This is a genomic window from Streptomyces sp. 8N706 (genome assembly GCF_052245415.1).
GTDB lineage: Bacteria > Actinomycetota > Actinomycetes > Streptomycetales > Streptomycetaceae > Streptomyces.
Map to the genome: position 1 here is coordinate 1 of NZ_JBQQBW010000036.1, position 56956 is coordinate 56956.

Annotated in this window: 48 protein-coding genes and 1 pseudogene; 27 read left to right on the forward strand and 22 right to left on the reverse strand. The window is 70.6% G+C overall.

Going from position 1 to position 56956, the window contains the following annotated elements; genetic code table 11:
• Both ACTWQE_RS15945 and ACTWQE_RS15950 read left to right on the forward strand, forming a co-directional pair.
• Positions 1-755, forward strand: a pseudogene (locus ACTWQE_RS15945) (glycosyl transferase); the annotation flags it as partial.
• Between the two features lie 41 nt (positions 756-796).
• Positions 797-2680, forward strand: a complete 1884-nt coding sequence (locus tag ACTWQE_RS15950; RefSeq protein ID WP_443329638.1) for a galactose oxidase-like domain-containing protein — start codon at positions 797-799, stop codon at positions 2678-2680.
• A 6-nt stretch (positions 2681-2686) separates the two neighbouring features.
• Here ACTWQE_RS15950 and ACTWQE_RS15955 read toward each other — a convergent pair whose 3' ends face one another.
• Positions 2687-3784 carry a glycoside hydrolase family 6 protein gene (locus tag ACTWQE_RS15955; protein WP_443329588.1) on the reverse strand — a complete coding sequence of 366 codons (1098 nt, stop codon included), beginning with the start codon at positions 3782-3784 and terminating at the stop codon, positions 2687-2689.
• Between the two features lie 354 nt (positions 3785-4138).
• Here ACTWQE_RS15955 and ACTWQE_RS15960 point away from each other — a divergent pair, with 354 nt between their 5' ends.
• A complete protein-coding gene (locus ACTWQE_RS15960; RefSeq protein WP_443329589.1) occupies positions 4139-6511 on the forward strand; it encodes a phosphoketolase family protein in 2373 nt (790 codons plus the stop codon).
• 16 nt (positions 6512-6527) lie between these two features.
• Here the strand turns inward: ACTWQE_RS15960 and ACTWQE_RS15965 are convergent, their stop codons facing one another.
• The 4 genes from ACTWQE_RS15965 to ACTWQE_RS15980 form a co-directional block, all read right to left on the reverse strand.
• Complete coding sequence (locus ACTWQE_RS15965) at positions 6528-8357, reverse strand: AMP-dependent synthetase/ligase (protein ID WP_443329590.1); 1830 nt, start codon at positions 8355-8357, stop codon at positions 6528-6530.
• 197 nt (positions 8358-8554) lie between these two features.
• A complete protein-coding gene (locus tag ACTWQE_RS15970) occupies positions 8555-10093 on the reverse strand; it encodes an APC family permease (protein WP_443329591.1) in 1539 nt (512 codons plus the stop codon).
• A 47-nt stretch (positions 10094-10140) separates the two neighbouring features.
• On the reverse strand, positions 10141-11091 hold the full coding sequence (locus ACTWQE_RS15975; RefSeq protein ID WP_443329592.1) for a hypothetical protein: 951 nt from the start codon (positions 11089-11091) through the stop codon (positions 10141-10143).
• Between the two features lie 278 nt (positions 11092-11369).
• Entirely contained in the window at positions 11370-13025 is a 1656-nt protein-coding gene (locus tag ACTWQE_RS15980) for an FAD-binding dehydrogenase (RefSeq protein ID WP_443329593.1), read from the reverse strand.
• Positions 13026-13199: 174 nt separating this feature from the next.
• Here ACTWQE_RS15980 and ACTWQE_RS15985 point away from each other — a divergent pair, with 174 nt between their 5' ends.
• The 4 genes from ACTWQE_RS15985 to ACTWQE_RS16000 all read left to right on the forward strand — a co-directional run bounded on the left by ACTWQE_RS15985 (position 13200) and on the right by ACTWQE_RS16000 (position 15432).
• Positions 13200-13724, forward strand: coding sequence for an NUDIX hydrolase (locus ACTWQE_RS15985; protein ID WP_443329594.1), 525 nt, complete (start codon positions 13200-13202; stop codon positions 13722-13724).
• A gap of 10 nt (positions 13725-13734) precedes the next feature.
• Complete coding sequence (locus ACTWQE_RS15990; protein WP_443329595.1) at positions 13735-14163, forward strand: YidH family protein; 429 nt, start codon at positions 13735-13737, stop codon at positions 14161-14163.
• Complete coding sequence (locus ACTWQE_RS15995; protein WP_443329596.1) at positions 14160-14483, forward strand: DUF202 domain-containing protein; 324 nt, start codon at positions 14160-14162, stop codon at positions 14481-14483. Before ACTWQE_RS15990 ends, ACTWQE_RS15995 begins: the two co-directional genes overlap by 4 nt.
• Before the next feature lie 415 nt (positions 14484-14898).
• Positions 14899-15432: an NUDIX hydrolase gene (locus tag ACTWQE_RS16000; protein ID WP_443329597.1), complete on the forward strand. Its 534-nt coding sequence runs from the start codon at positions 14899-14901 to the stop codon at positions 15430-15432.
• Between the two features lie 3 nt (positions 15433-15435).
• On the opposite strand, the gene ACTWQE_RS16005 is transcribed toward ACTWQE_RS16000, so the two are convergent.
• Positions 15436-16755 (reverse strand): hypothetical protein, encoded by a 1320-nt coding sequence (locus tag ACTWQE_RS16005; protein WP_443329598.1) that lies wholly within the window; start codon positions 16753-16755, stop codon positions 15436-15438.
• Between the two features lie 233 nt (positions 16756-16988).
• Between ACTWQE_RS16005 and ACTWQE_RS16010 the strand changes: the two genes are divergently transcribed.
• The 8 genes from ACTWQE_RS16010 to ACTWQE_RS16045 all read left to right on the forward strand — a co-directional run bounded on the left by ACTWQE_RS16010 (position 16989) and on the right by ACTWQE_RS16045 (position 26082).
• Complete coding sequence (locus tag ACTWQE_RS16010; protein ID WP_443329599.1) at positions 16989-17255, forward strand: hypothetical protein; 267 nt, start codon at positions 16989-16991, stop codon at positions 17253-17255.
• A 423-nt stretch (positions 17256-17678) separates the two neighbouring features.
• On the forward strand, positions 17679-18866 hold the full coding sequence (locus ACTWQE_RS16015; RefSeq protein WP_443329600.1) for a methyltransferase domain-containing protein: 1188 nt from the start codon (positions 17679-17681) through the stop codon (positions 18864-18866).
• Between the two features lie 650 nt (positions 18867-19516).
• On the forward strand, positions 19517-19960 hold the full coding sequence (locus ACTWQE_RS16020; RefSeq protein WP_443329601.1) for a MarR family winged helix-turn-helix transcriptional regulator: 444 nt from the start codon (positions 19517-19519) through the stop codon (positions 19958-19960).
• Between the two features lie 301 nt (positions 19961-20261).
• Positions 20262-20786 carry a gluconokinase gene (locus ACTWQE_RS16025; protein ID WP_443329602.1) on the forward strand — a complete coding sequence of 175 codons (525 nt, stop codon included), beginning with the start codon at positions 20262-20264 and terminating at the stop codon, positions 20784-20786.
• A gap of 116 nt (positions 20787-20902) precedes the next feature.
• Positions 20903-21841, forward strand: coding sequence for an MBL fold metallo-hydrolase (locus ACTWQE_RS16030; protein ID WP_443329603.1), 939 nt, complete (start codon positions 20903-20905; stop codon positions 21839-21841).
• A gap of 596 nt (positions 21842-22437) precedes the next feature.
• Positions 22438-23460, forward strand: coding sequence for a phosphotransferase family protein (locus ACTWQE_RS16035; RefSeq protein WP_443329604.1), 1023 nt, complete (start codon positions 22438-22440; stop codon positions 23458-23460).
• A 6-nt stretch (positions 23461-23466) separates the two neighbouring features.
• A complete protein-coding gene (locus ACTWQE_RS16040) occupies positions 23467-24687 on the forward strand; it encodes an acyl-CoA dehydrogenase family protein (protein ID WP_443329605.1) in 1221 nt (406 codons plus the stop codon).
• 327 nt (positions 24688-25014) lie between these two features.
• On the forward strand, positions 25015-26082 hold the full coding sequence (locus ACTWQE_RS16045; protein ID WP_443329606.1) for a terpene synthase family protein: 1068 nt from the start codon (positions 25015-25017) through the stop codon (positions 26080-26082).
• Between the two features lie 144 nt (positions 26083-26226).
• Here ACTWQE_RS16045 and ACTWQE_RS16050 read toward each other — a convergent pair whose 3' ends face one another.
• The 8 genes from ACTWQE_RS16050 to ACTWQE_RS16085 form a co-directional block, all read right to left on the reverse strand.
• Complete coding sequence (locus ACTWQE_RS16050; protein ID WP_443329607.1) at positions 26227-27669, reverse strand: cytochrome P450; 1443 nt, start codon at positions 27667-27669, stop codon at positions 26227-26229.
• The gene (locus ACTWQE_RS16055) at positions 27666-28283 is read right to left on the reverse strand and encodes a GTP-binding protein (RefSeq protein WP_443329608.1); all 618 of its coding nucleotides are present in this window, start codon (positions 28281-28283) and stop codon (positions 27666-27668) included. Before ACTWQE_RS16055 ends, ACTWQE_RS16050 begins: the two co-directional genes overlap by 4 nt.
• The gene (locus ACTWQE_RS16060) at positions 28264-28620 is read right to left on the reverse strand and encodes a DUF742 domain-containing protein (protein WP_443329609.1); all 357 of its coding nucleotides are present in this window, start codon (positions 28618-28620) and stop codon (positions 28264-28266) included. The genes ACTWQE_RS16055 and ACTWQE_RS16060 overlap by 20 nt, the downstream gene beginning before the upstream one ends.
• Positions 28617-29006: a roadblock/LC7 domain-containing protein gene (locus tag ACTWQE_RS16065; protein ID WP_443329610.1), complete on the reverse strand. Its 390-nt coding sequence runs from the start codon at positions 29004-29006 to the stop codon at positions 28617-28619. Before ACTWQE_RS16065 ends, ACTWQE_RS16060 begins: the two co-directional genes overlap by 4 nt.
• Before the next feature lie 20 nt (positions 29007-29026).
• Positions 29027-30439: an ATP-binding protein gene (locus ACTWQE_RS16070; protein ID WP_443329611.1), complete on the reverse strand. Its 1413-nt coding sequence runs from the start codon at positions 30437-30439 to the stop codon at positions 29027-29029.
• 1073 nt (positions 30440-31512) lie between these two features.
• On the reverse strand, positions 31513-32115 hold the full coding sequence (locus ACTWQE_RS16075) for a TetR/AcrR family transcriptional regulator (RefSeq protein WP_443329639.1): 603 nt from the start codon (positions 32113-32115) through the stop codon (positions 31513-31515).
• 20 nt (positions 32116-32135) lie between these two features.
• The gene (locus ACTWQE_RS16080; RefSeq protein WP_443329612.1) at positions 32136-33791 is read right to left on the reverse strand and encodes an AMP-binding protein; all 1656 of its coding nucleotides are present in this window, start codon (positions 33789-33791) and stop codon (positions 32136-32138) included.
• A complete protein-coding gene (locus ACTWQE_RS16085; RefSeq protein ID WP_443329613.1) occupies positions 33788-34552 on the reverse strand; it encodes an SDR family oxidoreductase in 765 nt (254 codons plus the stop codon). The genes ACTWQE_RS16080 and ACTWQE_RS16085 overlap by 4 nt, the downstream gene beginning before the upstream one ends.
• Before the next feature lie 139 nt (positions 34553-34691).
• On the opposite strand from ACTWQE_RS16085, the gene ACTWQE_RS16090 reads away from it, so the two are divergent.
• A complete protein-coding gene (locus ACTWQE_RS16090) occupies positions 34692-35969 on the forward strand; it encodes an exo-beta-N-acetylmuramidase NamZ family protein (protein ID WP_443329614.1) in 1278 nt (425 codons plus the stop codon).
• Between the two features lie 424 nt (positions 35970-36393).
• Here the strand turns inward: ACTWQE_RS16090 and ACTWQE_RS16095 are convergent, their stop codons facing one another.
• Positions 36394-36711 (reverse strand): CAP domain-containing protein, encoded by a 318-nt coding sequence (locus ACTWQE_RS16095; protein WP_443329615.1) that lies wholly within the window; start codon positions 36709-36711, stop codon positions 36394-36396.
• A gap of 46 nt (positions 36712-36757) precedes the next feature.
• Between ACTWQE_RS16095 and ACTWQE_RS16100 the strand changes: the two genes are divergently transcribed.
• The 3 genes from ACTWQE_RS16100 to ACTWQE_RS16110 are packed head-to-tail and all read left to right on the forward strand — an operon-like array spanning position 36758 to position 37983.
• Positions 36758-37285: a hypothetical protein gene (locus ACTWQE_RS16100; RefSeq protein WP_443329616.1), complete on the forward strand. Its 528-nt coding sequence runs from the start codon at positions 36758-36760 to the stop codon at positions 37283-37285.
• Positions 37286-37294: 9 nt separating this feature from the next.
• The gene (locus tag ACTWQE_RS16105; RefSeq protein WP_443329617.1) at positions 37295-37483 is read left to right on the forward strand and encodes a hypothetical protein; all 189 of its coding nucleotides are present in this window, start codon (positions 37295-37297) and stop codon (positions 37481-37483) included.
• On the forward strand, positions 37465-37983 hold the full coding sequence (locus tag ACTWQE_RS16110; RefSeq protein ID WP_443329618.1) for a hypothetical protein: 519 nt from the start codon (positions 37465-37467) through the stop codon (positions 37981-37983). The genes ACTWQE_RS16105 and ACTWQE_RS16110 overlap by 19 nt, the downstream gene beginning before the upstream one ends.
• Before the next feature lie 910 nt (positions 37984-38893).
• Here ACTWQE_RS16110 and ACTWQE_RS16115 read toward each other — a convergent pair.
• Positions 38894-41794: a penicillin acylase family protein gene (locus ACTWQE_RS16115; protein WP_443329619.1), complete on the reverse strand. Its 2901-nt coding sequence runs from the start codon at positions 41792-41794 to the stop codon at positions 38894-38896.
• 182 nt (positions 41795-41976) lie between these two features.
• On the opposite strand from ACTWQE_RS16115, the gene ACTWQE_RS16120 reads away from it, so the two are divergent.
• Both ACTWQE_RS16120 and ACTWQE_RS16125 read left to right on the forward strand, forming a co-directional pair.
• Entirely contained in the window at positions 41977-42588 is a 612-nt protein-coding gene (locus ACTWQE_RS16120) for a hypothetical protein (protein ID WP_443329620.1), read from the forward strand.
• A gap of 141 nt (positions 42589-42729) precedes the next feature.
• The gene (locus ACTWQE_RS16125; RefSeq protein WP_443329621.1) at positions 42730-44175 is read left to right on the forward strand and encodes an amidase; all 1446 of its coding nucleotides are present in this window, start codon (positions 42730-42732) and stop codon (positions 44173-44175) included.
• A 50-nt stretch (positions 44176-44225) separates the two neighbouring features.
• Here the strand turns inward: ACTWQE_RS16125 and soxR are convergent, their stop codons facing one another.
• Positions 44226-44687 carry a redox-sensitive transcriptional activator SoxR gene (gene soxR, locus ACTWQE_RS16130; protein WP_443329622.1) on the reverse strand — a complete coding sequence of 154 codons (462 nt, stop codon included), beginning with the start codon at positions 44685-44687 and terminating at the stop codon, positions 44226-44228.
• 95 nt (positions 44688-44782) lie between these two features.
• Here soxR and ACTWQE_RS16135 point away from each other — a divergent pair, with 95 nt between their 5' ends.
• Entirely contained in the window at positions 44783-45244 is a 462-nt protein-coding gene (locus tag ACTWQE_RS16135; RefSeq protein WP_443329623.1) for a MaoC family dehydratase, read from the forward strand.
• A 231-nt stretch (positions 45245-45475) separates the two neighbouring features.
• On the opposite strand, the gene ACTWQE_RS16140 is transcribed toward ACTWQE_RS16135, so the two are convergent.
• Together ACTWQE_RS16140 and ACTWQE_RS16145 are read right to left on the reverse strand one after the other, a co-directional pair.
• The gene (locus tag ACTWQE_RS16140; protein WP_443329640.1) at positions 45476-47095 is read right to left on the reverse strand and encodes a sulfatase; all 1620 of its coding nucleotides are present in this window, start codon (positions 47093-47095) and stop codon (positions 45476-45478) included.
• 1365 nt (positions 47096-48460) lie between these two features.
• The gene (locus tag ACTWQE_RS16145; RefSeq protein WP_443329624.1) at positions 48461-48952 is read right to left on the reverse strand and encodes a MarR family winged helix-turn-helix transcriptional regulator; all 492 of its coding nucleotides are present in this window, start codon (positions 48950-48952) and stop codon (positions 48461-48463) included.
• 61 nt (positions 48953-49013) lie between these two features.
• On the opposite strand from ACTWQE_RS16145, the gene ACTWQE_RS16150 reads away from it, so the two are divergent.
• Entirely contained in the window at positions 49014-50147 is a 1134-nt protein-coding gene (locus tag ACTWQE_RS16150; protein WP_443329625.1) for a questin oxidase family protein, read from the forward strand.
• Positions 50148-50570: 423 nt separating this feature from the next.
• A complete protein-coding gene (locus tag ACTWQE_RS16155; protein ID WP_443329626.1) occupies positions 50571-51029 on the forward strand; it encodes an SRPBCC family protein in 459 nt (152 codons plus the stop codon).
• Between the two features lie 298 nt (positions 51030-51327).
• Here ACTWQE_RS16155 and ACTWQE_RS16160 read toward each other — a convergent pair whose 3' ends face one another.
• Entirely contained in the window at positions 51328-51951 is a 624-nt protein-coding gene (locus ACTWQE_RS16160) for a TetR/AcrR family transcriptional regulator (RefSeq protein ID WP_443329641.1), read from the reverse strand.
• Positions 51952-52059: 108 nt separating this feature from the next.
• Positions 52060-53211, reverse strand: a complete 1152-nt coding sequence (locus ACTWQE_RS16165) for an acyl-CoA dehydrogenase family protein (protein ID WP_443329627.1) — start codon at positions 53209-53211, stop codon at positions 52060-52062.
• A gap of 58 nt (positions 53212-53269) precedes the next feature.
• Between ACTWQE_RS16165 and ACTWQE_RS16170 the strand changes: the two genes are divergently transcribed.
• The 3 genes from ACTWQE_RS16170 (at position 53270) to ACTWQE_RS16180 (ending at position 55295) form a co-directional block, all read left to right on the forward strand.
• Positions 53270-53908 (forward strand): TetR/AcrR family transcriptional regulator, encoded by a 639-nt coding sequence (locus tag ACTWQE_RS16170; protein WP_443329628.1) that lies wholly within the window; start codon positions 53270-53272, stop codon positions 53906-53908.
• A gap of 79 nt (positions 53909-53987) precedes the next feature.
• Positions 53988-55016 (forward strand): hypothetical protein, encoded by a 1029-nt coding sequence (locus tag ACTWQE_RS16175; RefSeq protein ID WP_443329629.1) that lies wholly within the window; start codon positions 53988-53990, stop codon positions 55014-55016.
• Between the two features lie 60 nt (positions 55017-55076).
• A complete protein-coding gene (locus ACTWQE_RS16180) occupies positions 55077-55295 on the forward strand; it encodes a hypothetical protein (protein ID WP_443329630.1) in 219 nt (72 codons plus the stop codon).
• A 154-nt stretch (positions 55296-55449) separates the two neighbouring features.
• On the opposite strand, the gene ACTWQE_RS16185 is transcribed toward ACTWQE_RS16180, so the two are convergent.
• Entirely contained in the window at positions 55450-56814 is a 1365-nt protein-coding gene (locus ACTWQE_RS16185; protein WP_443329631.1) for an MFS transporter, read from the reverse strand.
• Positions 56815-56956: the final 142 nt, after the last annotated feature.

The window sequence follows — 56956 nt, forward strand, 5'->3', positions numbered from 1 at the left end:
CCGACGTCCTGGCCGTCGGCGAAGGCCCCACCGCCTGGACCGACTTCTTCACCCAACAGCTCCGCTGGTCCCGCGGCACCTACGAGACCATCCTCAAACAGTTCTGGAAGGCCCCCTTCACCCTGCCCCCGGGGAAACTCCTCAACTACACGCTTTTGATGCTCTATTACCCGATGGCCGCGCTCAACTGGCTTCTTGCCGCGATGAGCTGCACCCTCTTTCTCGTGCTGGGCGCGTCCGGAATTCATATCTCCTCGGAGGTCTGGCTGATGCTCTACAGCGATGCGGCCGCCCTCCAGATCGGCCTCTACATGTGGAACCGGCGGCACAACGTCTCCCCCCACGAGCCCGAGGGATCCGGCGGCGTCGCCGGAATGCTGATGTCCGCCCTGTCCGCCCCGATCTACGCCCGCTCGCTGATGGACGCGGTGCTGCGCCGCAAGAGCACGTTCGTGGTGACCCCGAAGGGCGACTCCGCCAGCCCGGACCGGCCGGCCACCTTCCGTATCCATCTGCTGTGGGCAGGAGTCTTCGGCGGCGGGCTGGTGGCCTCCTTCTTCCTGGGGCACACCCATGCGGCCATGCGCACCTGGGCCGTCCTCGCCCTTCTGCTCTCCCTCGCGCCACCGGTCATGTGGTACGTCGACGACCTGAGGCGGCGGCGCTCGCAGTCGGTACCGACGGCCCTCCCCGCCGCCCGTACCGAGCCGTCCCTCGCCACCACTCCCGATAAGGATTCGCTGTGCGCCTTGTGATCAGTCCACGCGTCCGCACCACGGCCGTCGGGGCGACCGCGATGGTCGTACTGGCCGGTCTCAACGCTCCGGCGGCCATCAGCTACGCCGAGCGGACCTACCACGCGTACACCATCGAGCGGCCCGGCTACAAAGCGCGCTTCGGCCACTGGGATCTGCTGGACGTCCCGGAGAAGTACCGGGTCAGCGCCATCCACGCCGCTCTGCTGCACACCGGGAAGGTGCTGCTGATCGCCGGGTCGGGCAACGACGAGAAGGGCTTCGACGCGGGCACGTTCAAGACGCTGCTCTGGGACCCGGCCAAGAACACCTTCAAGCTCATCCCCACGCCGGAGGACGTGTTCTGCGCCGGGCACGCCCAGCTGCCGGGCGGGCGCCTCCTGGTGGCGGGCGGCACCGCGCGGTACGAGGTGCTGGAGGGCAGGGTGGAGCGCGCGGCGGGGCCGATGCTGGTGAAGAACGAGGACCCGGACATGGCGCGCGGCTTCCGGCGGGGCACCGTCTTCCGGTCTCCGGACGGAAAGGCGTACCGCGCCACCCGTGCCTTCACCGTTCCCGCGGCGAAGAAGCACCAGGGCCGCAAGGGGAAGGTCACCGTGACCGCGGGTGAGGTCCGGGTCTTCGTCGAGGCGGCCGAGAAGGGCCGCGGCCAGATCCGCAAGGACCCCGCCCAGTACCGGATCGAAGGGCTGGCGGGGGTCGACAGGCGCAATCTGTACGGCCTCGCCCAGGCCATGACCCTGAACAAGCAGGACTACCACGGCATCAACGCGGCCTATGAGTTCGATCCGCGCAGCGAGCGCTATGTGCCGGTGGACCCGATGGCCGAGGCCCGCTGGTATCCCACGCTGGTCACGCTCGAGGACGGCAGGGTGCTGGCCGTGTCCGGACTGGACGACGTCGGCCAGATCATCGCCGGGAAGAACGAGATCTTCGACCCGAGGACGAAGAAGTGGTCCAAGGGGCCCGAGCGCTACTTCCCCACCTATCCGGCGCTGTTTCTGACCAAGGGCGGGAAGCTCTTCTACTCCGGCTCCAACGCGGGGTACGGCCCGGCCGACGAAGGCCGCGCCCCGGGCGTATGGAATCTGCGCCGGAACACCTTCCAGCGCGTGCCGGGGCTCAAGGACGCCGACCAGACCGAGACCTCGGCCTCCGTTCTGCTGCCTCCGGCCCAGGACCAGAAGGTGATGGTCCTGGGCGGCGGGGGTGTCGGCGAGTCCCGGCGGTCGACACCGCGCACGGCCGTGGTGGACCTCAAGAAGAGCCCGCGCTTCACCGACGGGCCCGATCTGCCGCAGGGCACCCGCTATCTGTCCAGCGTGATCCTGCCCGACGACACCGTCTTCACCACCGGCGGCTCGGTGGACTACCGCGGGAAGAGCGACAGCGACATCCACCGGGCGCAGTTCTACTCGCCGGAGAGCAACGCCTTCCGTCCGGCCGCCGCACCCGTCGTGGGACGCAACTACCACTCCTCGGCGCTGCTGCTGCCCGACGGGCGGGTCGCCACCTTCGGCTCCGATTCGCTGTACGCCGACCCGGACAACACCCAGACGGGGACGTTCGAGCAGCGGGTGGAGATCTACACCCCGCCGTATCTGTACCGGAAGAACCGGCCGGCGCTCGGGAAGGGCCCCACCGAGCTGCGCCGCGGCTCGACCGCCGACTACACCGTACGGTCCGCGGGCCGCGTGGCCGCGGTGAGCGGTATCGCCACGGCGAGGCTGATGCGGCCGAGCGCGGTGACCCATACGACGGATGTGGAGCAGCGGTCGGTGGAGCTGGGCGTGGAGCAGCACGGCCGTTCGTTGAGGCTGTCGGTGCCGAAGGACCCGGCGCTGGTGCCGCGCGGCTGGTACATGCTCTTCGTCACCGATACCCGTGGCACCCCGTCCAGGGCCCGGTGGGTGCACATCTCCTGACCGAGGTCACTCCCCGGCGGTGCGGGCCAGGTCGAGCGCGTACTGGGGCCACCACTCGCCCGCCGGGGGGCCGCCGTTGCAGGTGCCGTCGGACTCGCCCGGGCGCTTGACCCACAGGAAGCCGTCGACGCTCTCCCGTCCGGTACGGACGGTCGGCAGCTCGCCGAGGTCCCGCCCGGGGGGATTGCACCAGGCCTTCTCGTCACCGGCCACGGCGCCCCGCGCGGGGCCGTTGCCGTTCCGGCTGGTGTCGATGACGAAGTGCTTGCCGCCGAGGAACCGGGAGAGCTGCTGACCGTACGCCTCGGTGGCGCGGGTGGGCTGGAAGTTGGAGACGTTGAGGGCGAAGCCGTCGGCGTCGTCGATCCCGCTGAGCCGGAGCGGTTCCACCAGCCGGCCGCTGTTCCTGATCCAGCCGGGGTGTCCGGCGTCGAGGTAGACCTGGGTGGCCGGGAGCGCGGACAGGGTCGCGACGGCGTCCTTCAGCAGGGCGTAGCGCTGGGGGCGCAGCTCCTGGGGCACACAGCCGTCGACTGCCTGGGCGACCGCGTCGGGCTCCAGAATCACCATCGTCTCACGGTCGCCGATCGCCTCGGCGAACGCGCGGATCCACCGCTGGTACTCCACCGCGTCCCCGGCGCCGCCGGCCGAGTGGTTTCCGCAGTCGCGGTAGGGAATGTGGTACGCGACGAGCACCGGGGTACGGCCCGCGCGTGCGGCGGAGTCCATGATGGCGCGGACGCGCTCCCCGGGGCGGTCACCGATCCATTCGGCCACCGGCTGTTCCGCGATCCGCCGCAGCAGCTGTGCGTCGCCCGTGCGCCCTTCGGTCATCCACCGCCGTACCTGCCGGGCGGCAGGGGTCTGCGGATTCACCCACAGCTCGGGGTGGTCGGCCCGTACGACGTCCTCAACGCGCTTGGCGGCACGCGGCTTCGGCGCTTCGGTCGCCTTCTGTGCTTCGATCGCCTTCTGTGCTTCGATCGCCATCTGCGCCTCCTCCGCCATCGCCAGACAGCCGCTGAGCAGGAGGCCCAGTACGGCGGCCCCGGCGAGCAGGACCGAGCGCCGCGACGTGGTGCCCCTGAAGCCTTCCTCGTCCATGCGAGCCTTCCTCCTGCCCTGCGTCGGGCCTGACCGGTTCTGCGCCGACTCTCCCTCCGCCCCCCGGGGAGCAGAACTCCCCGCGCCGCAGCGGCGGAGTCGTGCACATGATTGGCGCAGCCCGGGTGATCTCATCGGGTGACCGGACGAGCATGCCGGTGCCGAGGGAGAGGACCGGGGAAAACACCGGCTGATCCCCGTTTCCCCGCCTGCGTGTGCGTCGACGTCGACAGATCCGGGCGGTGACCCGGCGGGCCGCGCCACCCTCCGGCGGAGCGGCCCGGCGTCCGGCATGACTTCGCGGGCGCGTGGAACGCGTACGGGACATCCCCGCGGTTTCCGAGGAGGCCCTCCATGACCGACGACCGGCCGGATCCGACCGACGAGGAGCTGGCGGCCCTGGACGCCCACTGGCGTGCCGCGAACTACCTGTCGGCCGGACAGATCTATCTCATGGCCAATCCCCTGCTCCGCGAGCCGCTGGCCGTCGACCACATCAAGCCGCGGCTGCTGGGCCACTGGGGAACCGCGCCGGGCCTGAACCTGGTGTACACCCATCTCAACCGGGTGATCAGGAACCGGGATCTGGAGGCTCTCTGCATCTGGGGGCCGGGTCACGGCGGCCCGGCCGTCCTCGCGAACTCCTGGCTGGAGGGCAGCTACTCGGAGATCTACCCGGATGTGGGCCGGGACGCGCACGGCATGGCCCGGCTCCTCCGGCAGTTCTCCTTCCCCGGCGGCGTCCCCAGCCATGTCGCCCCGCAGGTCCCCGGCTCCATCCACGAGGGTGGTGAGCTGGGCTACTCCCTCGCCCATGCCTACGGAGCCGCGCTGGACAACCCCGGGCTGCTGGTCGCCTGTGTGATCGGCGACGGCGAGGCCGAGACCGGACCGCTCGCCGGTTCCTGGCATGCGAACAAGTTCCTCGACCCCGTCCACGACGGCGCGGTGCTGCCGATTCTGCACCTCAACGGTTACAAGATCGCCAACCCCACGGTCCTGTCCCGCCTTCCCGAGGAGGAGCTCACCGCGCTGCTGCGCGGCTACGGCCACGAGCCCGTCCACGTCACCGGCGACGATCCGCGGCAGGTGCACCGGGACATGGCCCTCGCCATGGACCGGGCGCTGGACCGGATCGCGGAGCACCAGCGGGCCGCCCGCGAGGAGGGCTCCGGCGAGCGGCCCCGGTGGCCGGTGATCGTGCTCCGTACGCCCAAGGGCTGGACCGGGCCCCGTGAGGTCGACGGACAGGCCGTGGAGGGCACCTGGCGCTCGCACCAGGTCCCGCTGGCGGGGGTGCGCGACAACCCGGAGCATCTGCGGCAGTTGGAGGAGTGGCTGCGCTCGTACGGGCCCGAGGAGCTCTTCGACGACCGGGGGCGGCCCCGCCCGCAGGTCCTCGCGTGCGTGCCGGACGGCGCGGCCCGGCTCGGCTCCAGCCCGCACGCCAACGGCGGACAGCTGCTCCGCGATCTGCCCAGGCCGCCGCTCGAGGAGTTCGCCGTGCCCGTCAGCAAGGCGGGCGCCACCCTCCACGAGCCCACCCGGGTCCTGGGCGGTCTGCTCACCCGGATCATGGCCGACACCGCCGAGCGCCGCGACTTCCGCCTCGTCGGGCCCGACGAGACCGCCTCGAACCGGCTGGCGGCGGTGTACGAGGTCACCGGCAAGGCCTGGCAGGGGCCCCTGGCCGAGGGCGACGAGAATCTCTCCCGCGACGGCCGGGTGATGGAGGTTCTCTCCGAGCATCTCTGCCAGGGCTGGCTGGAGGGCTATCTGCTCACCGGGCGGCATGGTCTGTTCAACAGCTACGAGGCCTTTGTGCACATCGTGGACTCGATGGTGAACCAGCACATCAAATGGCTGAAGGTCTCCCGTGAGCTGCCGTGGCGCCGGCCCGTCGCCTCGCTCAACTACCTGCTCACCTCCCACGTATGGCGCCAGGACCACAACGGCTTCTCCCACCAGGACCCGGGCTTCGTCGACCACGTCCTGAACAAGAGCCCCGAAGTGGTCCGGGTCTATCTGCCCCCGGACGCCAACACCCTGCTGTCCGTCGCCGACCATGTGCTCCACACCCGCGACTATGTGAACGTCGTCGTCGCCGGCAAGCAGCCGTGCTTCGACTGGCTGGGCATCGACGAGGCACGCGCCCACTGCGCCCGCGGCGCCGGGGTGTGGGAGTGGGCGGGCACCGAGGCCACCAACCGGGAGCCCGATGTCGTCCTGGCCTGCGCGGGCGATGTGCCCACCCAGGAGGCGCTGGCCGCCGCCGACCTGATCCGCCGTCACCTTCCCGATGTGGCGCTCCGGGTGGTCAATGTGGTCGACATGACGACTCTGCTGCCCCGGCAGGACCATCCGCACGGGATGACGGACGCGGAGTTCGACTCCCTGTTCACCCGCGACCGGCCGGTCATCTTCGCCTACCACGGCTACCCCTGGCTGATCCACCGGCTGGCCTACCGCCGGACCGTCCACCCGTATCTGCATGTGCGTGGCTACCGGGAGTCGGGCAGCACCACCACGCCGTTCGACATGGTGGTCCGCAACGACCTGGACCGCTACCGCCTCGTCATGGACGTCATCGACCGGGTGCCCGGGCTCGGGGTGCGCGCTGTGTCCGTACGGCAGGCCATGGCCGACGTACGGGAACGGCACGGCTCCTGGATCCGCGAGCACGGCACGGATCTGCCGGAGGTCGCGGACTGGACCTGGTCGGGCTAGTGCTGTGACCGGGCCGTCAGCGTCCGTACATTTTCTCGATCTCCGCCGCGCAGGCTTCGACGATGGCGCCGCGCCGCAGTTTCAGGGACGGCGTCATCAGCCCGTCCCCCGGGCTGAACTCGGCCGGGAGGATGCGGAAGTCGCGGATGGACTCCGCGTGGGACACCGCGGCGTTCGCCCGCAGCACGGCCCGCCGGATCTCCTCGCGCAGCTCCGGGTCGCCGACCAGTTCCCGCGTCGGAACCCCGATGCGGTGGTGCAGCCGCTGCCAGTGGTACAGCGCCTCGGGGTCCAGGGTCACCAACGCGGTGATGTACGGCCGGTTGTCGCCCACCACCAGGCACTGCGAGACCATCGGGTGGGCCCGCAGGCGCTCCTCCAGCACCACCGGCGCCACACTCTTGCCGCCGCTGGTGATGATGATGTCCTTCTTGCGGCCGGTGATGGTCAGATAGCCGTCGCCGTCGAGGGACCCGACGTCCCCGGTGGCGAGCCAGCCGTCGCGCAGCACCGCCTCGGTGCCCGGCCGGTCGTCGAGATATCCCGCGAAGACCGTGTCACCGCGCACCCACACCTCGCCGTCCCAGGCGATACGGATGGAGGTCCCCGGCAGCGGCCGCCCGACGGTGCCGAACCGGAGCCGGCCCACCGGCTGGCCGGTCACCCCGGCCGAGGTCTCGGTGAGGCCGTACCCGTCGTAGATGGTGATCCCGACACCGGCGAAGGTCAGGCCCATCAGGCGGCTGAGCGGCGACCCGCCGGACACGGCATACCGCGCGTGGCCGCCCAGTACGGCCCGCAGCCGCTCGTACACCAGCCGGTCGTAGAGGGCGTGCCGGACCCTCAGCCCGGCGCCCGGGCCCGGTCCGCTGCCCAGGGAACGGCGCTCCACGGCCTCGGCGTAACGCACCGCCACGTCCATGGCCTTGTCGAAGAGCTCCGCCCGTCCGGCCTCCTCGGCGACGCGGCGGGCGCGGTGGAAGAGTTTCTCGAAGAAGTACGGCACGGCGTAGAGAAAGGTCGGCCGGAAGGACGCGAGAGCGGGGAACAGGGTGTCGGCGGTGACCTCGGGCTGATGGCCCAGGAGTACGCCTCCTCGCAGACAGGCCACCTGCACCATCAGGCCGTAGATGTGGGAGAACGGAAGGAAGGCGAGGACGGTGGGCTGCCGGCCCGGTGGGGCCAGGACCGAACGCCACCCCGCGAGGAGGGTGTCGCACTCCATGGCCAGATTGGCGTGGGTGATGACACAGCCCTTGGGCCGGCCGGTGGTGCCGGAGGTGTACGTGATGGTGGCTGCCGACCCCGGGTCCACCGACCGGCGGCGGTCGTGCACCGCCGCGTCCGCGATGCCACGGCCCCGCTCGGACAGCTCCGCCACACAGCCGCCGTCCACCTCCCAGATACGGCGCAGCGCGGGAAGCCCGTCGCACACCGCGCCGACCGTCATCGCGTGTTCCCCGCCCTCCACGACGATGGCGACCGCCCGCGAGTTGGAGAGGATCCAGTGCACCTGCTCGGAGGAGGAGGTGGGGTAGACGGGTACCAGCTGCGCCCCGGCCGCCCACAGCGCGTAGCTGACGAGCGTCCACTCGTACCGGGTCCGGCACATCAGGGCCACGCGGTCGCCTAACCGGATGCCGTCGGCGAGGAAGCCCTTCGCGAGGTCCATCACCGCGTCGCGGAAGGCCGTGGCGCTCACCGGGGCCCACTCCGGATTCCGCTGCTCGTCCCGCCGGGAGAGCTGTGCCAGGTCCGGATCGCGTTCGGCGACCTCGAACACCGAGTCGGCGAGCCCCCCCGAGCGCGGGCTCTCCACGAGGGGAGGCACGCTGAATTCGCGCACAGCGCCTCCTTGCCCGTACTCATGACCCTGCTTGCTGCCACCGAGAAGCGGTGGAGAGGGCAAGCTACCGGCCCGGTGGACCGCTGCCTAGTGGATCGGCGCAACCGGCGTGGCGTGTACGGCTGTTGGATGCTCCGGGACCTGAGTCCGGCGTCCGGGAGCGGCGGCGGGGCAGGAGCGAGGAGCGGCGGAGTGCGTTACTCGGTGACGCGTACGGCCGCGTCGGACGCGGCGGCCTTCTCGAGCTGGAACGCCTGGTTGCCCAGCCCGATCCGGGCGTGCACCTCGGGCTGGGCGGACCGCAGGACGAGGCCGTAGCCGACGCCGGTGACCACCGCGGCCCCGATGATGCCGGGCAGGATCCAGCCGAGCGCCGAGCCGGGTCCGGTGCCCACCAGCACGTCGAAGTCCTTGACCGCGTACACGATGATGACCGTCAGGGCGGCACAGGCGACGGCGGACGACACGATGCGCCAGGCCTGGGAACGGGCCGCTCCGCGGCGGACGAAGAAGGTGATGACGGCGACGCTGGTCGTCGCCAGCAGGAGGATGATGCCGAGGGCGCCGACATTGCCCATCCAGGTGAACAGTTGCAGCACCGGGGCGGTCGGGTCGCCGTGCGGCTTGTCGTCGGTCACCGCGAACGCCACGACGACGATGACGGACACCACGCTCTGCAGCAGCGAGCCGTGGGCGGGGGCGCCGCTGCTGGGGTTGGTGCGGCCGAAGGCGGAGGGAAGGAGTCCCTCGCGGCCCATGGCGAAGGCGTAGCGGGCGACGACGTTGTGGAAGCTGAGGACGCAGGCGAATATGCCGGTGACGAAGAAGAAGTGCAGGAGGTCGGTGAAGCCGGTGCCCAGCCGGGCCTCGGTGAGCGAGAACAGCAGTCCGGGGCCCGCCTTCTGTGATGTCTCCACGATGTCCGAGGGGCCGGTGGCGACGCTCAGCGCCCATGAGCTGAGGGAGAAGAAGACCGCAACCAGGCCGACGACGAGGAACGTCACGCGGGCGACCACGATCTGCGGACGGCTGGTCTCCTCGGCGTAGACCGCGGGCTGTTCGAAGCCGACGAAGGCGGCGATGCAGAAGGACAGGGCGGTGCCGAGCCCGGCGCCGGTCAGCGTCTCGGGGTTGAAGGCGTGCAGGGACAGGCCTTCCGCGGCGGGGTCGGCGACGGCTGCGATGTCGAAGACGATCACCATGGCGCACTCGATCAGCAGCAGTACTCCGAGCACCTTGGCGTTGAGGTCGATCTTCAGCCAGCCGAGTGCGCCGACGACCACGACTCCGGCGAGGGCCGGTATCCACCAGGCGACGGTGACATCGGCGTAGGTGGCGAGCAGCCCGGAGATCTCGAAGCCGAGGATGCCGTAGATGCCGACCTGCATGGCGCTGTAGGCGATGAGGGCCACCACGGAGGCCCCGGCCCCGGCGGTCCCGCCGAGCCCCCGGGCGACATAGGCGGTGAAGGCACCGGCGTTGTGCACATGCCGGGTCATCTCCGCGAAGCCGAAGCTGAACAGTGTCAGCACCACGCCGAGGATCACGAACAGCAGCGGCTGTCCGACGATGCCCATCACCGCGAAGGTGGTGGGCATGACGCCGGCCACGACCATCAGGGGCCCGCTGGCCGCCAGGACCGACAGCAGGAGCCCCGCCATCCCGATCCGGTCGGCGCGCAACGCTCGGTCCTGGCCCTTGAAGGTGCTGATCTCGCTCGTCCTGCCGATCGGCATGGAGGGGGTGTCCTTCCCATGGGGTGGTGGCGGTGGCGGGAGTCGTGCTAGGGGGAGCCGAGCGCGGCACGGCGCGCGGCACGGAAGGCCTTCTTGGGGTCGCGGTCGGGATAGGACCACGGGATGGTGCTGGCGTGGGTGCCGATCCGGTTGAACAGGGCAGCGGCCTCGGCCATGCGTCCTTCGTGGACCTTGGCGTGGGCGAGGAAGTTCAGATCGACCTTGTTCCGGGGGTGGTCCTCGCCCTCCCACTCCAGCCACCAGTCGAACGCGGCCTTCATGGCCTGCCGGGCCCGTCGGGTGGTCCAGTACGCCGACCGGCCGGGGTCGCGGGGTTCGGCACCGGCCAGCGCGAGAACGCGGTAGCGCTCGGTGTGCGCGATGACGGGCAGGACCGCGAGCGGGGAGTCGGCGGGGGCCTGTTCAGCGGCCCAGGAGGCGAAGTCGTACACCTCGTGGAAGGGGTCGTCACCGTCGCCCTGCTGCCGTTCCGCCAGACATGCGGTCATCAGATGGTGGGCGTGGTGGTGGTCGCGGTGGCGGCCGCGTACCTGGTCGAAGACCTGGAGCCGTTCCTCGTCGGTGCCGGTGCGCCGGGCCAGGATCAGCAGGCCCAGCCAGGGCGAGGGGTCCGCCGGTGCCATCCGCGCCGCCACCCGGCAGGCCTGGCGCGCCGCGTCGGTGGTCTCCTTGCCGCGCAGCGCGCGGAAGACCGTGGCGCAGGCGAGCAGGGCCACGGCGTCCGCGCTGTCGGGTTCGACGAGCTGCCACTCCTCCGCCCACGCGGCGCTCGCGGGGCCTTCGGCGAGGACGACGAGCCGGTGGCCGCGGCGGTCCCAGTCGTCACCGGTCGCGGCGAGCAGGGTCCGTGCCTCGGTCCAACGGCCCTGAGCGAGTGCGTCACGCGCACTGGCGAGTGCTTGGTCGTCGAGTGCGGGGTCGAAGCTCAGCCGGTCCCGGTGCCGGAGCCGGCCCAGGGGTGGCGGAGGGGGGGTCATCCGGGAGCTTCCTCCACGGCGCACGCCACTTTCTGCCCACTCGAGGGCGTCCTGATGCAGTTCTGACGATTCAGGTCGGTGGAGTGCTCGGCTCCACCACTGGCCAAAGATCACGCACAGCAAACCGGTAGTCACTGCTCCGCGTCAAGGCCGGACGGAGCGCCTGGCCCCCGATGCCCCGTCATATCGGGTAAGCCGGACGCCGACCGCGGATGACCGACGCCGACCGCGGATCACCTTCAGCCAACCGCCGTCAGTCCGCCACCGCGGAGGGCCCGTCAGCCGACCGCCCGCGCGGCCGCACGGCCCGCCGTACGGCCGGAGAAGAGGCAGCCGCCCAGGAACGTGCCCTCGAGCGAGCGGTATCCGTGCACCCCGCCGCCGCCGAAGCCGGCCGCCTCGCCCGCGGCGTAGAGGCCGGGCAGCGGTTCGCCGCCCGAACCGATCGCCCGGGAGGAGAGGTCGGTCTCCAGACCGCCCAGCGTCTTACGGGTGAGGATGTTCAGCCGCACCGCGATCAGCGGACCGGCTCCCGGGTCGAGAAGGCGGTGCGGAGCCGCGGTCCGAACGAGCTTGTCACCAAGGTACTTACGGGCCCCGCGGACGGCGGTGACCTGGAGGTCCTTGCCGAAGGTGTTCCGAATTCCACGGTCGCGGGCGGTGATCTCGCGGCGCAGCCCGGCCTCGTCGACCAGCGGTTCACCGGTGAGGGCATTCATGCCCCGGACGAGCGCGGCGAGGTCCTTCTCGACGACGAAGTCCGCCCCGTGGTCCATGAAGGCCCGGACCGGCCCGGGCACGTCCGCGCGCGCCCGCCCGAGCACCCCGCGGACGCTGCGGCCCGTCAGATCGGGGTTCTGCTCGGATCCCGACAGGGCGAACTCCTTGCCGATGATCCGGCGGTTGAGCACGAACCAGGTGTAGTCGTATCCGGTCGACATGATGTGTTCCAGGGTGCCGAGGGTGTCGAAGCCCGGGAACAGCGGCACGGGCAGCCTGCGCCCCCGTGCGTCCAGCCACAGCGAGGACGGCCCCGGCAGGATACGGATGCCGTGCCGCGGCCAGATCGGATTCCAGTTCTCGATGCCCTCGGTGTAGTGCCACATCCGGTCACGGTTGATCAGCCGGGCACCCGCGGCCTCGGCGACGCCGAGCATCTCGCCGTCGACATGCGCGGGCACACCGGACAGCATCCGCGCCGGCGGAGTGCCCAGCCGGGCGGGCCAGTTGCGGCGTACGAGCTCGTGGTTGCCGCCGATGCCGCCGGAGGTCACGATCAGGGCCTGCGCGCGCAATTCGAAGGTTCCGACGGCCTCACGGCCGCTCGCCGTGCCCCGCGCGGCCCCACTCGCCTCCAGGACCTCGCCGCTGACGGTGTCCACGCTGCCCGCCGTACGGGAGAGCCCGGTGACCCGGTGCCGGAACCGCAGCTCCACCAGACCGCGGCCGGCCGCCGCGCGCACCCGCCGTTCGAAGGGCTCGACGAGGCCCGGGCCGGTGCCCCAGGTGATGTGGAAGCGGGGCACGGAGTTGCCGTGCCCGGTCGCCCCGTAGCCGCCACGCTCCGCCCAGCCGACGACCGGGAAGAGCCGCACCCCCTGGGCTCGCAGCCAGGCTCTCTTCTCCCCCGCGGCGAAGTCGACATACGCCTCGGCCCAGCGGCGCGGCCAGTGGTCCTCGGGCCGGTCGAACGCCGCGGTGCCCAGCCAGTCCTCCCAGGCGAGTTCACGGCTGTCACGGATCCGCATCCGGCGCTGCTCGGGGGAGTCGACGAGGAAGAGGCCACCGAAGGACCAGTGCGCCTGCCCGCCGAGCGACGCCTCGGGCTCCTGGTCCAGGAGGATCACCCGGCGGCCGCCGTCGGCGAGTTCCGCGGTCGCCGCCAGCCCCGCGATGCCCGCCCCGACCACGATCACATCAGCGTCGTACGCCATGGTTTCCATCCTTGTCCGGCGGTCGGGCCCCTGCCGGGCGGCACGTGTGCGGTCCGGGGCGGACCCAGTGCGTCCGATCCTGGGGAGAGGGGGGCGGACCGTCAACAGCTCGTTCGCAAGCTCGAGCGGAACGGCCGCCACGGGTACGCCCGGAACGGCTGCTTGGATGGAGGCATGGCCGAACAGAAACCCCGTTCCGCGGACGAGCTGCTGGACATCGTGGACGAGCAGGACCGGGTCGTCGGGCAGGCGCGGCGCGGGGACGCGATGGCCCGCGGACTCCGGCACCGGTGCGTCTTCGTCCTGGCACGGGACACCGACGGCCGGATCTTCGTCCACCGCCGGACCCCGGAAAAGATCGTCTTCCCCTCGCTGTACGACATGTTCGTGGGCGGGGTGGTCGGCGCGGGCGAGTCGTACGAGGACGCGGCGCTGCGGGAGGCGGAGGAGGAACTCGGCGTGTCCGGGCTCCCCCGGCCCGTACCGCTGTTCCGGTTCCTGTACGGGACGCCGGAGCACAGCTGGTGGTCCTCCGTCCACGAGGTCCGCTGCGTACTGCCGGTCGACCCCCAGGTGGAGGAGGTCGCCTGGCACACCTTCCTCACCGACGAGGAGCTGGAGAGGCGGCTGCCGGAGTGGGAGTGGGTCCCGGACGGCCTGGAGGCCTACCGCAGGCTCCGGGAGTGGCGCGGGCGGTAGTGTGCCGACCATGATCGTGTCCGTGAAGGCCGTCTCGCGGAAGCTGCGGGCGGTCGCCGGCGTGGTCCGGCTGTGGTTCACGCCCGAGCGGATCCGTGACGACGGCGCGACTCCCGACTACCGCTTCTCGCTCGCGAACGAGCGTACGTTCCTCGCCTGGCTCCGCACCGCCCTGGCGCTGGTCGGCGGTGGCTTCGCGGTGGCCCAGTTCCTGCCCGATCTGCACCACTGGCTGCGCGTGACCGTGGCGATGGTCCTGTTGGTGGGAGGGGCGCTGTGCGCGCTGCGTGCGGTGAACCACTGGGCGCGCTGCGAGCGGGCGATGCGGCGGGGCGAGGATCTGCCGGTGAGCCGCTTTCCCACGCTGCTGGCTCTGGGGCTGGGGGCTGTCGCCCTGGCGATGGTGGTCGCCGTCGGCGCGGGCTGGGCTCGCCGGTGAGCCGGCCGGCGCCACCCCCCGTACGCGACCCGGGACTTCAGCCCGAACGCACCCGGCTCGCCTGGCGCCGTACGACGCTGGCGTGCGCGGTGGCGGCGGTACTGGCCGTGCGGGAGGCCCTGCGCCACGGGGTGTCGGCGGTGGCCGCGGTGACGGTCGCCCTGACCGCACTCGTGCTGCTCACCTTCCTCGCCGCCGCCCATCGCCGGATGACGGCCCTGGACACACCGCGGCCGCCCGCCCTGTCCCGGCGAGCGGCCGCGGTGGTGGTGGGCTGCACGGTGGGCCTGGCGCTCCTCGGCGCGGCCGTGGTGCGCTGAGCACGGCGGCATCCTGCGACGACAGCCGTGGCGCCGCGGATCGCGGTGCCGCGGCCGTCATGCGCACGGGCAGCGCCGTGGGGCGCGCGCCCGTAACCGCTGCGGGCCGTCGTAACACCCGCGGTGGGTGCAGGCGTGGTGGCTCGTCCCGACCTCTGCTGTCTACCTGGGCTCCGACGCGCTGGCCTGACTGATCCGGTTCTCGCTCGGTAAGCGTGGGGTATCGAACCGTACGGCAGTGAGCAGCTGATGAGGGGCGCGCACGGGCTTCGGAGCCAGGACCGGAGCCGAGGTGTAGCAACTCACGACGGCCACGAGGAGCCCTTGCAGGAGTGGACGCTCATCTCTGTCTCGATCGGCGTCCATGGGTCGGGATCTGGGATGCTGGAGGCCACATGCGAGAGGGGCGGCGTCCATGCTGTGGAAGACCCATGGTGAGCGGCAGATCTACACCAACCCTTGGGTGAACCTGTGCCTGGTCGATGTTCAGCAGCCGGATGGACGGCGCTGGGAGCATCACGTGGTGCGGCTGCGCCACCTCGCCGTGGCTGCCGTGGTCAATGACCAGCGCGAAATCTTGATGATGTGGCGGCACCGCTTCATCACCGATGCCTGGGCCTGGGAGCTGCCCATGGGCCTGGTCGAGGAGGGCGAGGTGCCGGAAGACGCCGCCGCTCGAGAGGTAGAGGAAGAGACGGGCTGGCGGCCTGGTCCCATAAAGCCCCTGATCTACGCCGAGCCCGCGAACGGAATCACGGACTCCCAGCACCATGTGTTCCTTGCGGACGGTGCCACGTACATCGGACCGCCGACGGAGAAGAACGAGTCCGACCGGATCGAGTGGATTCCCTTGGACCGGGTCCGGGGCATGATCGACCGCCGTGAAGTCGTCAGTAGTGGGTCTCTTGTTGGCCTGCTCTATGTTCTGATGGATAAAGCAGTGCGCTGACGATCAGTGCAGCGTAGCCCGTAGCTGTGACTCGAAGGCCACAGCTACGGGCTCCTTGCTGTACGGGGCAAGTCGCTGGTGGAACTCGCGCAGGTGGCCGGTCACTCGTTCCGAGCCGACAGATGTGGCGGTTTCCAGTGCGGCGGTGGCGGTGTCACATGCCTCGTCGAGGTTGCCGCGCTGCAGCTGGGTGGTGGCCAGCCAGAAGGAATGGAACGCTCGGCCACGGTGGTTGCTCGCGTCCTCGCGTCGCAGCGCATCGGCGATCAGGGGTTCGGCGGTGTTGGCTTCGCCAAGTCGACCATGGGCAATGCCCGTATCCACGATGAGCTTGGTCTCATCGAAGTAGGTCACCCATGCCGGTTCGTCATCGGCGCCTGTGATGCGCTCGAACTGTCGATGCGACTCGGCGATCGCTTCATGTGTCGCGCTGCGGTTGCTGGATGTCGCGTGCGCGAAAGCTTCCCGCATGGACAGCATGGCCATCACTCGTGGCGTTCCACCGTGCTGACGTGCGCTGTCCTGTGCTGCCGTGGAGAGGGCCACGGCGTCGGCCGGCCGGTCTTCATACGTGGCCTGCAAGCTCATGCACGCCAGCACGTTGGCCATGAACTGCCGGTCGTCGATGGCCTTCGCCAGTTGCAGCGCCTCCGCGAAGTACGTTCGGGCCTGGCTGTACTGGCGCGCATCGAAGTACGTCCAGCCGGTGAGTCTGGCCAGCTCGGCGGCGATGCCATAGAGGCTCTGCCGGAACTCTCCTTCTCCTGCCTCCTTGATGAGCCTTACGACATAGCGGAGTTGCCCGACAACGGCTGGTCGTAACGCTTCCCCGCCGTGCTCGTCGTCACGACGCCAGTAGTCCTGAATGGACGAGTTCAAGGCGCGGACGGTAGACGGAGTCAGCCGTGAACCGGCAGCGGCAAGGATGCTGTCCAGGCCCACACTGGGGAGCACGCTCACTGGCTCGGAGGGCCCTTTGGGTTCGGCGATGACGCTGGGAGGTGCAACCTCCCTGGGGGCCAGGACCGTGGGGGTTTCCCATGAGCGCCGGGCCAATCCGAGCATCTGGCCAGGGATGCGGAGCCCGTCCGAGACCCGCTCGATCACGCTCATGTCCTTGATCTGGCGCTGGCCGGAGACAACCTCACCCACCCGGCTCGGGGTCATGGAGCACCGGCGCGCGATCATTGCTGGATAGATCCCGGCGTGGCGCTTCATCAGCCTGAAGATTGCTGAGAAGTCACGGTCTCGGCAGGCAGAGACCATGTCCGGATGTGTGAGCAGCCGAGCGGGAAGCTCCGAGGGCTCGGAAGGCTGGGGCATACGTGGCACTCCGGTGGGCTGTTGACTGCACTGATCATCGCAACGGGTATACCTCTCAACGACGTTACCCATGGTGAGTAATCAGCTGGGCCTTTCTGCCCCTCTGTCGGCAGGAACAGTCTGAGACCTGACGGCACAACGGCTGCCTTCGCGGCGACGAAGGACGTCATGGCGCAGGCAGAGACGGGGCACCTATGTGCGGACTTCGAGGGCCCGGAGAGGCGCGTGACTTCATGCAGGCACATGACACGGCATCGAGTAGCGGTCTGCCCGAACTGGGCACCCTGGTGAAGGACACCAGCCGGGAAGACGGGGTGGGCGTCGTTATGAGCCACCTCGGGCCGTACGTGCAACTGCGCCCGGTAGGCGGCGGCAGGGAATGGGACGCCAAGCCTGATGCGGTGCGGCCGCTGACACCCCGGGAAGAGCTGAGCGTTCGTCTCGCCGAGCGCAACGAAGGGTCCCGGCGGGGCAAGATGATTCGCTCCTTCAGCCGGTAGGCCGGGGTCCTCTTCCTCATCCGGGGGCAGCGCCTCGTGCGGCTTGGTCATCGGCCTCGCCTTCGCTGCGGCACCCTCATAGACCGCTCCGTCTTGGACGAAGGCCCACAACACCCGGTGGGCAGTGGCTGCAGTGGCTCCACGTTCCGTTCAGGGCGGACCCTTCAACGCCCGTCCGGCTGTCCCCCTCGTATCGGTGAGGACGGAAGGCAGTCGGGCGGGTCAGCAAGTGCACGACCGCGCGGGCCCGCTGGCCACGTGCGTACCGTTTACGAGAGGAAGGAGCACCATCGTGCCCACTCCCGGAAATCCCACCCTCTCGGGTGGCCATGGGGGCGGCCCGGCCCCGATCGAGCCTCCCCCGCCTCCCCCGCCGCCGTCTCCCGACAGCGGTCCCCCGCCCGGCGATGGAGGTCACCGTAAGTGATCAGCTCGCATGAGCGGGAGGAGCGGCCCACCCGGGAGGAGTTGGGCCGCTTCCTTCTCGAATCAGGAGTCATGACGTCGGACTGGGCGCCTTCCTTCGCGGCGATTCCCCGGTCTCTGTTCCTGCCGGACCTGATGTGGCCATTCGATCAGGAGTCGGGCGGCAGCATCGCGGTGAGCAAGGCGAAGGATCCGGAAGCGTGGCACGGGTACGCGGACGCCAACGTTCCCATCGTCACGCAATGGGACGACGGCGAGCACAGCGGCACCGAGCCCGGCACGGTGTCCACCAGTTCGGCGAGCATGCCGAGTGTCGTGTTCTCCATGCTCCGTGACCTCGCCGTTGCCGGGGGCATGAGGGTGCTGGAGATCGGCACGGGTACTGGGTGGAATGCCGGCCTTCTCGCCCACCAGCTCGGCGACCGGAACGTCGTCACGGTTGAGGTTGACCCGAAGGTGGCGATGGCGGCACGTAAGGCTCTGCACGGGGCCGGGCTGAACCCGCTGATAGTTGAGGCAGATGGCCTTCTCGGTTACGCCCCGGACGGCCTCTACGACCGCGTGATCGCCACCTGCGGTCTCCGCTCCATCCCGTACGCCTGGGTCGAGCAGACACGACCGGGCGGAATAATCGTCGCACCCTGGGGCACGCAGTACAGCTCTCAGGATGCGGTGGCTCGTCTGATCGTTGCGGCAGACGGCGAGAGCGCCGCGGGGCGCTTCACGGGTCCGGTCCAGTTCATGAAGGCGCGGTCTCAGCGTCTGCCATGGCCTCGCCATGCCGACTACGTGCCGGAATCCTGGCCGGGCGATGCGCGACGCTCCTCAACCAGCGTCAGCGCGGATTCCCTGTTCGAAGGCCCCTTCGGTGTCGCCGAATTCATCATCGGGCTGCTGGTGCGGGACTGCGTTCATGCCGCGCATGACCAGGGCGACGGCATTCGTACCGCGTGGTTCTACAGCCTGACCGACACGTCATGGGCCGCCGTGCGCTTTCGCGCGGATGCGGATACCGAGGTGTACCAAGCCGGCCCTCGAGAGCTGTGGTCGGAGGTGGAGGCAGCCTACATCTGGTGGGACACAGTGGGTCGGCCTGGCCTCGACCGCTTCGGCCTCACGGTTACGGCCGAGGGTGAGACGAGCTGGCTGGAGAGGCCCGATCACCTCGTTCCGGTCGCCGGGTAGCCCCTCAGGCTGCCCGGCGACCGATGGCGACTGATGCGGGTCAGATCACGCACACAACTGCATATGAAGACCGGACCACCCGCATGCCTGGAAGCTTTCGAACGGTCCGGCGGAGAGTCCTGCTCAGGCGCCCGGTGCCGATGGTTACCGGAGCTGCTCGCTCGGCTTGGTATGGCCCAAGCTCTCCGACGGTGTCGCCTGCCGAGCCACGTCGCCCGCCCGCGGAGCAGGTCGGGTACGAGCCGGCAGCCCTGGCCGCGTGACCGACACCGACGACCCCCACGTCTGTTTCGACCCCAGTGCTGCATGGGGGGTGCCGGGCCTGCCCCCTGCCCCGCACGGGGCCCGATCCTCGGTTCTCCGAACGCCTGGTGAAGTCCGTGGCCGCCGTTCTGGTCGGTCACGGCTACCCGCCGGTTATGCACGTACGGGACTGGTCGGAACTCGAAAGGCCCTTTCGGTCCACCACCACGAAACGAAGGAGAGGTTTTACACGCCGAGGAGGTGGAGGCCCGCCCCGATCATGGTCGGGGCGGGCCTCGCCCTCATCGCCCTGTGGGCGGTGATCAGGATAAAGCGAGGTGACCTCGATAGTTAAGGTGGTCAATTAAAAAGTCGAAGACGTCAATAGTGTTGAGTACACTCGAGCCATGACCGCGACGACCCCGAACGCCCCGACCAAACTCCAGCTACTGGAGCTGCTGGCGGCTGTCGGCACCGCCCAGTGGCAGGACTTCGCGGCCGTCGCCTCCCGCCACGGCCTCACCGCGATGCAGGCCAAGACGCTCTCCCAGCTGCTGGGCACACCCGTCCCCATGCGCCGGCTCGCCCAGCGCCTGGTCTGCGACGCGTCGAACATCACCGGGATCGTGGACCGGCTCGAGGCCCAGGGGCTCGTACGCCGTGAGGTGAGCCCGACGGACCGGCGGGTCAAGAATGTCGTGGCCACCGAGGAAGGTGTCGCGATCATGCGGCGCGTCCGGGCCGAGATGGAGTCGACCCACGCCGCCCTCGACACCCTGGACGAGAGCGAGCAGGCGGTGCTCCACGGCCTGCTGCAGCGCCTCCGCCCGGCCATGGAGCACCAGGACTGACGGGGCCGGAGGCCGGGCGCCGTCCGGGCAATTCGGGGCCGGGACCGCGAGTGCCCTGGAATCCGTCGGGCGGGGCTCCCAGCGGTGTCCGGCTACGGCCGTCCGCCGGACCTTCCCGCCGGGCACCTGCGTTGCGACCAGGGGCTGGTGAGGCCGGCGGTCGGTGGCGGCAGCCGTGCGTCCGCCATCCGCCCCCGCCCTGCCATCACCCGGTTCCGCTGAGCCGCGGCTCCTCACCACCACGAGCACGCACTAACCTGAGGTCCGTCACCGCCAGTTCCGACCCGAGACCGAGGCACGCATGACGACGACCGGCCGAGCGGCGCCGGAGACCGGTCCTCTGATCGTGGTCATGGGAGTGTCGGGCTCGGGCAAGACGACGGTCGGCAGATTGCTCGCCGACCGGCTGGACGTGCCGTACGCGGAGGCCGACGACTTCCACCCACCGGAGAACATCGCCAAGATGTCCTCCGGCACCCCGCTCGACGACGCCGACCGCCGACCGTGGCTGGACTCCATCGGCGCGTGGCTCGCCGGGCACACCGAGCACGGCGGCGTCGTCAGCTGCTCGGCACTCAAACGCGGCTACCGGGACCGGCTGGCCGCGTCCGCACCGGGCGTCTTCTTCCTACACCTCGACGGTTCGCCCGAGTTGATCGCCGAGCGCCTGCGGAGCCGTCGGGGCCACTTCATGCCACCGGCGTTGCTGCGCTCGCAGTTCGCGGACCTCGAGCCGCTGGCCGCGGACGAGCGGGGCTCGGCCGTGCGCATCGACGGCAGTCCGGAGGAGACCGTCGGCCTGGCGCTCGCCGCGCTCCCCCGCTGAATCCCGCCCGGCCCGGCCGATGGCCGAAGCCCCGAACGGACTTTCCGCACCACGAACCGTTCTGACATGCTGTGGCCCGGTACAGCGCCGCTGACGGGGAGGCCATCATGTCCGGGATGTCCGGGAACAGCTCGACGACCGGTTCGGCGAACCACGAGCCGTACACCGTCCCCCTCGCGCCCGGCGTCCATGCGTACGTCCAGCCCGACGGCGGCTGGTGCCTGAGCAACGCCGGATTCATCAGCGACGGCTCGGCGACGCTGCTCGTCGACACCGCCGCCACCGAACGGCGGGCCCTGCTGCTGCGCGACGCCGTCCGCGCGAGCGGCGCCCCCCTGCCCGGCACGGTCGTCAACACCCATCACCACGGGGATCACACCTACGGCAACGGGGTGTTCACCCCCGGGGCCACCATCGTCGGGCACGCCTCCTGCCGCCGCGAGGCCCTCGCCGCCGGGCACCAGTTGCACGCCGTGTGGCCGTCGGTCGACTTCGGCGACATCGACATCACCCCACCGACGATCAGCTACACCGACCGGCTGACCTGCCATGTGGGAGACACCGAGGTGGAGCTGATCCACCCGGGGGTCGCCCACACCACCGGCGACAGCATCGTCTGGCTGCCGCGGGAGCGGATCGTCTTCACGGGTGACCTCGTCTTCCACGGCGGCACCCCGTTCTTCGCGATGGGTTCGCTGGACGGCTCGCTGCGCGCGCTGGAGCAGCTACGGGAGCTCGGCGCGCGGACCGTGGTGCCGGGCCACGGCCCGGTGACCGACCCGGGCGTGTACGACGCGGTCGAGCGGTATCTGCGCTATGTGGCCGAGCTGGCGGAGAAGTCCCGTGCGGCCGGCCTGACACCGCTGGAGGCGGCGCGGGCGGCCGACCTCGGCCCGTTCGCGGAGCTGCCCGAGAGCGAGCGACTGGTGGCCAATCTGCACCGCGCGTATGCCGAGCTGGACGGAAGGCCGCCGGGCGCGCCGCTGGACATCGCGACGGTGTTCGGTGACATGACCGCGATGAACGGCGGAGTGCCGGTCGCCTGCCACGCCTGATCCGCCGTCCCGTCCTCCAGGCCGCTGACCGCGGCCCGTTTCCCCTCGGCGTACGGTGCGCCATCCCCGTACAGTGCGCCATCCCCGTACGGTGCGGCATCCCCGTACGGTGCGCCATCCCCGTACGGTGCGGCATCCGTACGGGCGGCGGCCGGGGTCGTCACCGGCGGCACGGCGGAGCCTCCCCTCCCCCGCACCGGCCCTGCGCAGGGCCGCGGGGGCCGTCGCACCCGCCCCGCCCTCGCCTCACCCGGCGCGCGGGGAGGCAGCACGAGAGGCATCTCACGCCCCCGTGGCCCCTGCGCGCCCGGTCAGGCCTGCCGCTCCCGTGACTGCCGCCATGACGGGCGCCCTGACCTGCCGCGTCGTGGTGCACGGAGAAACCGCCCCCGGCGTTGAGCAACGGTGCGCCGACGATGAGCATGGAAGAGGAAAGCCGGGGACCGACCCGGTTTCCACCGTTTCCCACGTGACGAACTTTTGGCATGGGCGCAACAGACTGAAGAACCCCACGCCGCATCACTGGACTCCATACCGACTGGTCGGCATGATGAGTGTCATTCGATCGTCCGACTCCCACGGAGGAGAGTGCCCCGATGAGCCACGACCACCCGCCCGGGCTCGACCTCGAGCGCCTGCGCGCCCATCTGGACCGTGAGCGCCCCGGCCTGGTCCACGGACCGCTCGACGCCGAGCTGATCGAAGGCGGCCGGTCGAACCTCACCTACAGGGTTACCGACGGTACCTCCCGTTGGGTCGTCCGTCGCCCCCCTCTGGGCCACGTCCTCGCGACGGCGCACGACATGAACCGGGAACACCGGGTGATCAAGGCGCTCCACCCGACCGCCGTACCCGTCCCTGCACCGGTACTGCACTGCGAGGACGAGTCCGTCATCGGATCCCCCTTCTACGTCATGGAGTTCGTCGAGGGAACGCCGTACCGGTCCGAGGCGCAGCTCGCCCCGCTCGGCCCCGAGCGCACTCGCGACGTCATCCTCGGTCTGGTCGACACCCTCGTCGAGCTGCACTCCGTCGATCCCGCCGCCGCGGGACTGGGGGACTTCGGCCGCCCCGAGGGCTTCCTGGAGCGTCAGCTGCGCCGCTGGGGCAAGCAGCTCGACGCCTCACGCAACCGTGACCTCGCGGGCATCGACGAGCTGCACGCGGGCCTGGGCAAGGCCCTGCCGAAGTCCCCGGCCGCCACCGTCGTCCACGGCGACTACCGGCTCGACAACGTTCTCATCGGCACCGATGACCGCATCAAGGCGATCCTCGACTGGGAGATGTCGACCCTCGGCGATCCGCTGACCGACCTCGGTCTGCTGACCATGTACAGCGAGCCGCTGCACGTGGCTGACTCTCCGGTCAGCACCACCGCCGGCGCGCCGGGCCATCCGAAGCCCGCCGAGCTGATCGAGCGCTACGCCGCCGGGTCCGGCCGCGATGTCTCCGCCGTCTCCTGGTACACGGCCTTCGCCTGGTTCAAGCTCGCGGTGATCCTCGAGGGCATTCACTACCGCTACACGCTCGGACAGACTGTCGGAGCGGGCTTCGACCGGATCGGCGGTCTCGTTCCGGTCTTCATCGAAAACGGCCTCACCACCCTTCAGGAGGGCTGAGCACTTATGGATTTCGCATTCGATGCCCGCACCGAGGAGCTGCGCGCCAAGCTCCTGGACTTCATGGACCAGTACGTGTACCCGGCGGAGAAGGTCGCCGAGGAGCAGCGCGCCGAGCTCTCCAACCCCTGGCTCACCGTGCCGGTCCAGGAGGACCTGAAGGCCGAGGCCAAGAAGCAGGGCCTGTGGAACCTCTTCCTCCCCGACTCCGAGTACGGGGCGGGGCTGACCAACCTCCAGTACGCGCCGCTCGCCGAGATCACCGGGCGCAGCCCGCAGCTGGCCCCGACCGCCCTGAACTGCGCGGCCCCCGACACGGGGAACATGGAGGTGCTCACCCAGTTCGGCAACGAGCAGCAGCGCAAGCAGTGGCTGGAGCCACTGCTCGCCGGTGAGATCCGGTCCGCCTTCGCGATGACCGAGCCGGAGGTCGCCTCCTCAGACGCCACCAACATCGAGACCCGGATCCAGCGGGACGGCGACGAGTACGTCATCACCGGCCGCAAGTGGTACATCTCCGGGGCCATGCACCCCGACTGCAACATCCTGATCGTGATGGGCAAGACCGACCCGGACGGCGAGGACATCCGCCGCCAGCAGTCCATGGTGCTGGTGCCGACCGACACCCCGGGCGTGGAGATCCGCCGGGCCATGCAGGTGTTCGGCTACGAGGACCACTACCACGGCGGCCACGCGGAGATCGTCTTCCATGGCGCCCGCGTTCCCGCCGCGAATCTGATCGGCGAGGAGGGCGGCGGCTTCGCCATCGCCCAGGCCCGTCTCGGCCCCGGCCGCATCCACCACTGCATGCGGCTGATCGGCATGGCGGAGCGGGCCATCGAGCTGATGTGCCAACGCGCCGTCGCCCGTACGGCCTTCGGCAAGCCGCTCGCCCAGCAGGGCGTGGTGCAGGAGTGGATCGCCGACGCCCGGGTCGCGGTGGAGCAGCTGCGTCTGCTCGTCCTGAAGACCGCATGGCTGATGGACACCGTCGGCAACCGCGGGGCGCACACGGAGATCCAGGCCATCAAGATCGCGACTCCGCGCACGGTCATCGGCATCCTGGACGACGCGATCCAGCTGTACGGGGCGGGCGGCGTCAGTCAGGACTACCCGCTGGCGGACCTGTGGGCGGCGGCCCGTACGTTGCGGATCGCGGACGGACCCGACGAAGTGCACCAGCGGTCCCTGGCCCGGCGCGAGCTCAAGAGGTACCTCCAGCCGTAGCAGCCGGGAGGAGTAAGCACTCTGGCCCGTCCCCTTCCCGGGGGGCGGGCCAGAGTGCATACGCGCCCGGAAGTATTGACCCGCAGAAGGTATCTGGCCCTCGATGGCCGATGATGACCGGTTCTTAGGTCGACTTTGCGCCAAACCGCCCCAGAAGATCGTTTTATTTTGCACAAACCGCTCGGATCGCCGTCCGGCGGGCGGTTACGCGGGGTTGTGGATCAAGGACGATGGGCAGATGTGGTGCGTTCGTAGGGCGGGAAGTCGGCATCCGTCCTGGTGCAGCCATAGCGGATCGTCTCTATGGACCTCTCGGAAGGACACGCAATGCCCCAGGAGCTGACGTTCGCAATCCCCTTCCAGTCACCGATCAGTCCACACACAGAGCGTGCCAGGGAACTGCATCTCCGGTGGGTCCGCGACCGCGGCCTGGTGCGCAGCGAGTCAGGAATGCGGGAGTACCTCTCCTGGGACCTCCCGCAGGCGGCGGCGCGCACCTATCCGTACGCCTCCCCCGAGGATCTGGTCATGCTGATGAACTGGTTCAGCCTGGCCTTCCTCTTCGACGACCAATTCGATGCGAACAGCTCTGATCGCGCCGACCGGGTGGCCGAGGTGGCCCGCGAGCTGATCACGATTCCGTTCCGGCCCGGCGGGACCCCTCCGGACGTCGAATGCCCGATCACCCTTGCATGGTCGGAGGTGTGGTCCCAGCTGTCCGACGGCATGACCGAGTCATGGTGCAACCGCTTCGCCGGCTCATGGGGGCGGTTCCTGGCCGCGCACACCAGCGAAGTGCGGATCTCCGCCAGCGGCACCGTCCTGGACTTCGATGAGTATCTGGCGCTGCGGCGCCGCACGGTCGGGATACACCACTCGATCGACGCCGCGGAGCGAAGTCGCCGCTTCGAGGTGCCCGTGGTGGTACAGGCCCATGAGTTGATGCGGGACATGCGTGTCGCCGCAGCCGACACGATCGCCTGCATGAACGACATCCATTCCCTCGAGCGCGAGGAGCGCCGGGGTGATCCGCACAATCTGGTGACGGTGATCCGCAAGCACCTCGGCACCTCCCGGGGGGAGGCCATCGACGCCGCGGTGAAGCTGACCAACCAGTACCTGGAGCGGTACCTGGAGTTGGAGTCGCGGGTACCGCAGATGTGCGAGAACCTCGGGCTCGACGCGAGTGAACGCTGTGCCGTGGAGCGCGGAGTGGAGGGCATACGGCACTGGATACGCGGCAACTACGACTGGGCACTGGAGACGGGACGTTACGCCGCGGAGAAGTCCGGTCCGGCCGCCGAGGCCGAAAGCCGCGGCCAGGGAGGTGTGGACGACCTGCTGCTGCCGCGATCCGGGGTCGGTCCGGCTCGACGGCAGCACCAGACCGTGTGAACGCCTGTCCGGGCCCGCATCAACGGCAGCACCGGGCCCGGACGAGGGCTCGTCCGGGCCCGAGCCCTCGTCCGGGCCCGCGGGCTCCGAGGATCCGACCACCGCCTCGGCGTCGGTTCCTCGGAGCCGTCCGGCCGGGGGAGCTCAGCCCCTCCGCAGCAGCCGCCTGAGCCGTGCCCACCACGAAGAGCGGGCGTACGGCGCGGTGTCCACCGGGGTCCGGTACTCCGGCGACGGAGGCCCGGCGGACATACCGGTGCTGGGCCGAGGTGGGGCGGGCAGCGGTTCCCGCAGGTCGTGGTTGCGCGGAGCGCGGGGGGCGAACTTCACGGGCAGCGCGGTCAGGTGCCGGGCCCACGTGGAGGAGCGCCAGCTCAGCTCGGACTCGGGGACGGCCAGGGTGATGTCGGGCAGCCGGGCGAGCAGAATGTCGATTCCGGCGTCCGCGATGACACGGCCGATGTCCTGGCCCGGGCACTCGTGGGCACCGCCGCTGAAGGACAGGTGCGCGCGGTTGTGGTGGACGGGAGCCGAGGGATCCGGACGGACGGCCTCGTCGACATTGCCCGCTGCCAGGCCCAGCAGGAGCATGTCGCCCGCCCTGATGTGCTGCCCTCCCAGGAAGGTGTCACTGGTGGCCCAGCGGCCGGGGCACACCATCAGCGGCGGTTCGTTCCACAGCACCTGTTCCACGGCTTGGGGAAGCGTCATCTGGCCGCCCGCGAGGGAGCCGCGGAAGCGAGGGTCGGTCACCACCATCCGCAGCGTGTTGGCCATGAGGTTGGCCGTCGTCTCGTACCCGGCGAGAAGGATGAGGCGGAGATGGTGCTGCACCTCCTCGTCGGTGAGACGGGCCGGGTGGGACATCAGCGCGGACGCGATGTCCTGCCCGGGGGCGGCACGTTTGGTGACGACGAGGTGTTCGAGCGTCTCCAGCACGTACGCGTTGCTGGCCAGGGCGGTTTCGGAGCCCTTGATGAGGTCCCGGCAGGCGGCGACGAGCCGGGGCCCGTAGTCGTCGGGCATACCGAGGAGGTGGGTGAGGACGAGCATCGGGAGATGCTCGGTGAACTCACCGACGAGCTCTGCCTGCCCGGCTTCGCAGAACTGATCGACAAGCTGGTGGGCGAAGCGGGTGATCTGGCGGCGGACTCCCCTTCGGTCGAACTGGTCGAGACCGGCGGTGACCGCGCCGCGCAGGCGCTGGTGCTCTTCGCCGTCCGCGGACACGCAGTCCGGGCGCCATCCGATCATCGGCACGAGGGGAGAGGCGGTGGGGTCGATCTCTCCGCTCTTCCAGCCGTGCCATATCCGGGAGTCCCGGGAGAACTGCGTGGAGTGGCCCGCCACTTCGCGGTTCTCCAGGTAGCCGAGGACGAGCCAGGCCCGTACGTCCCCGTCGAGCAGTACGGGCGCGACGGGACCGTGGGTGGCACGCAGCTGCTCGTACAGACCCATGGGGTCGGACTCGGCGGCGGGGCCGTAGAGGCGCGTCATGCCCATGGTGTCCGTGCCGGTGTGGGCGGGGCACCCGGGAGGGGGGACGAGCGGATCGGCGGCGGTGTGATCGGGGGGTGGGAGGGTCATGAAGACTCCTGAGCGGCGGCGAGGGTGCGCAGGTACCCCATCAGTGCGAGCAGGGCGTCGCGGCTGTCGGATCGGGTCCGTGCGTCACAGGTGACGATGGGGACCGATTCATCGAGGTCCAGAGCGGTGCGCAGGGCGGGGATCGGGTGCTCGGGTGCGCCGGGGAAGGTGTTGACGGCCACGATGAACGGGACGCGGCGGTCTTCCAGACGCGTGATGATCTCGAAACAGACTTCGAGGCTCCGGGTGTCGACGAGGACCACGGCGCCGAGGGCGCCCTCGAAGATGCCGTTCCACAGGAACCAGAAGCGTTCCTGGCCCGGAGTGCCGAAGAGGTAGAGGATCAGCTGTTCGTTGATGCTGATACGGCCGAAGTCCATCGCGACCGTGGTCGTGCTCTTACCGTTCGCGCCGGGGTTGTCGTCGATGCCGACACCGGCCTGGGTCATGGTCTCTTCGGTCGTGAGGGGCGGGATCTCGCTCACCGCGCCGACCATGGTGGTCTTACCGACGCCGAAACCGCCGACGATCACTATCTTGACGCCCTTGGCGCTGTGGGGCAGCAAGTCCTTGTGGCGGGGGCCGACGGGTGCTTCAGAGCTTACGTAGTCCATGGATCACCGCCTCCAGAAGGCCGAGTTGAGGGTCCGTCGTGACGGGGATGGGTGCGGTGACCTCGATCCGTCCGTCGCCGACAAGCCTGGAGAGCAGCACGGTGACCACGCTGAAAGGCAGGCTGAGGTATGCGGAGATCTCCGCCACGGACAGGGGGTAGTGGCACATGGTGAGAATGGCCGCCTGCTCGGGCTGCATACCGGGTTCGGGCGAGGACCTGGATGTGATGAGTGTGACCAGGTCGAAGGCGGCCTGCTCTGCCGGACGTAAGCCACCGGAGATGACGTACAACGGCACAGGACTGCCCTCGTCCCATGGGCCCTTCTCCGACGTCACATCGCCTGCCCGACGTCGTCCCGGGGCGGGCTGGTCATATGCTGGCCGATCCGGACCACCAGGGCACGCATGCTCTGGCCCATCAGCCCCGCGTCGACTTCCTCATCGGCGAGCACCGCGAGGTAGGCGCCTTCGCCGGCAGCCATGAGGGAGAAGTAACCGCCGTCGACCTCGATTCCGATCATGCGCATGAAGCCGTTTCCGTGCGGAAACATCTGCGCGACGGCTTTCGCCAGGCTCTGCATACCGGAGCAGGCGGCGGCGAGGGCATCGGCGGTATCAGTCGCCGTGTTCGCTTGACCGAGGCACAGGCCGTCAGAGGACAGCACGACCACGTGTCGCACATACGGGACGCTGGTCGTCAGTTCCTTGAGCATCCAGTCCATGTTGGGCAGTGGCGGCACGGTTACTCACCCTTATCTGATGGATCACTGCTACGGCTGGGAAGGTCTGCGTCCGGTCTGTCGCCGTTGAATGCCTCCCACATCAGGCCTGGCTGCCGGGTTGTGCCGGCTGCTCCCGAGGGGGTGGAGGGAGGCTGGGGAGTGGTGCGGACGACAGGAGTCGGCACGGGCGACCGCCGCCGGCGCTGCGGCAGCCCGTTGACCGTCGACTGGACCTCCACGGGCTTGTCCGCTGCATCGCCGTTCATCGTCGGTCCCGTCACGGTCGATCGGGGCACGGCCGGTCCCGTCACCGACGGTCGGGGCACGGCCGGTCCCGTCACGGACGGCGGGTCGGCCGGTCGCGGCAAGGTCGGTCCCGGCAAGGTCGGTGGGGCCAGGCGTGGCACGGTGGGCGCCTCGGCCGTGGTGATCAGGCGCCGCGGGACCAGCACGACCGCCCGGACGCCCCCGTACGCGGAGGTGCGCAGGTCCACATCGAAGCCGCTCTGGCGGGCCAGCCGGCTGACGACAGGCAGGCCCAGCTGCGGAATCTCGCCCAGGTCGGCCAGCTCGATGCCCGATGACGCCTGGGACATCACGCGGGCGTTGCGCTGTCGGACCTCATCGGTGAGTCCGACCCCACGGTCCTCGATCTCAATGGCGATACCGGAGGGAACCTCGCTCGCGCTCACCTCCACCGGGGTGTTCGGGGGCGAGAACGTCGTGGCGTTGTCGAGCAGCTCGGCGAGCAGGTGGATCAGCGGCTCGGCTCCCTGGCCCACCACGGCCACCTCCGTCACCGACTGCAACTTCACACGGGGGTAGTCGACGATGCGTGCCATGGCTCCGCGCAGGATTTCGTACAGGCGGATGTCCTTGGTCCATTGACGCCCCGGGCGGGCGTCCCCGAGGACCGCGATATTGGCCGCGAGCCGTCCGATCAGGGCGTTGCGGTGGTCGACGTTCTGCAGCCCCCGGGAGACCACGACATCGTTGCCGTGCAGGGTCTGCATGTCGCGGAGGTCCTTGCCCAGCTGATGGACGATGGCCTGGACCCGGCGGGCGATACTCACGAATGCGCGCTGTGCGGAGTCGCGCGTGTCCTCCTCCGCCTGCACGGCTTCGAGCAGCGTGCGTGCCGCGGCCTGCAGTGCTTCGACGAACTCGTCGTCGAGATGGGCCCCGAGGGAGAGGGACTGGAGGATCTCCGACGCGGTCTCCCCCTTCTGGAGGCGGGCCACCGCCACGGGGAGGAACTCCTCGGCGAGCCACACCGTCGTCGCGCGTTGGTCGGACAGCCGGCCGGTCAACACGCCCTCGCGCCGTGCGTAGTACTGCTCGAACTCGGCGGCCGTCCGCTGCTGCCGCGCCATCTCGGCCGAGCGCACCCGGCGGGCCGCCTCCGCCGAAGCGAGGGCCGTCAGGGTCACCACGGCCAGGCTCCACCACAAGAAGGGCGAGCGTATCTGCGCCGGGACCACGAACAGTGCTAAGCCGCAGGCCGCAGTCAGAACACCTGGGGGTAGTAACCATGCTGGAGCGGCTGCACGCGGCGGGGCTCCGGGGGATGAACCTGCACGAACCATCGGGGGGTTCCCTAGAGAGTCTGAAGGTCAGTGGGCTGGGTGACGCAACGTGCAGACTGGTGGCTGGGGGGCGCTCGTCCGAGAACGAGCGTTTCGATGTCCGCCCCGGACCGGTCCGGATCGCAACTGGTCGCGTCTCCCGAGCGTGCACGGCCACAGCGTTGGTGACTCGCTGTGCTGGGATCGCAACACGCAAAGGGATCATAGTCAGTTGAGGTTGGTCGTGAAGCCGGGCGGGAACCCCAGCGATCATTGATCGGCCCCACGCAGTATCTGATTGCTCACCGACAACATGTGTCCGGCATATGCACGGAATCGACAACGACCCCATGGGACAGGCCTGAAGGGTGTTTCCTGGAGGGTTTGCCTTTGTCCGTGGCCTGCCCGCCCGGCGGCCCTCCGGCCGGGACGGCACACGTCAAGGGTGGTACGTCAGGGCGCCGAAGTCGGCTCATCACGATCATTTCGGACTGATCTCGGACCACCGCTTCGTCGGCAGAGGACGCACCGAGGCGATGTGTCACGACGGTCGGGCCTGCGGCGTCGGGCACGGCCACGGGGCGTTGCTCCGCGACCGCTCGGCGGCGCGTACGGGACCGTCGTCGAAGGAGATCATCCGCGGTCGACACCGTTCGCGCCCGCGGGACCGGTGGTGACGGCGGATGGAGCGCCGGTCGGTCGAAAAGCTCGGGCGTGAAAGCCACCGGGCCGCGAAGGGGGGAATCCGTCCTTCGGGCCCGGGGCCCCCTCCACCGACGCCTTCCGTCACTGCCACCGTGACGCTCCCGGGGACGGGGTGAGCGCGGTGCGGAAAGTTCCTCAGGGCGTGTCCGGGCGATCTTCGAGGATCAGCCCCGGCGTCAGATGCAGGGGGCACTCCCCCGGGCGTCGCGGGCCCGACAAGATCGCCCGGACACGTCTCAGGGCCGCAGAGCGCGCAGCAGGAGGTTGGCGAGGTGATCGGCGACCTGCTGCTGCGTCAGCGGACCGTCGGGGCGGTACCAGCTGGCCAGATGGTGCACGGAGCCGAAGTGGTAGTCCACCACCAGGTCGGCCGGGGTGTCCTTGCTGAACACTCCCTCCTTCTGGCCCTCCTCGATCAGCGCGCGGAAGCGCTCGTGGTAGCGTCGCCGCTCCGCCCGCACCTGCTTGTTCTTCTCCGGGCTGAGCTGGTGCATCGATCGCCAGAAGATCGTCGCGTCGTCGAGGTGGTCGATCGTGGTGAAGACCACGTCGGCCGCCGCGCGGCGCAGCCGGTCCTCCACCGGTGCGTCGGATTCGGCGTACTCGTCCAGCCGCTCCTGCTGGAGCCGCAGCACGCGCCCGTAGATCTCGTGCAGCAGATCGTCCTTCGAGCCGAAGTAGTGATAGAGCGCACCCTTGGTGACTCCGGCCGCCTCGACGATCTCCTGCACCGAGGTCCTGTCGTATCCACGGTCCGCGAACAGGCGGGTGGCGGCGGCCAGCAGCCGCTGCGGGACGGGTGTCCCGCTGCCCTCCATCGTTCTGGCCATAGCCGCCACCTGCCCTTCTGCTCGTTCGGTCATGCGCGGGAGCGCAGCTCCCGCCGGAGGATCTTCCCACTCGTCGTCTTGGGCAACTCGGGCAGGACCTCCACTTCCCGCGGGTATTTGTACGCGGCGAGCCGCTCCTTGCAGTAGGCGGCCAGCTCCTCGGGGGTGGCGGACTCCTCCGGGCGCAGGCTGACGTACGCCTTCACCGACTCGCCGCGGTACTCGTCGGGCACGCCGACGACCGCCGCCTCGCGCACCGCGGGGTGGGCGTAGAGGACGTCCTCGACCTCGCGCGGCCACACCTTGAAGCCCGAGGCGTTGATCATGTCCTTCTTGCGGTCGACGACGTAGAGCCAGCCGTTCTCGTCCATGAAGCCGATGTCACCGGTGCGCAGCTCGCCGTCCGGGAGGGCGGCCTTGCTGTCCTCGGGGCGGCGCCAGTACCCGGGCACGACCATCGGGCCGCGTACCGCGATCTCGCCGTGCTCGCCGAAGGGGACCTCCTCGCCCTTCTCGTCCAGGATCCGTACGAGCACGTCGGGGCCGGGGACGCCGACGGACAGCGTGCCCGAGACCGGGTCGACGGGGGCTTCCTTCTCGGGCGGGACGCTGGCACAGGGCGCGGTGCACTCGGTGAGCCCGTAGCCGTTGCGGATGTAGGGACCGAAGCCCGCGCGGAACTTCTCCACCAGCGCGGGCGGCAGCGGCGCTCCGCCGGAGGAGATCATCCGGAAGGAGCTGAAGTGCTCCGGTGTGCAGGTGGGCTGGGCGGCGAGAGCCATGAAGGCCGTGGAGGGGCCGACGGTGTAGGCGGGGCGGTGCTCGGTGAAGGCGTCGAGGACCACACCGGGCTCGAAGCGGTAGGCCAGCGCGAGGGTGCCCGCACCCGCGATGGAGGCCGCCAGTTCGCACACCATGCCGGTGATGTGGAAGAGGGGCGCGAGCGCGAAGGTCGTACTGCCCTCGGGCAGCTGGCAGACAATGCGCTGGCGCTCGGCGTTGTACGTGATGTTGCCCTGGGTGTTCATGGCGCCCTTGGGGGTGCCGCTGGTGCCCGAGGTGTAGCTGATCAGCGCGATGTCGGAGGAGGTGAGCTCACGGTCCCCGGGAGCGGCGGCACCGGCGCGGGCGACGGCCAGCAGGTCCTCGGCGCCCTCCGGGACGGGTATCCGCTCGCCGCGCAGCACACGCTCGTCGTTCCGGGTCTGGAGGTCGAAGTCGCTGGCGGTGAGGGTGATACGGACCGAGGATCCGGCCGCGGTGTCGCGCAGATAGCTCTCCCAGGCGCGGTCGCCGCAGACCAGGGCGGTGACCTCGGCGTCCTCGAGGACGTGGGTGACCTCCCGCTCCTTGTACATCGGGTTGACCGGCACGACCGTGCCGCCCGCCTTCCAGGCGCCGAGCAGGGCCAGGACGAACTGCGGCACGTTCTGCAGAATGACGGCGAGCCGGTCGCCGCGGGCGAAGCCACGGCCGGCGAGGTGGCCGGCGATCCCGTCGCTCAGCTCGTCGACCTCGCGGTAGCTCAGCCGCCCGTCGAAGTAGGCGAGTGCCGTGCGGTCGGGGGCGAGGCGCACGGCGTCGCGGAAGGAGTGGACCATCGTCTCCGGCGGCGTCGCCGGTGCCCGCTGGACGTCGGTGAGCTGCGCGAGCCAGGGCTTGGCCTCGTAGATGGACGCTCTCATTCGCCGTCCCCTTCCCACTTCTGCTGGAGGTGGTTCATGTTGGTGAGCCAGCGGTCCGTGTCGCCGGAGCGGGCCTTGTAGAAGCCGGCCACCTCGGCGTGGGGAAGGATCAGGAAGCGCCCTTCGGCCATTCCCTCGAAGAGGGCGTCCGCGACCTGGTCGGGTTCGATGGCGGTGGGCGCGAGCACGAGCTCGCCCGCGGTGCCCGCCTCCCGCAGCATGTCGGTACGGACGCCCTGCGGACAGACGGCGTGCACATCGATGCCACGGTGGCGGTAGGTGAGGGACAGCCACTCGGCGAAGGCGAGCGCGCCGTGCTTGGTGACGCTGTACGGGGCCGCCCCGATCATGGTGAGCAGGCCTGCCGCGGAGACGGTGGACACGAACCGCCCGCTGCCCCGCTCCAGCCATGCGGGCAGCAGCTCCTTGGCGGCACGGACATGAGCCATGACATTGACGTCCCAGGCGGCGGCCCACACCTGCTCGTCGGCGTCGGCGCCGCCGGGCGAGGAGAGCCCGGCGTTGGCGCAGTAGATGTCGACGCTGCCGCCGAGTGCCTCACGGGCGGGGGCCACCACGCCGGAGGCGTCGCCGGGAACGACGACGGCGCCGATCTCCTCGGCCACGGCCTTGGCCTTGTCCTCATTGAGGTCGTTGACGACCACCCGGGCGCCTTCGGCGGCGAACCTGCGGGCGAGAGCGGCTCCGATGCCTCCGCCCGCTCCGGTGACAACGACTCCCGCGTCCTGCAGGGTCTTCACGATCGCGGCTCCTTCGACTCGACTGGTCGCAGACTAACCAGTCGGTATGTCACCGCAAAAGGGTTCGCCACCAGGTTGTGCCCGCAGCGCCGGTCGCAATCGTTCCGCACAGCAGCTCCGAGCGCTAGCGTGCCCGGACATGCTGACACCTGAACCGACTGTTTCCAGACGCGGTCTGCTGGCCGCCACCGGAGCCGTGGGAGGGGCCGCGGCGGCTGTGTCACCTGCCCGTGCCGCGCCGGGGCAGCGCGGTGGCGCGCGGGTGCGTACGGGCTTCGACCGGCTGGCCGCAGGGGGCTACCAGCTGCTGGAGGGCCGGCGGGTCGGCGTCGTCACCAATCCGACCGGGGTGACGGCCGACGTCCGGCACATCGTGGATGTGATGCACGCCGACGACCGGGTGAACCTGACCGCGGTCTTCGGCCCTGAGCACGGCTTCCGGGGCACGGCCCAGGCAGGCGGCTCCGAGGGCCGCTCGGAGGACCCGGCGACCGGGCTGCCGGTCTTCGACACCTATCTCAAGAGCGGTCGGGCGCTCGCCGACATCTTCACCGAGTCCGGCGTGGACACGGTCGCCTTCGACATCCAGGACGTGGGCGCGCGCTTCTACACCTACATCTGGACGCTCTACGACTGCATGGTCGCGGCGGTGCTCGCGGACAAGCGGTTCGTGGTGCTGGACCGGCCGAATCCGGTGACCGGACGCGGCGCCTCCGGGCCGGTGCTCGACAGGGCGTATGCCACGTTCGTCGGCCGCGAGCCGATCGCTCAGGCGCATGGCATGACGGCTGCCGAGCTGGCGCTGCTGTTCAACGCCGAGTTCGTGCCCGCTGCCGCCGGGCGGGCCGTCGAGCTGGAGACGGTGGGCATGTCCGGCTGGCGGCGGGGAGACTTCTTCGACGGGACCGGGCTGCCGTGGGTGCCGCCGAGCCCCAACATGCCCACGCCCGAGACCGCGCTGGTCTACTCGGGGACCTGTCTCTTCGAGGGCACGAACCTGTCCGAGGGGCGCGGCACGACCCGGCCGTTCGAGCTGCTCGGCGCGGACGGTATCGACCGGCGGTGGGCGGAGGCGGCCAACGCTCTCGATCTGCCCGGTGTCCATTTCCGGGAGGCGTACTTCGCACCCACCTTCTCCAAGTTCCAGGGCAGGACGATCGGCGGGGTCCAGCTGCACGTCCACGACCGTGAGGCGTACGACCCCGTGCGCACCGGCATCGGTCTGCTGGTGACCGCGAAGAAGGTGTGGAGCGGTTTCGCGTGGCGGCCGGACCACTGGATCGACAAGCTGACGGGTTCCCCGGCCGTCCGCACCATGATCGACGCGGGGGCGGGGACGGACGAGGTGGTCGGTGCCTGGGCGGACCGGCTGGCGGACTTCCGCGCCATGCGCAGGCGCTATCTCCGCTACCGGTGAGCGGGGGCGGATTCCTCTCCGCCGGTCGGTGCGGGGACGGATGCTCCGCGGCCGGTGAGAGCCGGGGGGCTCCTCCGCCGTCTCCCCGCCGGGGTGGGCGCGGGACTCCCCCGCCGAGGTGGGCGCGGGTCTCCCCCGCCGAGGTGAGCGGGGCCCTCCCCCGCCGGGGTGAGCGGGAGTCTCCCCGCCGGGGTGGGCGCGGGACTCCCCCGCCGAGGTGGGCGCGGGTCTCCCCCGCCGAGGTGGGCGCGGGTCTTCCCCACCCGGCGGGGGTCTCCTCCGCCGGGGTCAGCGGGGGCGGCCCGTCGGCCGCCGCGGACGGGTCAGCGCCCGCGGCGGCCGGCGAACCGCTCCCCTGCTGCGTCGCCCGGCCCGCTCCCCTCCGGGCGGGGTGCGGCCGCCCGGCGATCTCCGCTGGGACGGATCAGGGCTTCCTCGCCCCGAGGTACTGCGCCCACCACGGTCCGTCCGGGCCGTAGTGGATGCCGATGCCGATGTCCCGGAACCGGCAGTCCAGAATGTTCGCCCGGTGCTCGGGGCTGCTCATCCAGGCCTGCATCACGGCCGAGGGGCTCCGGTAGCCACGGGCGATGTTCTCGCCGAGGTCCGTCCACTGCTGGTAGCCCATACGTGCGGCCCGGGTGCTGGGCCGTGAACCGTCCGGGCCGGTGTGGGACAGTCCGCCGCCCTGCGCCATGACGTCGGCGTACCGCTGGGCGGCCTGGGTGAGGGGGGAGCTCAAGGTGAGCGGCTGACAACCGACCGCCGCCCGCACCTGGTTGACCAGCGTGACGATCTCCGTGGCGTCGGACGAACCCGGGCCGGCCGGCTTGGCCGGTGAGGTGTCCGACGGGCGGGGGGACGGCTTGGCGGCAGGCTTCGCTTCCGCGGACGGCTCGGGGGCAGGCTTCGCTTCCGCCGACGGCTTGGCGGCAGGCTTTGCTTCCGCCGACGGCTTGGCGGACGGCTTCGCCTCCCCGGACGGCTTGGCGGCAGGCTTCGCCTCCCCGGACGGCTCAGGGGCCGGCTTCGCTTCCGCGGACGGCTTGGCGGCAGGCTTCGCCTCCCCGGACGGCTTGGCGGACGGCTCCGCCTCCCCGGACGGCTCAGGGGCCGGCTTCGCCTCCCCGGACGGCTCCGCGGACGGCTTCGCCTCCCCGGACGGCTCAGGGGCAGGCGCCGGGGGCGGTTCCGACTGCCCGGGCTTCTCCGGCTGCGCCGACGGCTCCCCGGAGGGTGCGGGGCCTTCGGCGGAGGGCTCCTGGGACGGCCCGGGGGCGGGGGCGCCGGAGTGCGGCTCGGCGGACGGCTCATAGGCCGGAAGCGTGGACGCGTTCGCCGTCGGCTCGGAGGGCGGCTGGGCGTCCGACGGCGGAGCCGTGGGGCCGGTGGAGGGCGCGGCGGACTCGGCAGGCGGAGCCGTGGACGGCGCGGCAGCGGGACCGGCTGACGGCCCCTCCCCCGCAGCGTCCGGGGACCCGGCAGACGGTTCGCCGTGCTGGTCGGCGGGCTGATCGACAGGCGGACCGGCAGGCTGTTCAGCGGGCTGGTCGGTGGACTGGTCGGCGGGCGGCTCGACGGGCGGCTCGGCGGGCTGGTGGGCCGACTGATCGGCGGGCGGACCGGCAGGCTGTTCAGCGGGCTGGTCGGCCGACTGATCGGCAGGCGACTCGGCAGCCTGGTGGGCCGACTGATCGGCAGACGGGCCGCCAGACGACTCGACAGGCTGATCAGCCGACTGATCGGCAGACGGACCGGCAGGCTGGTGGGCCGACTGATCGGCAGGCGGACCGCCAGACGACTCGACAGGCTGATCAGCAGACGGCTCCCCGTGCTGGTCGGCGGACTGATCGGCAGGCGACTCGGCAGCCTGGTGGGCCGACTGATCGGCAGACGGGCCGCCAGACGACTCGACAGGCTGATCAACCGACTGATCAGCAGACGGCTCCCCGTGCTGATCAGCCGACTGATCGGCGGACTGATCGGCAGGCGGCTCGACAGGCTGATCGGCTGACTGGTCGGCGGGCGGCTCCCCGTGCTGGTCGGCGGACTGATCGGCAGACGGACCGGCAGCCTGGTGGGCCGACTGATCGGCGGGCGGACCGGCAGGCTGTTCAGCGGGCTGGTCGGCCGACTGATCAGCAGACGGACCGGCAGGCTGGTGGGCCGACTGATCGGCGGACTGATCGGCAGGCGGCTCGACAGGCTGATCGACCGAGTGGTCGGCGGGCGGCTCCTCCGATGCGTCGGCGGACGCATCGGCAGGCGGCTCGGCGGCCACCGGGTCCGTACCGGTGTGGTCCTCCGGAGCCCCGGCCCCGCCGGCCCCCCGGGGTGGGTCCGCGGACTCCTCTGGCCTCTGTTCCTGCTGGGCCAGGTCGTCCTGTTGCTGCTGGTCAGGGTCGACGCCTCTGCCGACGGCGGAGCTCGGGGGTACGGGGCGGACCCACGCTTCCGCGGGGACCCCCCAGGTGGCCGCCAGGACGATGGCGGTGGGGACGACGAGCCGCAGGTGCGCTCTGCCGCTCCGGTTCGGGTGGCGTCGGGGGACGGGACGCGTCCGGCGACGGGTGCTGTGGATGGGCATGATCAATCCATACCTGAGGGTGGTACCACCTGCATCTGAACGCGAGCAGATGGGTCATCAGATCGGATGGTCAACACTCCGTCAGTTCGCCCACAGAGACGGCCCGCACAACCCGTGTCCGGCCGGGAGCTGCTCCGAGCACCCGCTGAGCCGGAGCAGTCGTGCGCCTCCGGGCCGGGCACCTCGTCCCGCGTCCGGGCCGGGCACTCGTAAACGCCTCCGATTCGGGCACCTCGTCGCGCCTCCGGGCCGGGCACCTCGTACGCCCCTCAGAAGCCCGGGGCCCGCGCCCATGGCCCGCCGCCCCGGCCATATCCGGTGACGCCGGGCCGGGGCGTCAGCCGCGCCGGGGGAACTCGACCACCTGCTGGTAGGTCGGCCGGTTCTGCCAGTGGACCGTGTCGTGGGTCAGACCGCCGACCGGGCGGTGGATGATCGCGTCGGCGCACCACTGGTCGCCGGCCGCACAGTCGGCGTCACCCGGATAGACCTCGGCGGGAGCCTTCCCCGCCGCCTGCTTCAGCGTGGCGAGCAGGGTGTCACGGCACGCCGCGAGGCCGCCTCCGCCGCAGTAGGCCCTCGTCGGCTTCCCTTTGACGGGCTGTCCGAGGATCTGGCGCAGATCTTTGTCGACATAGCTCCACCATCCGTACTGGAATGCGGAGCCCGCGTGCGAGCCGGTGGGTCCGTGGCCGACGGAGGGGGATTCGTCGGTCCCGAGACTGGCGCGCAGGGCGTCATAGAGGTCGTCGCCGAGGGCGGGTCGGAACTGGGCCTCGACCAGAAGGGGCCACCAGGCGTCCATGAGGCGTACGGCGTCGGAGTGGCCGTAGGTGTGTGAGCCGGGAGCGGTTTCACGGCGCTGTGCTCCCGCCGCGAGCCAGGACTCCAACGGCTTTACTGCTGAGGCGAGTTGCGGGTCGGACACGGGCTTGCTCCGCACCACCTTCAGCAGCTCCGGGAGGACGTCCTCGCCGCGCAGATCGGTGACGGCGGCCTCGGCCATGGCCCGGGTGAGCGCGGCCCGGGTCACCCCGCCCCTCTCGACGAGTTCGCCGACACGGTCGTCCAGCAGATCGCCGCGGTGCACCGAGCCCATGCCGAAGCCCGCCGCGCTGTATTCCTTGGCCTGCTTGTTGTTCCAGGAGATGTAGTAGTCCTGGTCGGTGGAGTGAGGGTGCTCGGAGGGCGGGGTGTAGGCGGCGGTGTTGGCGGCAGGGTCGAAGTCCCGCCACTCATAGGCCTGCTCCGCCTTCACGGGCAGGGACGCGTCGACATCCGTCGCGCGTACCGGGTTCAGCCCGCTGTTGTAGTACGCGGTCCGCCGGGAGTCCGCGTAGAACCAGTTGAAGGTGTAGCCGATGTGCTGGGCCGCGCGCTGGAAGGACCCCGCGTCCCGCAGGTAGCCGGGGTCGTTGAACATCTGGAAGCCGATGATCGAGTCCGCCTCGTGGCGGTAGGTGGAGCGCAGCGAGGTGTAGGCGACGGGCTTGCCACCGACCGTCGCCCGGTGGGTCACCGTGCCGTACGCGGTGCGGTACAGCTGCAGGCGGTACGAGCCCGCGGCCGTGGAGTCGGCGAGCGAGGGTTTCCAGGCGTTGCGGCGCTCGAGCCTCTCCATCGGTTCGCAGCGGCCGTGACGGAGGTAGTGGGTGGCGTCCTGCTTGGACGGTGTGGAGCCGGCCGGGGAGCAGAGCTCGACCGCGTAGGTGTCGGTGATGTCCTGGCCCGCGGAGGTCGCACTCCAGGCGTAGTCCTGGCCCCGGCCCAGCTGGACGTACATCCCGATGCCCGCGAAGGACGCGCCGCGGGCGCTGATCCCCGGTCCCTGGAGCTCCTGGAGCATGAGCAGTTGCGGGGCGAAGTAGCCGGTCTGCGGGCCGAAGACGGCGACCGGGTCGCCACTGGCCGTGTGCCGGCCCGAGACGAGCAGGGCGTTGGACATGCCTCGTCCCTGGCCGGCGTTCCCTCCGCCGGTGCCACCGGGCTTCAGGGAAGCGCCGGGCAGCACCCCGTCGTCGAACACGCCCTGGAGCGGCTTGAGTTTCCTCGGTGCCTCGACCGGGGTCCTCTTCGGTTCGACGGCCGCGCCCTCACGGTCGTACACCAGCGGCTCGGGGGTGACGGAGCCCGGGTCCGGCAGGGCCCGGCCGCGGGCCTTCGCGGGTTGGCCCGCATAAGGGAAGCTGCGGCCGTCATGCAGGGTCAGTACGGCCTCGGGGTCGTTGCGCATACGGAAGGACTCCCAGACCTCGGTACCCTCGGCGGCCCCGTACTTCTGCTGTGCGGCGAGCAGGGAGAGGGCGGACTGCACCTCGCCACCGCCGCCGCTGCCGAAGAGTGCGCCGACGACCGAGGCGAGGGCGATGAGGTCGGTCAGCTTGAACGGCTGGATGTCGCCGCTGTTGGTGACCGCGTCGATATGGCCGGTGAGGACGTACTCGCCGGGGAAGTAACGGCCGTCCTTGGCCTTCTCCCGGTAGGCGTTGATGCCGTCGACGTACGCCTGGCTGTCGGCCATGGCCTGCCTGCCGCGCTCGCCCCCGGTCGCGATGATCCGGTCGATCTGGGCTTCGAGGTCCTTCTCGGTGTACGGCGCCTGCTGCCAGAACTGCTGCTCGAGCCCCTGGTTGGCCGCAGCGCCGCCCGCGAAGGGGGTCAACTGCCCCCGGCCGATGTGCCGGAAGAGGTCCATCAGCCAGAGCCGGTCCTGGGCGGCGGCGTATCCGGCGCCGAACTCGGTGCCCTCGCGGGTGGTGCCCTGGATGTGCGGCACCCCGGTCTTCCTGTCACGGGTGATCGTGACATCCGCTCGTGGCCGGGTGACGGATGCGACCTGGTCCTTCGGAACCCCGAAGGAGGAGTCGTTGAAGAAGTCGGTCAACCTGGCGTCGGTGAGGGTGGATTGCCCCTGGACCAGGTCGCTGTAGCGGCCGAGCTGGTCGGAACTGTGTGCGGGCCGGGTGCCGAGGACGCGGTGGGCGAGGATCTCGGCGAGGGTGGCGTTGCCGTTCTGACCGGGCGGCAGGATGTCGGCGCACTGCCCCTCGCACCGGTCCCCGGCGACGGCGGTCGCGCTCCGTTCGGCCGTCCGCGCCTGCCCGGTGGCCTCTCCGGCGGCGGCCCGCGGCAGCGGCGCGATCAGCCCGGCTCCCAGCGCGAGTGCGGCAAGTGAAACGAGGGGACGCCGTGAGCGTATGCATCCATGGTCGGTGGGGCGTGGGGTGCGGCGTCGCATTCCTGCTCCTCCCGGTGGACGGTGAGGCGGAGGTTACCGCCGGTACGGCAAGGCTGGAAGATGAATGGACGTCACCTTTGCTCTTCACCACGCTTGAGGGAGCGCCTGTTCGATGGATCCGGATCCTTACGCCGTACGTCCAAGCCTCATCGCCGAAGTACACGCGACGGAGGTGGCAAGGGATGGCCGGATTCAGAAGTCTTGCGGAGCATGTGCGCGACCCCCGGATCGAGACCCGGCAGCGGCGCACCGCTCTGCGCAAGTGCCTGGAGAAGTTCGCCCCCTACGGACACCGGGCGACCTGGCACCATCTGTGCGCCCGGGTCGGAGTCGGCACCGAGGACCGGCACCCCGATCCGGGCCGGCTGGTGGCCGCGCTCGGGGAGTTGGAGGAGGCGCGGGCCGTATGGCTGGCCTACGACGGTGAGTTCGCGGCCCGTCGCAGGCGCGAGAAGTCCAAAGGCATCCGTCAGCCCACCGCCCTCGACGACTGGCACCGGTGCACCTGGGGCGGCTGCGGCGTCGCCTGGTGCGACGACCCGCTGGTGCACCCGTCCGCCCCCCTGCCGGAGGTGCTCCGCCGCCTCATCTCCGCACTGAAGTCGGAGGCCGGCACCGTCTGCCCGGTGTGCGAGGAGCAACGGATCGTCTGGCGCGGGGGCCTGGATCACCATCCGAGCGCCGGACCGGTGTGCACGGGCTGCGGCATCGTCGTCCCCGAACCCGTACTGACCGCCGAAGCGCTGGCGGAGAGCAAGAGATGCAGATACGGGACTCTCGTCATCGCGTCCTGACCGCGATGACGGGCCGGTGAGCAGCGCAGGCAGCACCGGCAGGGGGGCACCGTGCCCGTCGGGCGGCAGGGGGCGGTGAGTCTGGTCGTTACCGAGCAGTAGTGCGAGGATTCCCACCAGTCGCCGAGAGGACGGACGGGCATGGCCGAGCTGCACGATCTGACAGCGCTGGAGCAGGCGGACGCGATCCGGCAGGGGACGCTCTCGCCGGTGGAGCTCACCGAGCACTATCTGCAACGTATCGACCGGCTGGACGAGACCCTGGGCGCGTTCATCACGCTGACCCCCGAGCTGGCCCGCAAGCAGGCCGGGGAGGCCGAGAGCGTGGCCTCAGCGGCGCGCCGGGACGGCCGGGATCTGTCGCCGCTGCACGGGGTGCCGGTGCCGGTGAAGGACCTCAACCTCGTGGCGGGCGTGCGCTGCACCTTCGGCTCCGAGGTCTTCACGGACCACATCCCGGAGGTCGACGACCATGTGGTCACCAAACTGCGTGCGGCCGGGACGGTGATGCTGGGCAAGACCAACACCCCCGAGTTCGGGCTGCCCTGCTACACCGAGGGCAGGCTCGCTCCCCCGGCGCGCACGCCCTGGGACCTCGACCGGTCGGCGGGCGGTTCGAGCGGCGGGGCGGCCGCCGCGGTGTCCGGCGGGCTCGCGCCCCTGGCCCACGGCAGCGACGGCGGTGGGTCGATTCGTATCCCGTCCTCGGTGTGCGGGCTCTACGGGATCAAGCCGAGCCGGGGCCGCGTCAGCTCAGGCCCGACCCTGCACGACATCAGCGGGCTGAGCACCTCCGGCCCCATCGCCCGTACGGTCGCGGACGCGGCCGCGCTGCTCGACGTGATCTCCGGGACCATGCCCGGAGACCCGTACGGCGCCCCGGGCCTGCCCACGGGCGAGACCTTCCTCGACCACGCCCGGCGGCCCCCGGGCGCACGGCTGCGGGTGGTCTCCCTGCTCACCCCGCCGGTTCCGGACGTGGAGCTGCACCCGGACTGCCGGGCGGCAGCGGAGGGCGCCGCCGCCCTCCTGCGGGAACTCGGCCATGAGGTGGACGAGTTGGAGCTCCCGGTCGACGACACGGTGCGGCGTGCGTTCTCGGCGGTCTGGGATGTGATGGCCCTGTCCCGCCCCGTCCCCGCCGGCGCGGAGGGGCTGCTGCTGCCGCTCACCCGCCATCTGCGCCGGCGCGGCGGCCATGTCTCCGGGCAGGCCTTCGCGGACTCGATGTACGCGTTCCGGATGCTCGGCCAGATGGTCGAGGACGCGCTGCTGACTCCCGGGACGGGGTACGACGTGATCCTGACACCGACCCTGGCGCAGCCCCCGGCGCTGGTGGGCGGGCTGCGCAACGACGCCGACCCGGAGGCCGAGTTCGCGGCGCTCGCCGACTTCACCCCGTTCACGCCCCTCTACAACGCCACCGGCCAGCCCGCCGTCAGTCTGCCGCTGCACTGGACGGAGGGCGGACTGCCGATCGGCGTCATGCTCGGCGGCCGGTACGGCGCCGAGGCGACGCTGATCTCCCTCTCCGCGGAGCTGGAGGAGGCCCGGCCCTGGTCCGGGCGGCATCCCTCGGTCTGGTGACCGGCCTCGGCCCGGTGAGACGCCTCGGCCGGTGGGCGGTGGCTCGCGGTTCAGCGTTTGCGGCCGACGAGCAGCCGTGAGCCGCTGCCGTGCTCGCCGATTCTGTCGTCCGGGTTGGACAGCACGCAGGTGTCCAGCGACAGACAGCCGCAGCCGATGCAGTCGGTCAGATGGTCGCGCAGCCGGTTGAGCTGCTCGATGCGCTGGTCCAGTTCCGCACGCCACGCCTCGGAGAGCCTGGCCCAGTCCCCGCGCGTGGGGGTGCGCTCGTCGGGGAGCTCGGCGAGGGCCTCGCGGATGGTGGCGAGCGGGATACCGACGCGCTGCGCGGCCCGTACGAACGCGACCCGGCGCAGCGCGTCACGGCCGTAGCGGCGCTGATTGCCCGGGGTGCGGCGGCTGCTGATCAAGCCCTTGGACTCGTAGAAGTGCAGCGCGGACACGGCGGCGCCGCTGCGCGCCGACAACTGGCCGACGGTGAGTTCATGAACACTCGTGGGAATCTGGGGCACAGATCACAAGACTACGGGTGCATTGACAGGAGGACACCCTCACACCATGCTGAGCAACTGCTTAGTACGTACGGATGGGCAGTGGAGGTACGGAGATGGCGGAACCCCGGGTCTTCCCGTCGCTGGATGAGCTGCGGTCGGCGGTCGGCGACCAGCTGGGCACCAGTGACTGGCTCGAGATCGACCAGAAGCGGATCGATTTGTTCGCGGATGCGACCGGCGATCACCAGTGGATCCATGTGGACCCGGAGAAGGCGGCCGCGGGCCCGTTCGGCACGACGATCGCCCACGGCTATCTGACGCTGTCGCTGCTGCCGTGGTTCGTGCCGCAGCTGATGCGGGTCGAGGGCGTGAAGATGAGCATCAACTACGGGGCGAACAAGGTCCGCTTCCCCTCCCCCGTACCGGTCGGCTCACGCCTGCGGGCCACCGGCAAGGTCGCCGAGGTGACCGAGGTGCAGGGCGGAGTCCAGCTGACCACGGTGGTGACGATTGAGCGCGAGGGCAGCGAGAAGCCGGTCTGCGTCGCGGAGTCAGTGAGCCGCTTCTACGTCTGAGACGGACTCTCCCGGGCCCCGGTTGCGCCGAGCGGCGCGGCCGGGGCCGGACCATGCGGCCGGGGCCCAGACACGTATGCGCGGCCGGGGCCCAGGCCACGTATGCGCGGCCGGGGCCGAGCGCCACAGCAGTGCGGCGGCCCGCCGGCGGTGCCGGAAACGGCAGCCGCCGGCGACACGATCGGGCGTACGGGTCGGCTCGTCCGTCGCCCCCCTGGTGGCACCCGGCGGCTATCGAGCCGACGGGGACGGGGTGGATCCGGGCTGCGAGCCGTAGGCGGTCAGGAAGCGGTCACGGAAGGTGTCCATCGGCCAGACCGGCGCCTTCGGGCCGGGCTTCAGACCGTCCTCCCAGCCCCAGCCGGAGATCCGGTCCAGCACGGCCCGGTCGTGGGCGACGATGGCGATCGGTACGTCCCGGCTGGCGTGGTTGCCGACGACGGTCGGGACGGGCTGGTGGTCGCCGAGGAAGACGAGCACGGTGTCGTCGTCGCCGTACTTCTCCACGTACGAGGTGAGGCTGTTCACCGAGTACTCGATGGCGCGCCGGTACTCGGTGCGCACCTGGTCGCGGTCCTTCCACACCTCTTTGGGATTCTTCCCCGCCTTCTTGATGGCGTGGTAGACCGAGCCGTCGCCGACCTCGTCCCAGCCGATCATCCTGGGTATGGGCGCCCACGGGTTGTGACTGGAGGCGAGGACGATCATCGCCATCAGGGGGTCGCGGCCGGGCTTGCCGTTCTCCAGGCGCTGGAAGGCCGACAGGCTGTACTGGTCGGGTACGGGCGTCCAGCTGAACTTCGGGCCCCTGTATCCGAGCTCCCGGGAGTCGTAGATGTGATCGAGGCCGTAGATCCGCCCCTCCGGCCAGGCCCGGGTGGTGCCCGGCATGATGCCGGCCGTCCGCCAGGCGCCGGTGCGCTGGAAGGCGCCGGTGAGGGTCATGCGGTCGCTCGAGGTGGCGCTGCGGTAGCGCTGCTCGTTGTCGATCCACAGGCCTGACATGAAGGTGGAGTGGGCCAGCCAGCTGCCGGCGCCCGTCGTCGGCGACGTGAGCCAGGCACTCCGTGAGGAGTACCCGGCCTTGCGCAGCCGGCTCGTCCTGTCCGCGAGGACCGCGCCGACCTGCGGCGCCATATCCGGGTCCTCGACCGCGACGCGGCCGTAGCTCTCGATGAAGGCGAAGATGACGTTCTTGCCGCGCAGCCCGCTGAGCATCTGATCCGGCGGGGTGTCGCGGAAGTTGTCGACGGCGGCCTCCTCGGCGAACTCCTGCTTGTCCTTCAAGCCGGCACTCACCTGCTCCGCACGGTTGTTGAGGAGGGTGACCGTGCTCCTGGAGGCGAGCGGCACACCGGCTATCTGCGCGCTGAGTGCGGCGCAGGCGACCCAGGCGGTCCCCGCGATCAGGGTGGTACGGGTCGCCACGACGCTGTGCCGGGCCATGAGGCCGCTCAGCCGGACGACCGACAGCGCCATCAGGACGAGGAGGGCAAGGGCGAGGACCACGACCCCGACCACGGCACCGATCGCGCCGGCCTGGCCGACCGAGTCCCTGAGGAACGCCTCGGCGTCGTCGAACAGGATCCAGTCGAGCACCGGGTCGAACGGCCGGTCCAGGGTCGAGTAGAAGCCCATGTCGAGGCACTTCAGGATGGTCAGCAGCCCGAGGCCCACGCCGCCGAGCACCGCCGCCACCCGCCTCGCTTTCGATGGCAGGACGAGCAGCACGGCGGCGCCGAATATCCCCTCCACCGGGATGCGCGCGAACGCGCCGGGTGTGAGACGGGTGATCTGGTTCGGCAGGAGGAGGGCGAGGAGCACCAGCACGGCAGCCAGGGCAGTGGTCATCCACGACACGGTCCGCGCCGCGGCCGGGCGCTTGCCCTCCCGTCCGGCTGCTGCGGTGGCCTCGTCCGGCCGGTCACCGGCGGCACGACCTGCGGTCGCCTCCTCGCGGACGCCGCTGTCCTCATGCGTGGCGGCGTCCCCGCCCGCGGGGGTCTCGTCCGGGCGGGCGCCGGTCTCGTCGGCTGCGGCGTCGTCGTTCCGGGAGCTGTCGCCGTCGTCGTCGTTCCGGCCGTCGGTGCCGTCCGCAGGGCCGCCACCGGCGTCCGGGAGACCGCCCGCCTCATCACCCGCGACGTCCCCGCCCTCCGCGCTGACGGCCTCACCGGAACGACCGTCACCGACCTCACCCGCGCCGACGCCCTCACCAACGCCGCCACCCTCGTGTATGGCAGCGACCTGCCCCCCGGCCGTACCGTCCGCGACGGCAGCGACCTCATCGCCCCCGGCGCCGTCGATACGAGCACTGCCGGTGTCATCCGAAGCACCGCCACCGACGTCCGGGAGACCGCCCGCCTCATCACCCGCAACGCTCCCACCCTCCGCGCTGCCGACCTCACCGGAACGACCGTCACCGACCTCACCCGCGCCGACGCCCTCCCCCGCGACAGCCCCGTCCGGCGCGCTGTCCGGGGAGCCGGCCGGCGTGGGTCCCTCCTCCGCGGCTGTCTTGTCGGTATTCGTCAGCTGACGAGAGCTTGTGAAGAACGACAACCCCAAGGTCCTTCCGTGCGAAGCCGGTGATGGCACGGCGGACCGGGCCCGGTTGGCCGGGGGCCGCCGTGATCTGTACGGCTCGCCGGCGGCTTCAGTTCAATCACCACGGTCACCCGCCGCGCGGGAAACGTACCCGGTGGCCGTGAACGCGCGGGCAGCGGGGCCTCATCGGCGGGAACACCCCGCTGTGCTCCATGCCACCGCCCCCGTGGACGAACCGTCCGACCCTGTCCGCGGAGCTTGCCGGGTCCGCGACGCCGGGCCCCGGCCGGGAGTTCTGCACGCCGCTTGTCGGAGCCGCCCGCGCCCTCCGTACGGCGTCCGCTCCCCTGGCCGTCGGCTTAGGGCACTCCAGGGCCCGGCTCGCGGAGACGGTCCCGGTCAGGGCCTGGAAAAAAGCGGGTTGCCAACGGAGCGCCGCCGCCCGAAGGGCAGAGTTCGCGGCTCCCCCGGACTCCGTGTGGCAGGTGCCCCCAGGTGCGTGCGATCGCAAGGCGGTGGGGGTACTACCCCCGGCCGGAGGCTGGGGAAGTCGCCCTCATGCCGGGGGCATTCGGGCGATCACGGCAATGCGGCGCAGAGGCCCGGCCGGAGGCCGAGGGAGTGCCGTGCCCGGCGCCGCGTGCTCGCGAAGGGCGGTCACGGCACGGCCTAACTCTGCACCTCGCGGACCCAGGCGGTGAGGCCCGCCAGAAATCCTGCCCGTTCGCCCGGCGTCAGCCCGTCGAGGGCGCGCAGCAGCGGCTCGCCCCGTCGCGCGACGAAGGTCTCCAACAGCGGGCGGTACGCCTCGGCCAGCGACACCAGGACCCGGCGGCGATTCGCCGGGTCCTCGGCGCGGTTCACGATCCCGGCCCGGCTCAGAGCACCGACCAGCTCGCTGGCGGTGGGCACCGACACATGGAGCCGGTGGGCGATCTCGCTGACGGTCAGCGGCTGTCCGGCCAGGAGCTGCGGGAGTACGGCGCCGTGGCGCGGCGTCAGTCCGTGCGTCTCCATGGCGTCGCGCAGCGGCGCCGGCATGAGATCCCGTACCACCGACCCACGGAAGAACGGCTCCAACAGGGGGACGAGGCCGACGAGTTCGACCTCCTCGGGGGTCGGCATCCGGGGCGCCTTCCCGGACTGGTGCGTGTGCGGCATACTGCGAGTGTAGTTGGTTCGGAATTCCAAACTATTCGGATATCTGAAAGGTGGGACTCCCTTGCCGTCGATCACCTACAGCGACGCGGTCAACGATGCCCTGGAACGGCTGGACGATCTCGGATACGAGCGCGGGCAGGGGGTGGACCTCGCCAACCACGGCCCGATGGGCGCCGAGGCGCTCGCGCTGCTCGGACAGGAGGACGAGGTCGCCCGGTGGGTGCGGCGCTACCGGCGCGCGATGGAGCACCACGAGCCCCCCGCCGCGCGCTTCGCCCTGGACCCCGCGGACGAGTCCTCCTGGCGCCCGGCACTCGGGGCCTTCCACCGCGCCGGGGACTGGGAGCGGCTCTTCGTCCGCGAACTGGCCGAAGCACACTGGCGGGAGGTCCTCGTCCGCTGGTGGCCGCGCCTGCGCCCCGGGCTGTTCGCCGGTCTGACCCACGGTCTCATCCGCACCGCCCACGCGGTGCGCGCTCTGTACGCAGCCGCGGACAAGCCGACGCGGCTGCAACTGAACGAGCTGGCACGGGGGTTGGCCTACTGGGCCGCCCGCTACGCCGAGCTTCCCGGCCGCCCGCGGCTGCGCGGCACCCACGACCTGGCCGGCGCCGTCGCCGCGCTGCCCCGGGTGGCCCAGGACGGCGGAATGGGGCCGGGCACAGCCCGCCACCGTCTGGACACGCTCGCCGAACTGCCCGGCTACGAGGAGTCGTTGGCGTGGCTGGACCCGGAGCAGGCGCCTCGGCTGCTGACCGAGATGACGATCCAGTTCGCCGACGTCTATCTCGGCCATCCCGAGGTGTTCCCGGTGCCGCTGGTCCACGGCGTCACCGCGCCCGCCGCCGTACGCATCGTGCTTCCGCATCTGCCGCACGCGCTGTACGAGCCGACTCTGGCGCAGCTGTGGCAGGTCCACGTGGCGTTCCTGCTGGCCTTCACCACCGACCGGCGCGACGAGGGTACGGGGGCCTGGCGGCCGGAGGTCCAGGGTCTGCCCCCGATCCACGAACTCGGCGCACGGGCCGCCGACCACGGCGACGAGCATGTCATCAAGTTCACCGAGGCATGCCTGCGCGAGTACGCCTTGCGGCCCGATCCGCGCTACCCGGCCGCCGCGTTCGCCGCGCAGCAGCGCATCCCCCGCCTGGACGCCGGCGGCGGTGCGGCGGGCGTACGGCCCGACACCCCGTAATGACTCGACGCCGTATCCGCGCAGGTCGTCGCGGACGGCGTCGGCATCCGCGCGGCCCGGCGGCGGCAGGTGCCGGCACGACGCGATCATTGCCAGTGCCCGTACCTGCCCTCGCACCGCCGCCTCTGACCGCATGCTCGCGATCCATCGCCGGCGCCGGCAGTGCCGCGTCAGCCAGGTTCACTCCGATCGCCGCCCCTGGCACGTCCTCCCCCGGCCGGAGGCCACGGGAGTGCCTCCAGCCGCTTGCCCGACCGGCCGAGCGGGTGCACTCCCCTGGCCTTCGGCGTGGGCGACCCCAGAGGCCGGTCCGGCGCCTTGCAGCGACCGGGAGGTCACCGCTACCGGGCAGGCCTCGGCGGACGCGGCACTAGGATGGATGCTGTGGTCGATCTCGACGCCTTCGTTCGGAGGAGGTTCGTGATGACGCACGACGGCACACTGAGACTGCGGATGGAGCGTGTCCTCCGGGCACCGCGCTCGGCCGTGTTCCGGGCCTTGACCGAACCGCAGGAACTCGCCATGTGGTGGGGTCCTGACGGGTTCACCATTCCGCGTGTGGAGAGCGACCTCCGGCCGGGAGGTGGCTACCGGATCGCGATGCAGCCGCCGGAAGGCGATCTGTTCCACCTGGTGGGGGAATTCCTTGACGTCGACCCTCCGGAACGTCTGTCCTACACCTTCCGATGGGAGGAGCCCGACCCCGAGGACCGGGAGACCGTCGTGACGCTGTCGCTTCGCGACCTCGGCAGTACCTCAACCGAACTGGCCCTCGCCCAGGGAGACTTCGCCACTGAGCGCCGCCAAGCCCTTCACGACGAAGGCTGGACCCAGGCTCTCGACAAGCTGGAGGACCATATGTCTTCGGCTGCGTCGCCCTGAGATCCGCCTTCCTCGTCAGTGAGGGCCCTGGAAGCCCGGGCAACCGGCCACACCGCGCCGCGTGAGGCCGGACGGGGCCCACGACCGTCCGCCCCGGGCGTCGAGCGATCGCGGAGCAGCCGAGGAAAGCGGAGCAGCGAAGAAGACGAAGCGGCTCCGTCACGGCCGGTCGACCAGTCGAAACGACGGCCCCGACCGCTGAGTGGTCGGGGCCGTCGTTGCTGAGGCATGTGACGGTCGCGCCGCCCATCCCGGTGCCGGCGGGGGCGCCGTCGGCGCGGTCACTCGACCTGTCGGGTCATTCGCCCTGTCCGCCCGCGCCGACCATGCGCAGGACCAGGTCGGCGTAGAGCTGCCCGACCTCCTCGGGGGTGCGGCGGCCCTCGACGTTGAACCAGCGGGCGACGTCGATGCACAGGGACAGCACGGCCAGCGTCGTGCCCGGGACGTCGGGGACGTCGAAGTCTCCGGAGGCCACCCCGTCCTCGATGATCGAGCGCATCGCCCCGTCGGTGCGCCGGCGCAGAGCCACGACCTCGGCGTAGTGCTCCTCGGAGAGAGCCCCCAGCTCGTACTGCACCACCCGCGCGGTCGTGTGGCGCTCGGCGTGCCAGCGGACGAAGGCCCGTACGGCTCGCGCCAGCCGGTCGACCGGCGTTCCCTCGCTCTCCGCCGCGTCCTGGAGGATCCGCAGGGACAGCTGGTGACCGACGTGGCTGATCCGGAAGAGCAGCTCCTCCTTGGTCTTGTAGTGGATGTAGAGGGCAGCCGGGCTCATCCCGGCGTGGCCCGCGATGTCGCGGGTGGTGGTCGCGTGATATCCGCGCTCGGCGAACGCCTGGACCGCAGCGTTCACCAGCCGCTTGGCCGCGTCGGGGCTGACATCCGCCCACAAACCCGGCTGCTGCACCTCGGTGTCCATGGCACGCACGCCCCGTTCTCCCGGTCCCCGGTGGACCGTCCGCTGACAGGACGAACACCATACCCCGAAGCTGAGCAAGCGCTTAGGGTGCGGTACGCGGACCGGCCATCAGAAGGCCGAGACCCCCGTGAGCGCGCGCCCGATCAGCAGCTTGTGGATTTGGCTGGTGCCCTCGTACAGGGTCATCACCCGGGCGTCCCGCAGCAGCTTGCCCGCAGGGTATTCGTCGATGTAACCGTAGCCGCCGAAGACCTGAAGGGCATTGTTGGCGCAGCGCACAGCGGCCTCACTCGCGTACAGCTTGGCGACGGAGGACTCGGTGGCGAACGGCAGCCCGCGTTCGATGTGGTCGGCGACCCGCCAGGTCAGCAGCCGCGCCGCGTCGACGTCCACCGCGATGTCCGAAATCAGCTCCTGGACGAGCTGGTGGCGCGCGATCGGCGCGCCGAACTGCTCGCGCTCGCCCGCGTACGCCACGGCCGCGTCCAGACACGCCTGCGCTATTCCGACGCAGCCCGCCGCCACCGACATCCGGCCCTTGGCCAGGGCGGACATGGCGACGGAGAACCCCTTGCCCTCGGGGGCGATCATCGCGGAGGCGGGCACACGGACGCCGTCGAGAACCAGCTCCGCCGTGGCCTGGCCGCGCAGCCCGAGCTTGCCGTGGATCTCGCGGCGGGTGAGACCCGGGGTATCGGTCGGAACGAGAAAGGCGCTGATGCCCCGGTGGCCCGGCTCGCCCCCCGTACGGGCGAAGAGCAGGACGACATCCGCCCAGGTGCCGTTGGTGATGAACATCTTGCTGCCGTCGATCACATACGAGTCGCCGTCGCGGACGGCCCGGGTCGTGAGGTTGGCGGCATCCGAACCGGTACCGGGCTCGGTGAGACCGAAGCAGCCGACGGCCTCGCCGGAGCACAGCTTCGGCAGCCACTCGCTCTTCTGCTCCTCGCTGCCCCAGGCCGCGATCGACTTCGCCACCAGGCCGAGGGAGACGGACAGGATGCCGCGCACCGCCGAGTCACCTCGCCCCAGCTCCTCGGTGACCAGGACGTACGCCAGGTGGTCGCCGCCCGAGCCGCCGTACTCCTCGGGGATCGTGAGCCCCAGGAAGCCCAGGTCGCCGAGCTGCTTCACGACGCCCCGGTCGACGCTCTCCGCGCGGTCCCATGCCACGGCGTTCGGAGTGATCTCGCGGGCGACGAAGTCCTGGGCGAGCTTTCGGACGGCGGTCTGCTCCTCGGAGAGTTCGAGGTTCATGGCGGCACCCTTCAGAAATTAGCAGTGCTAGTTTATTTCCGCCTCTACTATGTGCCGCATGGCCCGCCCCCGCAAGCCCCTGCTCAGCCGCGACCGCATCATCGCCACGGCCCTTGCCCTTGTCGACGCAGAGGGCCTGCAGGCCCTGTCCACGCGGCGGCTGGCGTCCGAACTCGGGGTGAGCGGCCCGTCGCTGTACAACCACTTCACGGTCAAGGACGAGATCCTGGACGCGGTCGCGGACACGGTCGTCGGCCAGGTCGATCTGTCGATGTTCGACGGCGGGACGGACTGGCGGGCGGCGCTTCTGGCATGGGGGCGCTCGTACCGGGCCGCGCTCGCCGCACACCCCAACATCGTGCCGTTCCTGGCCCAGGGCCCCGGCCGCCGCCCGGCCGGGCTGCGTATGGCGGACGCCGTGTTCGGAGCGATGGTCGACGCGGGCTGGCCACCTGCCCAGGCGACCCGGATCGGTGCATTGATGCGCTACTTCGTCGCGGGCTCGGCGCTCGGCTCGTTCGCCCGCGGCTTCGTGGACGACGCGGCGGCGTACGATCCGGCCGACTACCCGCATCTGGGCCAGGCCCATTTGCTGGCGGAGCACCAGCAGCAAGTGGACGAGGGAGCCTTCGAAGCGGGCTTGACGGCCCTGGTGGACGGGCTGGCGCTGCAGTACGAAGAGCTGCGGCCGGTCTGAGGCCCGGGGCACCGGCCTCGCCTCCGGGTCCGGTCCCGGGAGCGCGTAACGCCGGCGCGACAACGGGACACCTCTCGCCTTGCTGGGCGATATGCCGGTTTTACGCTGGCAGGGGGAGTTCGCGAGTGCACCCGCGCCGGAGGTCGGCAGCATGGATGAGGACGCCGAGGTCACGGAGGATTCGTACGGCGAAGAGGAACCGTACGAGGGTGAGGAGCACGAGGAGGGCCAGGAGCCGTATGAGCTCTCCTCGGCGAGAGACCAGGAACCGGATGTCTTCCTCGACGTCCCTGTGGTCAAGGTCGAGGAGATCTCCCTGGAGGTCGATGACCTGAGGGCGCGGGTGTCCTTGCAGGCCGAGGTGCTGGACCTGCTCAAGCTCAATGTCGGCGCGGATGTGGCCCTCGGCCGGGTCGCGCTCACCATCAAGGGTGTGGAGGCGCAGGCCCTGCTCAAGGTGCGCCTCGACAATGTGGCCGCGATCATCGCGAGGGTCCTCGAGACCATCGACAGCAATCCACAGATTCTGGAGCAGATCACCCGTGGCGTCGGGTCGGCAGTCGAGGAAGTGGGCACCGGTGCGCGGAGCGCGGTGGGCGAGCTGGGCCGTGGCGCCGGTAGGGCGGTTGAGGACGTCGGCCATGGGGCGGGCGAGGCCGTCGAGGACGTCGGCCGCGGCGCGGGGGAAGCCGTCGAAGACGTGGGTCGCGGCACAGGAGAAGCCGTCGAAGACATCGGCCGCGGCACAGGCAAGGCCGTCGAAGACATCGGCCACGGCGCAGGAGAAGCCGTCGAAGACATCGGCCACGGCGCAGGAGAAGCCGTCGAAGACATCGGCCGCGGCACAGGAGAAGCGGCCGAGGACGTGGGACGCGGCACAGGCAAGGCCGCCGAAGACGTGAGCCGCGGTGTCGGCGAGACGGCAGGAGGGGTTGGCGAGCAAGGTGGCGAGAGGCGCGGCGAGGGCGGCCGGGCGCGACCGAAGAAGCGACGGGCTGCCACCCCCTCGTCGGCGGAGAGCGACAGTGGCGCAGCCAAGAGGACCGCACGCCGCGAGGGAGGCTCGACGCCCCGCCGGACCAGCCGCAAGCGTGAGCAGCCGCCCTGAACTCCGACGGAGACGGGCCGTCCGGATCCCGACGCGTCGGACATCGCGTTCCGCGCCACGGTGCGGGCCCAGGAACTCCGCTTCGGAGAGGTGCCGGACGTCGACGTGCGGTTCACCGGCAGCCAGGGGCGCGAATCCGTCTCCGAGAGCTCCCGCTCCCGGCTCCCCGACCGGGTGGAGGACTCGGTCGACTACACGGATGTGGAGGTCGACTACACCCTCGCGACCCGGCTGACCGGCGACGCAGCGCGGTCTCCGGACCCACCACGGGGACGCTGAACCGGGCGGGCGCTCAGTGATGAGGTCGCCCCGGTACACCGGCCAGGAGCCGGGCTGCCCCGATCCGCCGCGAAGGGTGAGCGGTTCCCACCCGCGGCGGATCGGGGCCATTTGCCTACGAGCCGGGTTCGGCGACCGGCCCGTAGCGCCGGCGTCAGCTCTCGACGGCTTCCTCCACGCGGTCGTGTTCCTCCACGCGGTCGCGGGCGGCCCGTCGGGCCAGGACCGCGATGGAGATCAGAGCGATCACGGCCAGCCCGATGATGTACGCGGAGACCGACATCGAGGTTCCGGTCGCCTCCAGCAGCAGCACCATGACGAACGGCGCCAGGCCGCCGCCGAGGACCGCGGCGATCTGATAGCCGAGCGAGGCGCCGGTGTAGCGCATCTCCGCCGTGAACAGCTCGGCGAACAGCGCGGCCTGCGGCCCGTACATGATGCTGAGGAAACAGCTGGTGATGAACGTCGACACCCCGAGCAGCAGCAGGGAGCGGGTGTCGATGAGAAGGAACATCGGCACCGCCCAGACCAGCAGCCCCACGGCGCCGAAGGCGTAGATGCGCAGCCGTCCGATCCGGTCGGAGAGCGCCGCGGCGGCCGGGATCATCACCAGTTGGGTGGCGCTGACCAGCAGCGAGACGGCCAGGACCGAGCCCTTTTCCATCTTCAGCTCGCGGGTGGAGTAGTCCAGCACTCCGGTGATGATGATGTAGAAGGTCGCGGTGTTGACGGCGAAGGATCCGCCCGCAAGCAGCACCGTGCCGAGGTGGTGGCGGAGGATGGTGCGCAGCGGCGAGCGCTTCTGCCCCTTCTCCTCCTCGGAGAGCCGTCGTTCGGCCTCCTTGAACGCCGGGGTCTCCTCGACCCGGGTGTGGATGTACCAGGCGAGGACGAGGACCAGGATGCCGACGAAGAACGGCAGTCTCCAGCCCCAGGAGGCGAAGCCGCTCTCACCGGTGACGGCCGAGGCGGCCAGGAAGACCGAGTTGGCGGTCACGACCCCGATGGGGACGCCGAGCTGTACGAGGCTGCCGTACAGGCCGCGCTTGCCCTCAGGGGCGTACTCGGTGGCCATGAGCATCGCTCCGCCCCACTGGGCGCCGACGGCCAGGCCCTGCACGATGCGGAGCAGGACCAGCAGGATCGGGGCAGCGATGCCGAGCGTCTCGTACGAGGGCAGCAGGCCGATTCCGGTGGTGGCCAGGCCCATCATGACCAGCGCGAGGACCAGCATCGGCTTGCGGCCGCGCTTGTCACCGAGCTGACCGGCGATGACACCGCCGATGGGGCGGGCCAGGAAGCCGACCGCGAAGGTCGCGAAGGCCGCGAGCACTCCGGCCGCGGGGCTGCTGGAGGGGAAGAAGTGGTCGCCGAGCACGAGGGCTGCGGCGATGCCGAAGACGAAGTAGTCGTACCACTCGACGGCCGACGCGAGGGCGGCCGCGGTGGCGACCTTGCGACGGTTGGGTTCTGTCGGTCTCGGGGTCGTTGTGGGTGGTGCGGAGGGGGCCGAGTCCATGCTGTACACACTCCGTGGCGTGCGGGGACGGGGGGCGGCGCCGTAATTTCCGGTGAACGTACCGACCGGCTGGTACGGAGGTCAACAGCTCGGACAACAGCAGTTTTCTCCGGACGCGACTCGGGGGAACGTCCCATTCCGG

What these genes read in the sequence shown, in the direction of transcription:
- ACTWQE_RS15950 (WP_443329638.1), top strand. Translation starts at nt 797, where the DNA reads ATGGTCGTACTGGCCGGTCTCAACGCTCCGGCGGCCATCAGCTACGCC.
- ACTWQE_RS16055 (WP_443329608.1), bottom strand. Translation starts at nt 28,283, where the DNA reads ATGGACTACGTAAGCTCTGAAGCACCCGTCGGCCCCCGCCACAAGGAC.
- ACTWQE_RS16125 (WP_443329621.1), top strand. Translation starts at nt 42,730, where the DNA reads ATGGCCGAGCTGCACGATCTGACAGCGCTGGAGCAGGCGGACGCGATC.
- ACTWQE_RS16185 (WP_443329631.1), bottom strand. Translation starts at nt 56,814, where the DNA reads ATGGACTCGGCCCCCTCCGCACCACCCACAACGACCCCGAGACCGACA.
- ACTWQE_RS16020 (WP_443329601.1), top strand. Translation starts at nt 19,517, where the DNA reads ATGACCGCGACGACCCCGAACGCCCCGACCAAACTCCAGCTACTGGAG.
- ACTWQE_RS16165 (WP_443329627.1), bottom strand. Translation starts at nt 53,211, where the DNA reads ATGAACCTCGAACTCTCCGAGGAGCAGACCGCCGTCCGAAAGCTCGCC.
- ACTWQE_RS16010 (WP_443329599.1), top strand. Translation starts at nt 16,989, where the DNA reads ATGCAGGCACATGACACGGCATCGAGTAGCGGTCTGCCCGAACTGGGC.
- ACTWQE_RS16045 (WP_443329606.1), top strand. Translation starts at nt 25,015, where the DNA reads ATGCCCCAGGAGCTGACGTTCGCAATCCCCTTCCAGTCACCGATCAGT.
- ACTWQE_RS16145 (WP_443329624.1), bottom strand. Translation starts at nt 48,952, where the DNA reads ATGCCGCACACGCACCAGTCCGGGAAGGCGCCCCGGATGCCGACCCCC.
- ACTWQE_RS16155 (WP_443329626.1), top strand. Translation starts at nt 50,571, where the DNA reads ATGACGCACGACGGCACACTGAGACTGCGGATGGAGCGTGTCCTCCGG.
- ACTWQE_RS16035 (WP_443329604.1), top strand. Translation starts at nt 22,438, where the DNA reads ATGAGCCACGACCACCCGCCCGGGCTCGACCTCGAGCGCCTGCGCGCC.
- ACTWQE_RS16025 (WP_443329602.1), top strand. Translation starts at nt 20,262, where the DNA reads ATGACGACGACCGGCCGAGCGGCGCCGGAGACCGGTCCTCTGATCGTG.
- ACTWQE_RS16160 (WP_443329641.1), bottom strand. Translation starts at nt 51,951, where the DNA reads ATGGACACCGAGGTGCAGCAGCCGGGTTTGTGGGCGGATGTCAGCCCC.
- ACTWQE_RS15985 (WP_443329594.1), top strand. Translation starts at nt 13,200, where the DNA reads ATGGCCGAACAGAAACCCCGTTCCGCGGACGAGCTGCTGGACATCGTG.
- ACTWQE_RS16000 (WP_443329597.1), top strand. Translation starts at nt 14,899, where the DNA reads ATGCTGTGGAAGACCCATGGTGAGCGGCAGATCTACACCAACCCTTGG.
- ACTWQE_RS15970 (WP_443329591.1), bottom strand. Translation starts at nt 10,093, where the DNA reads ATGCCGATCGGCAGGACGAGCGAGATCAGCACCTTCAAGGGCCAGGAC.
- ACTWQE_RS16030 (WP_443329603.1), top strand. Translation starts at nt 20,903, where the DNA reads ATGTCCGGGAACAGCTCGACGACCGGTTCGGCGAACCACGAGCCGTAC.
- ACTWQE_RS16120 (WP_443329620.1), top strand. Translation starts at nt 41,977, where the DNA reads ATGGCCGGATTCAGAAGTCTTGCGGAGCATGTGCGCGACCCCCGGATC.
- ACTWQE_RS15960 (WP_443329589.1), top strand. Translation starts at nt 4,139, where the DNA reads ATGACCGACGACCGGCCGGATCCGACCGACGAGGAGCTGGCGGCCCTG.
- ACTWQE_RS16090 (WP_443329614.1), top strand. Translation starts at nt 34,692, where the DNA reads ATGCTGACACCTGAACCGACTGTTTCCAGACGCGGTCTGCTGGCCGCC.
- ACTWQE_RS15955 (WP_443329588.1), bottom strand. Translation starts at nt 3,784, where the DNA reads ATGGACGAGGAAGGCTTCAGGGGCACCACGTCGCGGCGCTCGGTCCTG.
- ACTWQE_RS15980 (WP_443329593.1), bottom strand. Translation starts at nt 13,025, where the DNA reads ATGGCGTACGACGCTGATGTGATCGTGGTCGGGGCGGGCATCGCGGGG.
- ACTWQE_RS15975 (WP_443329592.1), bottom strand. Translation starts at nt 11,091, where the DNA reads ATGACCCCCCCTCCGCCACCCCTGGGCCGGCTCCGGCACCGGGACCGG.
- ACTWQE_RS16080 (WP_443329612.1), bottom strand. Translation starts at nt 33,791, where the DNA reads ATGAGAGCGTCCATCTACGAGGCCAAGCCCTGGCTCGCGCAGCTCACC.
- ACTWQE_RS16115 (WP_443329619.1), bottom strand. Translation starts at nt 41,794, where the DNA reads ATGCGACGCCGCACCCCACGCCCCACCGACCATGGATGCATACGCTCA.
- ACTWQE_RS16135 (WP_443329623.1), top strand. Translation starts at nt 44,783, where the DNA reads ATGGCGGAACCCCGGGTCTTCCCGTCGCTGGATGAGCTGCGGTCGGCG.
- ACTWQE_RS16065 (WP_443329610.1), bottom strand. Translation starts at nt 29,006, where the DNA reads ATGGACTGGATGCTCAAGGAACTGACGACCAGCGTCCCGTATGTGCGA.
- ACTWQE_RS16005 (WP_443329598.1), bottom strand. Translation starts at nt 16,755, where the DNA reads ATGCCCCAGCCTTCCGAGCCCTCGGAGCTTCCCGCTCGGCTGCTCACA.
- ACTWQE_RS16140 (WP_443329640.1), bottom strand. Translation starts at nt 47,095, where the DNA reads ATGACCACTGCCCTGGCTGCCGTGCTGGTGCTCCTCGCCCTCCTCCTG.
- ACTWQE_RS16170 (WP_443329628.1), top strand. Translation starts at nt 53,270, where the DNA reads ATGGCCCGCCCCCGCAAGCCCCTGCTCAGCCGCGACCGCATCATCGCC.
- ACTWQE_RS15990 (WP_443329595.1), top strand. Translation starts at nt 13,735, where the DNA reads ATGATCGTGTCCGTGAAGGCCGTCTCGCGGAAGCTGCGGGCGGTCGCC.
- ACTWQE_RS16050 (WP_443329607.1), bottom strand. Translation starts at nt 27,669, where the DNA reads ATGACCCTCCCACCCCCCGATCACACCGCCGCCGATCCGCTCGTCCCC.
- ACTWQE_RS16040 (WP_443329605.1), top strand. Translation starts at nt 23,467, where the DNA reads ATGGATTTCGCATTCGATGCCCGCACCGAGGAGCTGCGCGCCAAGCTC.